Genomic DNA, 57,671 nt, shown 5'->3' with positions numbered 1-57,671 from the left:
TTTTTCAATTTGAAAATTTGAAAACTCTTTTAATGATCTCAACTTGTTTCGTATAAGGGATCATCTCATTTCCTAACCGTCCATCTCTCCTGCAATCAAATTCAGGCTACTCATCACAATAATAGCATCACTAAGCATACTGCCTTTTACCAATTCTTCAAAAGCCTGGTAATATATAAAGCAAGGACGCCGGAAATGCAAACGGTATGGGCTTCTGCCTCCATCGCTGATCAGGTAAAAACCCAATTCACCATTACCGCCTTCTACGGAATGATATACTTCACCTGGTGGAATATCAGTTTCACCCATCACTATTTTAAAGTGATAGATCAAGGCTTCCATTTTGGTATAAACGTCTTTTTTCTCCGGCAGGTAATACTCTGGAACATCAGCATGAAACACGGTTGCTTCTTCACCCTTAAAATCCTGGATCTTTTGGTAGGCTTGTTCTATGATGCGTAGCGACTGCCACATTTCCTGGTTGCGCACCAGGTATCTGTCGTAACAATCACCGGTTGCACCTACAGGTATCTCGAAGTCAAAATCCTGGTAACTACTGTAAGGAGTATGAACCCTCACATCATAGTCAACACCGGCAGCACGAAGATTAGGACCAGTAAAGCCATAGTTCAATGCCCGCTCAGCACTGATCGGACCAGCACCAATTGTACGCTCCATGAATATCCGGTTGCGGGTAAAGAGATTTTCAAATTCTCTTAATACCCCAGGGTACTCCTTTAAAAACTTTTCAAGTTTGGTAAAGGCGATATCGTTAAAGTCCCTTTCAAAACCACCAATTCTTCCAATATTGGTAGTCAGGCGGGAACCGCACACTTCTTCCCAAATTTCATAGATCAACTCCCGGTACTGCATTACATATAAGAAACCAGTATATGCCCCGGTATCCACACCCACAATAGAATTACAAATCAGGTGATCGGCTATACGGGCCAATTCCATAATAATTACCCGCAAATAGTCAACCCGTTTGGGAGTATGAATGCCTAAAAGCTTTTCACAGGTCATATGCCAACCCATATTGTTAATGGGCGCAGAGCAGTAATTCAGGCGGTCTGTAAGAGGAGTGATTTGGTAGAGAGCTTTGCGTTCCGCAATTTTTTCAAAAGCACGGTGAATATAACCTACTGTTTGTTCCGCACTTACGATCCGCTCACCATCAAGCTCTAAAATATTTTGAAACACACCGTGGGTAGCTGGGTGGGTAGGCCCTAGATTGAGCCTTGTAGTGGTGGTTTCAATGCTTCCTTCCGGAAGACTAATATGTTTATCTGTTATCATGAACCTAGTTCTCCAAAGATATTTTTATACAACCTGTCCCCCTTCCGGAAGATTAGGATATTCTGTATGATGCTTATCGTCAGCTTGCTTGTTGCCAAATCCCATACTTCCGCCCCTGCCAAACATTTCATCATCCTTATCTATACGGGTTTGATCTTCAAGCGGGAATTCTTTCCGCTGGGGGAAATAGTCCATTTCATCTACATTCTGGATGCGTTTCAGGTTGGGATGCCCAACAAAATTAACCCCGTAAAAATCATACGCCTCACGCTCCTGCCAGTTTGCGGTGGAAAATACCCCCGTTGCTGTATAAACATCGGGTTGATTGATATCAGTAAACACTTTAAAACGAATTCTTAAGTTATCTTCCAGGTTGTGCAGGTGATAAACTACAGCCAGTTCCCGGCCCTTGTAAGCAGGGTAATGTACAGCTGCCAGGTCAGTTAAGAACCTGAATTTCAACGTTTCATCATCATATAAGAAATTCAGTAATTTCAGGTTCATTTCCTTAGGCACCTCAAATGTGAGCATACCATAAGGTTCTTCAAAATTGGTAACCTGGTCTCCGAACTTTTCTACCAGCTTCTGTTTTACTATTTCGTTTGTCAGTGACATGGATTGATTTTTCCCTTAGCTGATTTGCTAGTTATTGTATTCCGTAACTTTCTAATAAATGCTTGTACTGCTCGCCATTCCTGCGACGGATACTTTCTTTTCCAATGAGGTCTTGAATACGCATCACCCCATCAATAATGGCTTCTGGTCTTGGTGGACAGCCGGGCACATACACATCTACAGGTATAACCTGGTCAATACCCTGCAACACACTATAACTATCGAATATGCCACCGCTGCACGCACAGGCACCAACAGCCATAACCCAACGGGGTTCTGCCATTTGCAGGTAAACCTGGCGAACCACTGGTGCCATCTTCTTTGCAATAGTCCCCATTACCATCAGCAGATCGCACTGGCGCGGCGAAAAGCCCACACGCTCAGAACCAAACCTGGCTAAATCATAGTGAGAGGCCATGGTAGCCATGAATTCAATACCGCAGCAGGAAGTAGCAAATGGTAAAGGCCAAATGGAGTTTTTCCTTGCCAACCCTACCACATCGCTTAGCTTAGCCGCAAAAAACCCTTCTCCTTGGTATCCTTCTGGCATATTTGCGACACTGATGTCCTCTACCAGGGGCTTTTGATTTATATTAAACGCTACAGGACGAGCCATAAATACCTCCAAACCTTAAAGGAGCATTGCGTTAACTCCTGATCAGGTAATTTCTTTTGTTGTTAATAAATAAATTAAGAACCTTCTTTCTATAACCATCCAATTCCTCCGCCTCAGGCGGACTCGGGCACTAATCTTCCCAGTCCAGGGCGCCTTTCTTTATGATGTAGATAAAACCACAAAGAAAAAAGCCTACAAACATAACTACAGCCCAAAAACCGCTCCAACCCAAACCTCTGAAATTCACCGCATAAGGATAGAAAAAGATCACTTCAACATCAAATAACACAAAAAGAATGGCTACTAGGAAATATTTAATTGCCATTGGCTGTCGCGCTTCACCATGACTTTCTATACCACTGGTGAAAGTTTGCAGTTTGTCCGAAGTGTGACGTTTAGGACCTAGTAAGTGGGTAACGACCATCAATAGGCCAATGAGCCCGACTGCAAAAAGAAGCTGTAATCCAACCGGTAAATAACTTTCAACACTATTCACGTCGGTAACGGCCTTCGTGAGATTCGCTTGTAAAAAATGGAGCATATTGTTCAAATCGCATGCAAAAATAAGTGAGTATTCGTAATCTTTCATTTAATATTTTGACGGTTTTATGACACCAAAAAACCCTCCGTTAACGGAGGGTTTTTCTATATTTTCTCAAAATTGGTCAAAATGGCATATGAACAACCTTGAACTTCGACTTTTAAGGCTAAACCTACTTACCGGTGGTCTTCACCTTCCCTTTCTCTGATTTGTTCTTTGTATCAGGTTTCTTAGCGGGCGCAGCAGGTTTACTCAAAAGACTAATATACTTCTGAAGATTTGCATTTTCCGGATCGAACTCCAATCCTTTTTTAAAGTAAGTTATCGCAGCATCCTTATCTTTCTTGACATTGTTATGATAACCGCCAAGATAACCTGCAGCTTCTACACCATAAGTCTTAAACTTTACTTTATCCTTTGCGGCAACGTTCAACAGTTGCTCATAAGCAGGAATAGCCAAACCTTGCTCCATCGTTGTATCCATCTGCGCTAGAGAACGAGCACTCCACAAGTGTCCGTAAATGCTGTCCGGAGCAATGCCAATATACATTTTTGAAATACTGTCGGCTTTCGCGTAATCACCACCTTGGTAATAAGGCACCGCAATATAAGAGATCAATTCTGTTGGGTTAGGCTGGGCCTTTGCAGAATCTCTCAACTGGTAAGACAATAATCTCAGATCAGCTTCATACGCTTTCTTACCAGCAGCCTTGAAACGCTCGATGCCTGCATTTAAAATTTTTAACTGGTTAGCCAGTACACTATCCATAGTAACAGCCTTGTAATAGCTTTCTCTTACGATAGCTGGATTATCCTTTCCGCAGGCATCTGCCTGTAAAATATAATCATTACCAGCTATATCTTCCTCTTTCGCCTTAGCAAAGAACTGACCTATATATTGACATGCAGTTGCAGAATCACCTTTTTCTACATAGCTGTAGCTAAGCAAACGGAAAACACGGGGGTTTACTTTTTCACCAGCAGTAGATACAATTTGTTTACCTACACTGATAGCTTCATCATATTTCTTTTGAACAAAAGCTGTTTGCGCTTTGATATAATCATTTCCAACACTTGGATCTGAGCTGGAAAAAAATTTGTTTGCATACTCTTCTGCCTTGGCAAAATCTTTTTGATATAACAGGTAATAATAATACAGTTCCTGGTATGCAGGCGCAAACTTGGGATCGGCAGCAAGAGCCTTATTCAGATTCTCCGTCACGATATCCCAGTTTTGCTGTGTTTTGTATAATGTAGCCATGCGGTAATATGGCTCAGCAAACTTTGGATCCAACTGCGTTGCCTTCATATAATTGGTAATCGCCTGACCACCATTATGTTTTTTACGGTAAGCATCGCCAAGCGCCAAATAGATAGTAGCATTAGTCGGAGCTATTTTTGCCGCATCATTCAGTTTTGAAATGGCATAATCCAGGTCACCATGCTTGTCTTTTTCTGTATATGCATCAACATTTGCACGGGCAATTGCAATTAATACATTAGGATCCTGACCTTTCTTGCCCTTGCTCTGGGTAATAGCAGTTTCAAAGCGCTGCCTGGCTTCTGCAGCTTTGCCTTCTGACAGTTCCACTTGACCCATACCTGCTAAAACCAATGGAGCATTGCCATTAGCAGCTAAAGCCTTTTCATAAACACCGCGGGCATCAGAAACGTAATCTTGATCAAGATAAGTTCGTCCCAGCCAATAAACAGCCTCTAGGTTATTGGGATTGGAAGCAACCATTTTTTCGAAAACAGATTTAGCACTCTGGTATCTTTCAGCATAAATGTGATTGATACCATCCTGTACACTTTGAGCAAATGCCTGAATGGACAAAAGGGCAGCAAAAAATAAAACTATTGCTGATTTCTTCATTGTGATTTTTCTTTTAAAGATGATAAAAAATTTGAACAGGTAAACTTTGTAATTGTTAAGATTATTCTCTCAAAGTAGCAGGCCTTACATTAAATGATAGTTTAGCAGGTACCAGGAAAGCTCTTCTAAAAATAAGTTGTCCTCGTTGCCCACTTAAAAAATTGGCAAATCCTTTACCCAGGCCTACATTCCTTTCTTTTAATGTATAAACCAAATCTCGTACCATTGGGTAACGCCGGGCATAGATATTTGCCTGATAGGGCTGAACATATCCACCGGGATTGTCTGTACTTTCTATATGCGCAACCTTAACTTTTTCCAAAAAAGACCTTTGTAAAGAGTCCTGGGGATTCCCAATCCAACTAACCCCGATAAAACCCACAGCATCCTTGTTTTTGGACACATAATCAATTACGCCTTCACTACTGCGGGCAGCTACTACATTACTACCCAACTGATCACCCCGCAGTACGGAATCGATTACAAACCGCACAGTGCTGGTAGCCTTCACTCCATCAAAAACCGGTACCAAACTCTTCTTCAGATTACCTTTTAGCAAATCTTTAATTTCTGCCATAGTAAACATTGAATCAGAAGAAGCAGGGTTTACAATGACAGAAATGGCATCATAGGCTATGGTCATCTTCCTTGGCATCAGCTTTAAGGAGTCTGAAAAAAAGTTCTCCTCAGCCTCTGTGTACCCTCTTGTTGCAATGACCATACGAATGCTATCTACAGCAAAATCCTTCAGGCATTCTGCCTCTGGCTTATAATGAACAATGATTTTAGCATTAGGGTAAGATGATTCAAATACTTTTATTTGCGAGTCAATTACCGGCTGAAATGATTCATCGGCGCTGACATGGATGGTGCCTTCTTCTAAGGTTTCACCTGGTTCATTTGATGTGTCTGACCCACCACAGCTAGAATTGAAAAATACTACAGCCGCCAATAAGCAGACCAATTTTATCTTTTGCAAAAAATTCATGGCTCTTTATCTAAAATAATTCTTCTTATACCCCCTGTAAATTCTCCAACCTCCGTACGCTATAAATATAAGCCCGATCAGCTTGTCCATGGCTGAAGGCTTTCTTGGAAATATATTGATATCTAAAATATCATATAACATAAAATACAATCCTATCAAAAAGAATACTGTTCCCATCCCATAATCTAAAATAGAACGCATCAACGAAACCTGCTTTCTTTTTTCATTTTCATAATCATTCATAATAATATTTGCTATTGCCTGTTTAAATATCGCTCTTCCGGCAAAAAAAGCAAAATAACAATTTTTCGCCTAAAGATTTTATTGCAGCTATATAAGCGCATCCTTTCTAAACATGATGGATAGTGTACTAATGAGCTGCAAATTACCAAACACCTCATCAATAAATAAACTGAACGGTACATAAATTAATATTTAATATTTATCGGTAAGCTTATTGTTGAGATGCATTGAAAAGCAGTTTCCATAAAAAAATCTTCATCTCGTAAGTTTGCAGCATGAAAATTTTGATGGTTTGTTTGGGTAATATTTGCAGGAGCCCTATGGCTGAAGGTATCCTGGAGCACAAAGCCAAAAAAGCCGGACTGAACTGGGTAATAGAAAGCGCAGGCACAAATGGCTACCACATAGGTGAGCCACCACACCGACTATCCCAAAAAGTAGCCAGGCTGAATGGCATAGATATATGCCACCAGCGGGCAAGGCAGTTCGTTCCGGAAGATTTTGACCGCTTCGACAAAATATATGCTTTGGCAGATGACGTGCTGGATGAAATTCGCTGGATCGCAGGCAAAAAATTCAACTCCTCAAAAGTTGATCTGCTGATGAATGAACTCCAACCAGGTAAAAACCTTTCTGTTCCCGACCCTTGGTATGGCACTGAACCAGGTTACCATGAAGTATTTAAAATAATTGATGAGGCATGTGAACAGATCATCAGCAAATATGCTGACGTGAAAATGAACAAATGACCTCACCTGAATTTGATTTTTCTACTATTGATTAATGAATCTTAAATAATGGCTAAACCAAATATTCCGCAGGGAACAAGAGACTTTGGACCCGAAGTAGTTCGTAAAAGGCAATATATTTTCAATACAATTAAAAGCGTCTTCGAGTTGTATGGTTTTCAACCTTTGGAAACACCCGCCATGGAAAACCTGGATACCTTAATGGGAAAATACGGTGAGGAAGGCGATAAGCTGATCTTTAAAATCTTAAACAATGGCCTGGATAACCCTGCTAAACACCAGCAAGCTAAAGAAGATTTTGAAAAAGTGCTCCAGGGCAAAAACACCAAAGGCATCACGGAAAGAGCATTAAAGTATGACCTGACGATACCTTTTGCGCGTTATGTAGCAATGAATCATGGACAGCTCACCTTTCCGTTTAAACGCTATCAGGTACAGCCCGTATGGCGCGCCGACCGGCCACAAAAAGGTCGTTATCGCGAATTCTACCAGTGCGATGCGGATGTGGTGGGCAGCAACTCCCTGATCAACGAGGTAGAGTTCGTCAATATTTACCACCAGGCGTTTATAAAGCTAGGCCTCACCAATTACGACCTGCGCATCAACTCACGTAAAATATTAAGCGCACTTTCTGAATTATGTGGCGGTGCCGATAAAATGACTGACATTACCATTGCTATTGATAAATTGGATAAAATCGGCCTGGATAAAGTAAAAGAAGAATTGAGCCAGAGGGGATTAAATGGTGATCAAATAAGCATAATTGAAAACTATCTCAACATCAATGGCAGCAATGAAGAGAAACTAACACAAATCAAAACGCTCCTCGCCAATTCAGGTACAGGCAAAAAAGGCATTGAGGAAATTGAATACGTCCTCACCAGCTCAACTCAAAACTCCAACCCTCAAACTGTTAACCTTTCTATCGACTTTACCCTCGCCCGCGGCCTCAACTATTACACAGGCATCATCTTCGAAGCCAAGGCCCCGGCAGAAGTAAAGATCGGCTCAATTGGCGGTGGCGGTCGTTATGATGACCTGACTGGACTGTTCGGTGTTCCTAATGTTCCCGGCGCTGGTATTTCCTTTGGAGTAGACAGGATATATGACGTATTGGAAGAATTAAAACTCTTTCCGGAAACCGTTGCCCAGGGCACAAAAGCCCTGTTCTTCAACTTAGGATTAGAAGAAAGTAAAACCGCTTTTCGGTTACTGCAGCAGGTAAGACAAGAAGGCATTGCCGCCGAGATATTCCATGAACAAGCAAAAATGGACAAGCAGTTTAAATATGCCGAAAAGAAGAACATTCCATACGTAGTGATCATTGGCAGTAAAGAAATAGAAGAAAAAATCTGCGCTGTAAAAGACCTGCAAAAAGGGGAACAGCAAAAAATACCTTTTGAAGAATTAGCTACTTTCTTGTCTAAATAAAAACTTTGGTTTAACGGCTTCAATCTCCATATTGAAGCCGTTAAACTGCTTCATAAATCACACTCGCCCCCTGCCCTACCCCCACACACATGGTAGCCAACCCATATTTACTGCCCCTGCGCCTCAATTCATGCAATAAAGTAGTTGTCAATCGCACGCCACTACACCCCAACGGATGTCCTAAAGCAATAGCACCCCCATTCACGTTTACGTTTTGCAGATCGATACCCAACTCATAAATACACGCAATCGATTGGGAGGCGAAAGCCTCATTCAGCTCAATAAGGCCAATGTTTGCTATCGATAAACTTGCCCTTTTCAATGCCTTTTGTGTCGCGGGGACAGGACCGATACCCATAATAGCAGGATCGACACCGGCAACAGCCATTGAAATCACTTTTGCCAAAGGTTGTAAACCATATTTTCGAACAGCACCCTCACTTGCGAGCAATACGGCCGCAGCCCCATCATTGATGCCGGATGAATTCCCGGCTGTTACTGTTCCATCTTCTACAAAAGCAGGTTTCAAGGAAGCCAGCTTTTCCATTGAAGTTTTCCGGGGGTGCTCATCAGAATCCACCCATTTTCCCGTAGCATCAATTTCTACTCCTATCATTTCTTTTTTCCATTTTCCCTTTGCTAAAGCAGTAAAATATTTCTCCTGGGATTGCAAGGCAAATTCATCCTGTGCTTTTCTGGATATCTTCCATTTTTTGGCTACATTTTCAGCAGTTTCACCCATACTATAAGGATAATGCAAACTGGTCAGCTTATCATTCTTAAATCTCCAGCCTAGAGTAGTATCTGCCACCTCTACAGTACGCTGGAATGGAGCTTCAGCCTTTTCCATTACAAACGGTGCCCTGCTCATACTTTCCACACCACAGGCTATAATCAGTTCGGCATCTCCACACATGATCTGCCTGGAAGCATCCATGATAGCCTGCAAACCAGAAGCACATAAACGGTTAACAGTATTGCCGGCCACAGTTACCGGCAAACCGGCCAGTAAAGCAGCCATTCTTCCAACATTACGATTGTCTTCCCCTGCCTGGTTAGCATCGCCGGCAATAACATCCTCAATTTCACTAGGATCAACTCCTTTATTCCGCTCCATCAAAGCTTTAATTACATGAGCAAGTAAATCATCCGGTCTAACAGTACTTAAAACGCCTCCATATTTTCCTATGGGCGTCCGGACTGCATCAATTACATATACATTTCGCATGGGGGAACGTTTAATGGGTTTAATCAGCTTAAATATAACTTAGGTTTTCCTAAAGTTACTGTTAACTACGCGTTCCCTTCCCCGCCTCTTGGTATCTTTGCAGAATGGTAAAAACTGCAAGCAAAAACATCAGGCACTTATCGATAACCGAACTGGAACAATACTTCGAAGCCATAGGCGAAAAGAAATTCCGGGCTAAACAGGTGTGGGAATGGCTTTGGCAAAAAGGGGCACAAAGCTTTGCCGACATGAGCAACCTGAGTAAAGACCTGCGCCAAAAGCTGGGCGACAACTTTTTTTTGCCTGCTATTACCATGGATGCCACTCAATACAGCGAGGACGGCACCATTAAAACCCGTTTTAAAACCCATGAAGGGCATTTATGCGAAGGCGTATTGATCCCAACGGATAGCCGCAATACGGCTTGCGTTTCTTCCCAAATTGGTTGCTCCTTAAGTTGCCGCTTTTGTGCTACTGGCTATATCGAAAGAAAACGTAACCTTGACTTTGACGAGATCTACGACGAAGTTGTTCTATTGAACAAGGAAAGTGAAAAAATATATGGAAAGAAACTTTCTAACATTGTGTTTATGGGAATGGGTGAACCGCTGCTGAACTATAAGAATGTGTTAAAAGCTATTGAGCGGATAACTGCAGAAGATGGATTAGCCATGAGTCCTCGCCGCATAACTGTATCCACTGCTGGTGTAGCAAAAATGATCAAACAGCTTGGAGATGATCAGGTTCGCTTTAAACTGGCTCTTTCACTTCATGCCGCTAACGATACGAAGCGTAATGAGATCATGCCCATCAATGAAACCAACAACCTGAAAGCAATAGTGGATGCGCTGAATCATTTTTATAAGCAAACAAAAAATGAGATCACTTTAGAATATATTCTCTTTAACAATTTCAACGACAGCAAAAAGGACGCTGACGAACTGATCAAGATCTATCGCCAGGTGCCTGCCGACCTGGTAAATATTATCGAATACAACCCGATCGACTTTGCTAAGTTCGAAAAACCTTCCGAAGAGCGCATGTCAGAATTCATGAGTTATCTGGAGAAAAATAAAGTCAACGCCCGCCTGCGCCACAGCCGCGGTAAAGACATCGACGCCGCCTGCGGTCAATTAGCGAATAAGGGCTAATACCCCCGGTCCGCCTTAGGCGGAGAGGACAGCGCTGCGTAGCCTTGGCTGTATTATAATATTTATAAATAAAGCCCTCAATTAAAGTGAGGGCTTTATTTATAAAATAGGTTTTGTGCGCTGATGCTCCCCGCTTAAGGCGGACTGGGGATGAGGCCAGGGTATTAACCTTATTTAACTATTTAGTTTAAACCTCAGCAGTTTAATCCCGTCTATTATTCTTTCACTATTAAAAACAAAATAAAAAGATATGAAAAGAATAATCTCCGGCGCGCTCATCTTGGCAATTACAATAGGCTCGGCCCAGGCACAAACTACTCGGGAAAAACATGAAGGCCATAAAAAAGAGTACGGGATGGCTTACGACCAGTTGAATCTATCAGCTGACCAAAAAACAAGTGTGAAAAAGGTCAATGAGGACTTTAAAATGAAAATGGATGATTTGAAAAAACAGGACAAGCTGACTGTCGCTGAAATGAAACAACGCAGGCAAGACTTACAGGAACAACACAAGACCCAAATTCAAGCAATCCTGACTCCTGCTCAAAAAGACCAACTGGCTAAAATGAAAACAGATAGGAATTCAATCAATGAGGAAGACACAGGAAGATTGAATAATAATGGCAAAGCCTTCGGGAAAAAAGGTAAAGATTTGCAAAAGGAATTGAATCTTTCAGATGACCAACAGGAAAAAGTTGCTCAGATCCGCTCCAGTTATAGGACTAAAATGCAGACCCTCCGCAACGACAGTTCAATATCCCAGGATCAAAAAAGAGAGAAGATGCAGGAACTGATGAAGCAACAACAAGAAGAACTGAGATCCGTTTTAACAAAAGAACAGTTCGAAAAAATGAAGTCCGCGCGCCAGGAACAAAGAGCACGGAATACGAAATAACTTTCTTTAAACTATTGATTCCAAACAAAAGGCCGCGCTGTGCACGGCCTTTTCTATTTTTGTGCATATATTTTAAAGAATGAAAAAACAATCAGGGTTTGAGAAATTCATCAAGGGAAAGAAAAAAGCTGGGACTGTAAAGGAAGAAATCAGGCAGGAAAAAAGAAAGTTGCGCAAAGAAATTGAAGAAAAAAAGAAAGATAGATTCAAATTCCAGAATCCGGAATACAAACCTCAACAAGAAGGAAAAGGAAGTTCACGCTTTACCATAAAAAAAACAAAAACATCAAGAGACCAAAGCGAAAGACCCGAAAGAAGAACGTCTTCAAACTTCAGAACACAGAGCTCAAAATCAATGCATAATGCATCTGAGCCTGTGAAAAAAACATTTGGAGCAAAAAAGCCGGATCTTAAAATCACAAAAACACAAAATCAGCAATCCGACCAGATGCCTCTGAACAAATACATCGCCCATTGTGGTGTATGTTCACGCAGGGATGCCGCAGAAGTGGTGAAAAGCGGTAAAGTAAAGGTAAATGGAGAACTGATCACCGAACCAGGCCACAAGGTATCACTCGATGACGCAGTAATAGTAGCAGGTAAAAAAGTTCACCCGGTAAAAAACCTGGTGTACATCCTCCTGAATAAACCCAAAGACTATATCACAACCACTGATGACCCCCAGAAACGTAAAACCGTTTTAGACCTGATCAACCAAGCTACCCAGGAAAGAGTATATCCTGTAGGAAGGTTGGATAGAAACACATCTGGAGTACTGTTACTTACCAACGATGGAGACCTCTCTCAAAAATTGACCCATCCCAGTAATGAAATCAGGAAAATATATGCCGTCACATTGGATAAACCATTAGAGAAAAAGCATTTTGAAGAAATCCTGAAGGGTGTCACTTTAGAAGATGGCGTTGCCAATATAGATGTTCTTGCTTATTCTGACTCGAAAGACAAAACGCAAATCGGAGTAGAACTGCACTCCGGGCGCAACCGCATTGTTCGCCGCATATTTGAACACTTCGGCTATGATGTCAAAAACCTGGACAGGGTAATGTTTGCCGGCCTGACCAAAAAAAACGTACAAAGAGGAAAATGGCGATTCTTGAGTGAAAAAGAAGTAAGAGAACTGAAATACTTTAGAAAGGGAAAATAATAACAGCACTAGTGAACATCAAAAATTCGATTATACAGGAAACGGATGATTTCATTGCAGTCAACAAACCTTCTGGTATGTTGACCATTCCGGACAGAGAAGGAAAACCTGCCTTAAAGAATTTCCTCCAACAGGCATACGGGGAAATTTATACCGTACACCGCCTGGACAGGGATACTAGTGGCATTGTGGTATTTGCACGAAATGAAGATACGCATAAGCAACTCTCCCAATTATTTGAAGGCCGCGAAGTGGAGAAATATTACCAGGGACTGGTACAAGGAAAACTATTAAGTCTTTCGGGTACTATAGATGCAGGGATCATGGAGCATCCTGTAAAAAAAGGAACCATGGTGATTAATAAAAAGGGGAAAGCTTCGGTAACAGACTATGAGGTGTTGGAAAGCTTTCGTTTTTTCAGTTGGATGAAATTCAGGATTCATACTGGCCGCACCCACCAGATCCGTGTACATATACAGAGCCTTGGTCATCCTATCGTCTGTGATGAAGTGTACGGTGACGGCAAACCAGTCTTTATTTCTTCCATTAAAAAGGACTATCACCTCTCAAAGAACGAAGAAGCCGAAAGACCTATTCTGTCTCGTCTTGCCTTGCATTCCTGGAAACTGAAGTTTACACTTAATGGCAAAGAATACGAACTGGAAGCAGAATTGCCAAAAGATCTGAGAGCATTGTTGCAACAACTGCGAAAGAATGCATAATAAAACTCCGGTAAAGGCAGGTTTAGCCAATCAGTAAATCATTCTTTAACAATTAACCCTCAATGTGCAAAAAGAATAAAACTCTTTGCACATTGAGGGTTTACCTTTTAGAGAACTGTTACCTCCTATTTACTGCAGTATAAATTTTGAATGCTGCGTTTTACTACCACCCTCTATTGCGATTACATACATACCAGGCTTGAATGCACTGCAATCAATAGGCAGATACATGATCGGTGCTGCCTTTGTTGTAAAAATCACCTTACCTGAAATATCGTATATCCTAACAGTTATTGCTTGCGCTGCCAAAATCTCCTCATCAGGAATAAAACAGTTAAAACGACTGCCCCTTACAGGATTAGGCTGAACTGCGAACTGCTTATTGTCAACTTTGTTTTGTATAGCAATCACCTTTGAATAGGTATACTTTCCATCAAGGTCAACTTGTTTGATTCGATAATAATTAACCGAAAGCGGGGTCAAATCAGTAATGACATAACTATTTGCTCCCATTCCCTTAGTATTCAATCGGCCAATAATATTCCAATTCGTACCATTACTACTCCTCTCGATTTGGAAATATGAGGTATTGACCTCATTAGCTGTTTTCCATGTCAACTCAATACTATTCTGTTTTTTAGCTCCATCAAAGGAAACCCACGTTAGCGGTAGCACAGTATTAGTTGTTGATGCAGCTTTGGCAAAAACAAAGTCACTAAAAGAATAAAAAGAGTTAGAAGTAATGGTACCTGCGCCCGACATGCTGCTTGCCGACCCTTCAATGTTGATCCATTCAGCACCCTGGCTCTTGGCTATTCTTAATAAAGAGTAATCAGAAATCTGGTCACTCAGGTCATAAGTTAAGCTGACTACTGCGCTACTTAAATTAGAATTATCGCTCGAACTGATATTGTAATAACGCACATCAGATATACTTGTTAAAGAAGAAGGTAATGTTCTTGCAGATGGAGTCCCGTTAAAAACTTCGGCAGTGTATGTTGTAAGTGTACTTGTTTTTTGGTTGAGGGTTAAGATCGCTGGCTTATAGGAACCAGACTTACCAATAGGAAACGTTTTTGTACCACTTGTAGCTCCTAAAGTTTGCCTCAAAGGACCAGAGATATAACTATTATTACTGCCTCCGGTAACAGATGCAGAACTACCCAGCGAAAGCAAATTTGTAGAAGAACTGGTCACAATACCATTTGCCAATGACAGTGCATTGCTGACACTTACTGGCGTATTCAGTAGAACACTACCACCAGTAGCGTTGCTCACGGTAAGATTGTAAAGGTTTTGTGCGGATGTACCATTGATGGTCTGAGCACCACTCCCATTAAGAGTCAGCGTACTGTTCCTAACCATCAGACTTCCATTATTGGTAAAATTACCGCCAACTGATACAGTATAATTATTGTTCGTCACATCCAGTGTTCCGCTACTGATCAACAGATCCCTGCCAACATTTAAATTCGCGCCAAGGCTCAAAACTGCTCCAGTTGGAATCTGCACAGTAATGTCTCGAACTTGACCAGAAAGTTCAGTACCTGTTGTTTTTGATAAACTTGTTATGACATATACAACATCATAAATACTGCTCTGTGTAATGTAATTGCTTAAGCTGCCCTCCACTATTTTGATGATACTGCCTGAAGCCATAGTTAAATTACTTCCGTTTGACAGTACCCCGTCCAACAGGGTAAGTGTCCCGGTCACCAGGGTTGGATTACTCAAAGCTATGATGCTTGTACCATTATTTGATGTTATTGCTGAGATTTCAAGATTACTGAATGTACCATTTCCTTGGATATTGGTATTGCCATCCAGTATTTCATAGGTATACTTTCCAGTACCAGTAGCCGTACCATTGTTGATAATACCATTTGAAGTTCCTAAAACCATTACATTATTTCCCTGGTTATGTAGCGTTGCCCCTGAATGAATAGTCAAAACATTATTGACGACTGACAAACCAGAAGAATTTGAGGCAAGGGATTTAATGCCGCTGCCACCTATGATCAGGTTATAGTAAGGAATGTTAGATATGGTTTGATCACCCGTGGCATTATAGGTAACTGTAGTATTATCTGCTACATTGGTAATTACAGGAACTGATGTATTACTTACGGTCAGGGATGAATTAGACATCAATTCTACGGAAGCTTCTAAAGAATAATTTGATGGGATCGTCAATTGAGTAGCATTGCTACCATCTCCAATAACCATTTTAGAATTGTTTCCGGTAATCTTAATGTTTCCCGTAAAAGAAGAAGTAGAACGGTTTCTTAAGAAAAACACTTGCCCTTCACTGGTAAAGTTAACAGGCGTTGTTCCTGAGCCATCAGTACTAGATCCCCAGGTAGTAAGGTTTTCTAAATTTCCGGATGACTTTGAATAGAAAAACGTTTGGTTAAAGTAAACAGTAATCTTAATGTAATCCACCTCCACCTGAACGTCCTTTTTTCCTTTTTGCCGGGCAGCAAAACGAACACCAAAACCTTGACCTGTAAAGTCACTTGGATTCCAGGAATTGCCCCATGTATCTACAGAACTTCCATAAACGAAATTGGTTGCAGAAGAGGGCAACGAAGTAGTTGTTGCCTTATTGACACTGATTTCCCTTCCTCCTTTAAGTAAGGTCACCTTACTGACTCTGATGTTCCCACTTAAAGATTTTTTCAACCTTATCGTTACTTCAATACCATTTATAGTTGCATTGGATGGAATGTATTTCGCTTGGCTGGTATTGCTAGTCTGAAAACCCCAGTCTACAGCATCTATTTCATTGGTGTATTTATTTGTACCTGAAATAAGTGAGTAAGCAAATTGATTGTCATTGTTCTGCATTGCAGACAGAACATTCCAGGTGCTTGCACTATTCACAGTACCGGAAATGTAGCTGGCAGCCAATGAACTGGTCGCACTATACTGACCTGAAGCAAAAAAATAAAGGCTTACAAAGATTAAGGAGAAAAAGAGTCGGGGTGTTTTCATGATTACAGGTACCAATTAACAGTACGCAGTAAAAGTATTTCTCAAACACACACTAAGTAAAAACACTTGGATTACCGGGTTATAACACACGTTGAGTTGTATGAAAAAGGCGACAAAAGACTGGCATGTTTTTAATTATTTCTTAACTAAAATACCCTGCCGAAGCAGGGTATGTAAATCTTGCAAGAATCTATAATTTAGAGGCGCATCAAATACTTTCAATAAATCCTACCGCCACAGTATTGTTACTGTACTCGTCAATCAAAATAAAGGCACCATTATGCGGATTATCATGATATAAGTCCGCGAAAATAGGTTTAGCAGTTTTGATACCCACTTCACCAATATCATTCAACTTAAACTCCCTTACTTCGCTTTTTTCTTCTATGGTATTCATATCGATCACGTGACCAAACGACAACACCTTTGCTTTGATTCTGTTCACACCATGCTGCAACAAGAAAGTCCTTCCTGCAGTCAAAGGCTGCTCACTCATCCAGGTCAGCTTTGCTGTAAAGGTGCTCACCTGTTGATAAGGCGCTCCTTCTATCACTAAAGTATTACCACGGCTGATATCAATGTCATCAACCAGTTCAATATTTAAGCTTTCCCCGGCATGAGCCTTTGTCACCTTTTCATAACCGGAATAAATAGCTTTAACAGTTGACTCACGAAGTGAAGGAAGAGCGATCACTTTTTGGCCAACTTCAATGGTTCCGCTTACCAGCTTACCGGCATAACCACGGAAATCATGATATTCTTCACTGTGAGGACGGATGACAGATTGCACGTGGAAACGGGCTGGCAAATTTTCATCCTTTGCGTGCACAGGCAGATTTTCCAGGTACTCCAGCAAAGGCTTGTCTGTATACCATGGCATCTTTTCAGAAAGCGTTACTACATTATCGCCATACTTTGCAGCCAGGGGTATAAAGTGAAGACTGCCTTTAAAACCGATCTTCTGGGCAATCCCTTCAACATTTTCTTTAATAGTATTGAATACAGATTCATCGAAGTTCACAAGGTCCATCTTGTTCACCGCAACGATCACTGTTTCAAGTTCCAGCAAAGAAGAAATGAATAAATGGCGGCGGGTTTGCTCCGATACTCCATTCCGGGCATCAACCAATACGATAGAGGCTTCTGCGTTGGAAGCACCTGTGATCATATTACGAGTATACTCTACGTGACCTGGTGTATCCGCAATAATATATTTACGGGTTTCCGTAGCAAAGTAAATATGGGCTACATCAATAGTAATCCCTTGCTCCCTTTCAGCAATCAGTCCATCTGTAAGCAATGAAAGATCTACAAAATCAAGACCCTTGCGCTTGCTCGATGCCTCCACAGCTTCCAGTTTATCTTTTGTAATGGATTTTGTATCGTACAGCAATCTTCCAATTAATGTACTCTTTCCGTCATCCACGCTACCAGCAGTAGCGATTCTTAAAACATCCATTTATGTTTATTATTAGTAGTTTAAAATTAGAAATACCCCACCTGTTTCCTCTTCTCCATTGCCGCTTCGGACCTCTTATCATCAATCCGTGCTCCTCTTTCAGAAATGGTAGCTTCCTTAATTTCTTCAATGATCCTGTCAATAGTAACAGCTTCTGAAAGCACAGCAGCCGTACAGGTCATATCACCAACCGTTCTGAAGCGGACAGTTGCCTTAAAAGGAACCTCATCCTCAGTAGTATTCAGGAAAGGAGATGCAGGCCAGTACATGCCATCACGCTCAATAATTTCTCTTTCGTGCGAATAGTAAATGGAAGGAATAGGAATACCGTCTTCTTTGATATAGCTCCAAACATCCAACTCCGTCCAGTTAGAGATCGGGAATACACGTACATTTTCACCAATATTGATCTTGCCATTCAGCATATCGAACAATTCAGGACGCTGCTTTTTGGCATCCCACTGTCCGAAATCATCACGTACAGAAAATATCCTTTCTTTAGCCCTTGCCTTTTCTTCATCACGACGAGCACCACCAATACAGGCATCAAACTTCAATTCCTCAATAGCATCCAGCAGGGTCACAGTCTGCAGCATATTACGGCTGGCATATTTACCAGTTTCTTCCTGCACTTTGCCCAGGTCTATGCTATCCTGCACATAACGTACGATCAATTGCATACCAGACTCTTTAGCTAGCCAGTCGCGGAATTCAATAGTCTCCGGAAAGTTGTGGCCAGTATCAATGTGCAACATTGGAAATGGCACCTTCGCAGGATAAAATGCCTTGCGTGCCAGTTGCACCAGGGTTATGGAGTCTTTTCCGCCTGAAAATAATAAGGCCGGACGTTCAAACTGGGCAGCCACTTCCCTGATAATGTAAATCGCTTCATGCTCCAGTTCTCTGGGGAAAATATTTTTTTGTTCGCTCATACTATTTATTTTACCAAATGCAAACCACATTCTTTATGCGAGGCTTCCCACCACCAACGGCCGGCACGAGGATCTTCACCCGGCTCAATAGCGCGGGTACAAGGCGCACAGCCTATAGAAATGAAACCTTTGTCGTGCAAAGGATTATAGGGAACATTGTTCTTTTTGATGTAGTCTAAAATTTCTTCATAAGACCAATGCAGCAAAGGATTGATCTTATACATTTTTTTGTCAGGCAACCACTCTACCATAGGTATGGATTTACGGTGGTCATTCTGTGAGGCCCTTAAGCCTGTAATCCATACAGTAGTACCCTGCAAAGCCCTATTCAGAGGCTCCACTTTGCGTATCCCGCAGCAGGTTTGACGATTCTCTACCGACTCATAAAAAAGGTTGATTCCTTTCTCACTGACCATATTTTGCACAGCTTCAGCCTGTGGAAAATAGGGCTGTATCCTGATCTTATACCTGGCTTCTGTTTTTTCCCAGGTTTCATAGGTTTCATTAAACAACCTGCCCGTATCAATGGTAAATATGTTCACACCGATCTTATTGCGGGCAATAATATCGGTAAGCACCTGGTCTTCCTGGCCAAGCGAAGTGGAGAACTTTACCGTACCGGCAGGAAACAACGCAACGGTTTTTTTCAGCGCTTCCTCTATGGGCAGGTTTTCAAATGCTTGTTGTAGTTGTGATAAATATTCCATTTTAGTGCAGGTCGCTTTTATTAAATCGGAGTGCAAAGATGCACTCCGATAAATGTTCATTCAAAAAGTTATGGCAAATTAAAACCTAAACCTTTTAATTGTCCAGGTTCGGCTGAGGCGTATAGCGCAGGTATGGCTTTATCACCTTCACTCCCTTAGGAAATTTCTGGATGGCATCTTCTGTGCTTACGGCTGGCACAACAATCACATCTTCACCATGTTTCCAGTCTGCTGGAGTAGCCACGCTATGATTAGCGGTCAGCTGCAAAGACTCTACTACACGCAATACTTCATTGAAATTGCGACCAGTAGAAGCAGGATACGTGATCATCAGCTTTATTTTTTTATCAGGCCCAATCACGAACAGGGAACGGACAGTAAAGTTTTCAGAGGCATTCGGGTGGATCATGTCGTACAAAGTAGCTACTTTCCTATCCTCATCAGCAATAATGGGGAAATTAACTTCACAGTTTTGAGTTTCGTTAATGTCCTTAATCCAACCTAAGTGCTTATCCAATGGGTCAACACTTACTGCCAATACTTTTACATTACGTTTTTCAAATTCATTTTTCAAAAGTGCTGTTTTACCCAGCTCTGTTGTACAAACAGGCGTGTAATCTGCAGGGTGAGAGAACAAAATACCCCAGTTGTTACCAAGATATTCGTAAAAGTCAATTTCGCCCGCAGTGGTCTGTGCTTTAAAATTGGGAGCTGTATCCCCTAAACGTAATGACATGTTGGTTATGTTTATGGTGAATAATTGTGCGAAAGTAATCGAAAAACAATAGCCTACCAAATGAGTAGACTTGCTTTATATTAACTATAAGGTTTTAAATGCAGCACCGGGTTCTTATCCTTAAGTGCCAAATCCGCCAAAGTCCTGTTTTCCAGGATGTTCAAAGTCGCATCTCGCACTTCCACTAAAATATCGTGCAGTCCACAGAACTTTTCATTGCAGTTTTCACACCGCTGGTAAAAGTATAGACTGACGCAGGGCAGCATCGCTATAGGACCATCAATCATCCTGAAAACAGTGGCAATTCGGGTATCTGAAGGCTTATTTTTTAAAAAATAGCCCCCTCCTTTCCCCTTTTTGCTGTCCAAAACACCCGTATTTTTAAGCTGCAACAAAATATTCTCTAAAAATTTCAATGGTATTTTTTTCTGTTCTGCTATCTCAGAAATCAGTACTGGCCCATCATTATATTTCTCAACAAGATGCGTTAATGCTTGAAAAGCATAATAAGCCTTTTTTGTAAGCATATTTTCATTAAAATTTAACGAAACCTAAAGTCTAGGCAAGGTACTAGCTTTTCTAAAATTCAGGCTCTAATTCAAGTATATAGGAAATAGATGAATTTTTCCGAAGCATAGCTGCAACACCACAATACTTTTCCAGCGACAAGTCGATGGCCTTTTTTACCTTTTCGCGGTTCTCTTCACCAGTCTTGAGCCGGAACACGATATGCAAATCCTTGAAAACCTTAGGATCCGATTCTGTTTGTTCGGTCTGAACTTCTATTTTCAAATCAGCAAAAGGAACGCGCATTTTTTCAAGTATACTGACAACATCAACGCCCGTACATCCAGCCAAACCAGTTAATAAAAGGGCCTTAGGACTAAATCCGTTATTACTGTCAATATGGATGGAAGAGTTTTTATATGTGCTCTCAAAAGCAAGTCCTCCCTTCCAGGTTGTTTTTGTATTCACTGATGATAATATAATTAATGATAATAACTATTCTTTCTTCCCGCAGACCTCATATAGCTTACTATAAATTTAAACTACAGCATTATAACGATCTTCAATAAACTTCCAGTCTACTACCCGCCACCAATTATTAATATAATCGGCCCTTTTGTTTTGATAGCGAAGGTAATAAGCATGCTCCCATACATCCAATCCCATAATGGGAACCCCTTTAAATTCAGAAACATCCATTAAAGGATTGTCCTGGCCGGACGTTGACCCAATGCGCAATTGATGATCACCATCCACTACAAGCCATGCCCAACCACTACCAAAGCAGTTCTTGGCTGCCTCACTGAATTGGGTTTTAAAACTGTCAAACGAATGAAAGCTGTTATTGATCGCTTTAGCAAGCTTTCCGCCAGGCTCCCCACCTCCGTTGGGTGACAACAGCTTCCAAAAAAGTTCGTGATTATAATGTCCGCCTGCATTATTACGCAACTTGGCGGAATATTTGGATACACGCCGCAGGGTCTCTTCAAGTGGCTGAGTCATATTTACCCCTTCACTCTTTGCAGCATCTTGCAGATTGGCAGAATAACCTGCTGCGTGTTTGGTATAATGGATCTCCATCGTAGCTCCATCTATAGCATCGCTCAACGAATTATAGGAGTAAGGTAATGGCTGTTGCTGAAAACCTGTAATCAATTTATCCGCACCGTAGCTGGTTTTCTTTACGAGTGAACAACTGGAAAGTAAAGACGTTCCTACTGAAAGTCCAATGCCGGCTTTTGCTGAATTCATCAAAAACTTCCTCCGGGTAGTTAAAGGCGCCATATGTCGTTTTTGTAAAGATAGGAGTTTGAAACTCACCAACTTATCGCCCATCTATAATCCGTCATCCTCCGCCACCTGTCTTCTTTTCAAATTCAAAAACGAACGGCCCTTACGCCACAAACGGAAATAAACTTCCTTATTGAATAACTGGGAATCCTTCCTCGCCTTTTCAATCAGGAAAATGCCAATAGGTACAAGTACCACTGTAGATAGCCACATACCTGCAATCGGCTGCCATTTACCTTCTTTAGCAAACTTTTCTCCCGTAGTGCCTAAAAAATAAAACACCATAAAGAAAATGATAGAAAATATCAGGGGACTCCCTAAACCTCCCTTTCGAATAATTGAACCCAAAGGAGCACCAATAAGAAACAAAACAAGGCAGGCCAGTGAAAGTGATATCTTCCGGTGCCACTCAATCTTGTGCAGTCTCAGGTACCTTTGTTGCTCTTTATACTCTGAACTAACCATTTCATTTACTGAGCGCATCGATTCAATAGTTCCTGATATTTTCTGCCTTACTGATAACTTGATTGAATCGGGTATCAACTGTTGAATGTTCTTAACTGCCAGCTTTTTAGGAGCTTTCCAATTGCTGTCCAGGTAAGGCAGAAACTCACATGAATACAAAACCTCCCTTTTCACTCTTTGGGTAAACTTTGCATTGTCTTTTTTAATAGAATCAATGGCCCTGGACAATTGACGCATGCTCAGCATTCTATGATTGTTCTTGTACACGCTGTCATCCGTTCGCTGAAATTGAAGGGCACTCAAATCAAATTGCTTAGTGTATTCCTTAAATCCTAGCCTGATGAATTCAGTTTGAGCCGTGGAAGAATTGCCTCGCTCCTGGTAGCGCCATCCATTTCTTAAATTGAACTCCAGGAAACGCTTATCAGCCGAAACACGCATGATGCCGTGATCTGCAATGATAAAATTGTCCTGCAACGTACTCGTCTTTTCGTATATGATAATATCACTGATCGTACTGTCATTCTCTCCCTTCTTTCCTACCTTGATGGCAAATCCGGGAAGTTTATCATAAAAAATACCTTCTTTCAAGTCAAAGGCAGGCTTGGCATAAACAATATCATTAAGCAGCGTTTTCGATTTCAAATTGGCAACAGGGATCAGGTAATTGGCAAAAGAAAACGCAATTCCACAAATAAATAAAGTAACAATAAATAAGGGCTGCATGAAGCGCAATAGGGATATTCCAGCCGACTTGATTGCGACAAGTTCATAACTTTCACCCAGGTTCCCAAAGGTCATAATAGACGAAAGCAGAACTGCCAATGGTAATGCCAGCGGCACCAATGAGGCACTTTGATATCCAATAAACTCCAGTATGATACCTGCGCTTAGTCCTTTACCTACAAAGTCATCTATATACAACCAAAAGAACTGCATTACCAATACCATCAGCACAATAAAAAACGTAGCGACAAATGGCCCGATAAATGCTTTTATGATCAGCTTATCTAATTTCTTAAACACCAGCGCCTTGCTTTAATAATTAATTTTAAATAATGAAGAAAACAAAAATACATCTTTCACCCACTGAGATGGATTTGATGTGTAATGCTTCTATTATTTTAACGAAGAATAAAATCCTGCATCAGGTAAAATTGCTTTTAGAAGAATTACAGGCAGAAATGCTGGAAACAAATTTTGAATATGATACAAACAACATCTTTGCCATCCCCCCAAAAATTTCAAAAGGAGAGAACTACCTCGGGTTACCTTACCTGGTGTTAGACTATCCAAGAATTTTTACCCAATCAAACACATTCGCCATAAGAACCATGTTCTGGTGGGGACATTTTTTCAGCAGCACCTTACACTTGGCAGGCCAGTATGCAACAACCTTTAGAAACAAAATAGAAAATCAATACCAGCTTTTATCCAGTCGCGATTACTTCATTGGCATTCAGGCTGATCCCTGGCAACATCATTTTGAAGAAACAAATTATAAAAAGATCAGCACCATGCCTGAAATTCAATTCCAGGAACATTGTAGCCAGGATCATATAAAAATTGCTGCAAAGTGGCCTTTAATGGATTGGCCCGTTGCAGCAAACCATTTATTCATTAGCTGGAAAATGTTCCTTCAACTCTGTTTCGAAACAAACTCAAAAAAGTATTGACTTAATTCCCAAGGCGATGGAAAAGATCCTTCACCTGGTAATCCCACAACATACTCTGGTCTTTAATTTCTCTTTTCTCAGCAAAATCCTTGATAACAAGAATCGTTTGATTGGTTACTTCAGATTTTTCAATTCTAAATTCAAAGTATTCCTCTGCCGGAGCATGAGACCAATGAAAGCGAATATATTTCTCTTCTTCACGCTCGATTACTTTTGCAGTGTCATTAGATCCGTTCCAGGAAAAATTAAACACCCCATCTCTTTCATCAACCTTATCAGCAAACCACTCTTGCAAGCCGCTGGGTGTTGACAAAAACTCATACAAAATAGTTGGCGAACATCTCACAGGATATTCTAAGGTATATAGCTGTTTTTTGCTCATTTTATCTTTTTAGGACAGTTCGGGGGCTGCAATAATAGAAAAATTATTAATCCGCCAAAATTTTTTTCAATAAATTATCGCCTTTTGTCCTAAAAAACAATTTTTTCACTTTTCATTAAAATAAATTTTGGAGGAATCAGACCTTTCCATATTTTTAATCAAGTTTCGCGATCCTTATAGCCGGAACAGCTATAACACCGTGTGATGGATATTTTAGGAAAAACCAAGACTAATAACCTACAAAACACCACAAACCTTAACTAGAACCTTAAATAACCATCTTAAATACACCCCTATGAGTATGCGTCAACTAAAGATTACGAAATCAATCACCAATCGTGAATCTCCAAGCTTAGAAAAGTATCTTCAGGAAATCGGTAAAGTAGACCTTATTTCAGCGGAAGAAGAAGTCCGCCTCGCTTCCCTCATTAGAAAAGGCGATCAAAGAGCCTTGGACCGACTCACAAAAGCAAATCTCCGCTTTGTTGTTTCTGTAGCTAAACAGTACCAAAATCAAGGACTTACACTTCCCGACCTGATTAATGAAGGCAACCTGGGCCTTATTAAAGCAGCTCACCGTTTTGATGAAACCAAGGGCTTTAAATTTATTTCCTATGCTGTATGGTGGATACGCCAAAGCATTTTACAGGCCATCGCCGAACAGGCCCGTATTGTACGTCTGCCCTTAAATAAAGTAGGTCTGACCAATCGCGTACAAAAAGCATTTTCACAACTGGAACAGGAATTTGAACGCGAACCTTCAGTGGAAGAAGTGGCCGAAATGCTGGACTTGGAAACAGATGAAGTTTCCGCTTCCTTGGGCACAAATGCCCGCCACGTTAGCGTGGATTCCCCCTTCGCAGATGGTGATGAAAGCACTTTATTGGATATATTGGAAAACCCCAATGCAGAAAAAACGGACGAATACCTCGACCACCACGTATCAATGAAAATGGAAATAAACCGGCATCTGGAAACCCTTACCGAAAGACAAAAGGAAGTGATCTGCTACTTCTTCGGCATTGGTGTAGACCACCCTCTTAGCCTGGAAGACATTGGCCAAAGGTATAATCTCACGCGAGAAAGGGTACGCCAAATCAAGGATAAAGCAATTGTAAAACTGAAATCCAACCATTGCGCAAAAGAACTACGCGTTTTCTTGGGTTCCTGACAATAAATTAAATCCCCTTATCATCCTATTTTTGCAACCGTGGACGGACGGAGCACTCAATTGAGGCCCGGCAATCCACGGTTATTTATTTTAATGTATAAAACCTCAATAAATGTTTGAATCATTACAGGAACGATTAGATGGCGCCTTTAAACAGTTAAAGGGAGAACATAAAATCACTGAACTTAATATTGCATCCACACTTAAAGAAATACGCCGTGCATTGGTGGATGCTGACGTAAACTATAAAATTGCAAAGGAGTTCACAGACACCGTAAAGACTAAAGCTGAAGGCGAAAAAGTGATCAATGCCATCAGTCCAAGCCAGTTAATGGTAAAGATCGTAAAAGATGAACTGGTAGAACTGATGGGAGGAGACGCAGCAGAATTTAATGCAAAAGGCGCCCCCGCTGTCATTCTGATCGCTGGCTTGCAAGGTAGTGGTAAAACCACTTTCAGTGGCAAACTGGCCAACTATCTTAAAAAGCGCAAAGGATTGTCTCCTATTTTGGTGGCAGCCGACGTTTACCGCCCTGCCGCGATGGAACAGTTACGCGTTTTAGGCGAGCAGATAGGCATTGATGTTCACATCGAACCGGAAAATAAAAACCCGGTAGAAATAGCCCAGAATGCAATACGCGATAGTCGCAGCAAAAACAAAAATGTAGTGATCATTGATACTGCAGGCCGCTTGGCAATCGACGAGGCAATGATGACCGAAGTGGCCAATATTAAAGCCGCCGTAAATCCTCAGGAAATCCTGTTCGTCGTTGATAGCATGACCGGTCAGGATGCTGTAAACACGGCAAAGGCATTCAACGACAGACTCGACTTCACCGGCGTTGTGCTGACAAAGCTGGATGGTGATACCCGCGGTGGTGCAGCACTGTCTATTAAGTATACTGTCGATAAACCTATCAAGTTTATCAGTAGCGGTGAAAAATTGGATACCCTCGATGTGTTTTATCCCGAACGGATGGCACAACGTATACTCGGCATGGGTGATATTACCACACTGGTAGAAAAAGCCCAAATGGAGTTTGACGAGGAACAGGCCCGCAAACTGGAAAAAAAGATCCGCAAAAACCAGTTCGACTTTGCCGACTTCAAACAACAACTGGAGCAAATCAAACGTATGGGTAACCTGAAAGACCTGATGGCCATGATCCCTGGCGTTGGCAAGGCAATTAAGGATATCGATATTAGCGACGATGCCTTTAAAGGCGTTGAAGCCATGATCAATTCAATGACTCCTTACGAACGTGCCAATCCTGATGTCATCGACGGCAGCCGCCGTAAACGCATTGCCAACGGCAGCGGAAAAGATATTGCCGAAGTAAACGCCTTCATGAAGCAGTTTGAGCAAATGCGCGAAATGATGAAGATGATGAATAAAATGCCAATGGGAAGAATGATGCCGGGAATGAGGGGATAATAAATTTTGATACTGTTTCTATTGAATTAAAAAGACCGGCCCATAAGCCGGTCTTCTCTTTGGATAAAGGATATTTACTTATTCCTAACTTAATACTTTTAACGCAAGTTGGAAGTTCACAGTGAGATCATTATTGACATTGATAAAGCCCATTATATTTTCAGGAGCAGCCAAATCAAAATCAGTGAAAAACAACTTTTCTGCTCCTTTCAGGTAAATAAATTCACCCGAACGTGTTGCCATAAGCATGATACGGATTGTCTTGGTTTTACCTGCAAGAGTAATATCAACATCAGCGGTAATTCGCTCACTCTTTGCACCTGCATCAGGTAAAGAGTTAAGACGACGGAAATTCATCAGGATATCAGGATGTATTTTGGACTTGATGATTTTCCTGAAATCTTTTGTAAGAAAAGGATTTGAATTTTTAAAATCATTCACTGGCAAATGCACGGTTCCTTTTTTAAAAACAGCCTGTGCCTGCTGTGCCAACAAAACCAATGTGTCTTTACCAGAATATTCTTTGATATCAAAAGTAAAAGTGTTGACATTAGAAGAACCCAGGATAGATATCTTACTTTCTTTACCAACAGTCCAGATTTTTACATTTTCATTGTCTCCGGCTTTATTGAAACCGGCAAACATTGTCAGTAAAATAATCAGCCATTTCATAAAGAGTTCATTTATCGATCCTGGGTCTTATTTATTGATTCAACCCTTTCATGGACAACTTAGAAACCTACTACAGCTTCAATTACTACACCATTGAACTTACCATTGTTAAAAACGCTGGCAGTTGGGTAGTCTTTGTATTTTTGAGTTACATATTCACCTTTCAGCAGAACACTCTTAGTTAAGAACCAACCAGCAGCAAAAGCTGTACGGTCTATAGTAACATCACCATTGTAAGTAATCACAGGAGCAGTAGTAACATTAGCCAATCCAATTTTAGCTGTATTGTAGCGGGCGCCGACAAACAGGTTTTCTGCTTTACCAAAACGGTAAACTAAATCAAGTGCAGTTTGTTTCATGTGTCTTTTGACACTTTCTGTTTTAGCATAACCACTTGCATTTTCGTAAGAACCGAAGAACTCAAGACCACCAGCTTTTACAAAAGCATTGAACATAGCAGCATCCAATTTCTTAGAGAAGCCAGGTCCTGTACGGCCAGACCAAGCGTTAGCAGTACCAGCAGATGCAGTTTCCATTACTTCCTGGTAGTTAGAACCTGTACGGTCACCTGTTGATTGAGAACCATAAAGAGTCAGACCACTACCTGCAGAGCTTGAGTTATGGTAGTAGCTACCGGTAACACGCAATCTTACGTTTTCAGCAACTTTGTTGTCATAACCAAGTTTACCATAGATAGATGGGTTTCTGTTACCATTCTTATCAGCAATAACGGGTTTACCATTAGCCATTGCGTTACCATCAACTGAATCAACGTTACCTTTGATCATACCGCCAGTAACACCGAGCATACCGATGAAGCCATTCTTTTGGTAGTAAGCTTCACCGCCGATTTCTGTAGTGAAGGCATCAACGATGTAGTTGTCAGCAAATGGGTTGTAAAGTGTCTGACCACCATCAGAACGACGGAAGTGAGCATCACCGTAGTTGATTTCCATGTGACCAACTTTTACAGTCACATTTTCCATCAATTTGTTGAAGAATGCACTTTTGAAAGGCAGTTTGTCAAATTGAATGTAGCCACCTTTCACCCAAGTTTCGTTGTGGTGACGAGCAGACAAGTAAGAAGTTACGTTCAGACGGATACCATCAGCTAATTGAACATCAGTGTACAGGTTGGCTTGAGAAGTCATGAAACCAGATGCAAGTGGATACAATTTAACTGCAGATCCTGGATTTTCATGTTTCAAATTTTGCCACTGTTGAGTGAAGCCGGCACCAATACGAAATCTTGGTCCTTCGAAAGGAATATCAGCAGTTTTTTTAGTTTCAAACTGATTGATACCTGTTTGATCATAAGCTCTCCAATTAGTTGGTCTTCCATAAAATTCTTTGAGCTCCTGTGCATGTGAAGAAACTGTACTTCCCATAGCAAGTGCAACTCCCAACGCATAGAGTAAATTAATTTTTTTCATTGCTTTAATTTTTAAGATGATATTTTGGTTATTTATTGCCTTTAATTATTGACCTGTCTATTGAATTAGCCGTTGAATTTCAAGTTGTACTCTACAGTCACTACATCACCAACTTTTAAAGCACCCAGCATAAAGGTTGGAGGTTTCACACCAAACTCACTCATTTTAATTTTTTGTGCACCGGTAATAGTGATGGATTTGTCAGGATTTACAACACCATTGGCTACGAGTGTTACAGGTTTAGTTACACCAGAAATAGTAAGGTTTCCAGTTGCTTTTACCACGTATTGATTGTTTGCTCCAGGTGTAACAACTGCAGAAGACATGTTGAAAGCGATTTTTTCGTACTTGTCAGCTTTTAATGTGCTGTAAGCCCTTGAATCCATAAGGCTTTCATCACTCTTCAAACCTTTCACAGGCATTGTAAAGCTTAATGCGCTGAGTTCAGTAAGCTGGTTAGTCCCTGGTTTTAAGTCAAACTTTGCACTTAAACTTGTGCTTTGAGCCTTCATTTTCCAGTCATGCAGGTTGGAAGTCCCCAGCACTTTTATATCAGAACTACGTACACCGTTTTGGGCATTTACATATAATGAACTGATAAGTGCAACAATACCTAACACGGCGGTTAGGATCATTTGTCGGATAATTGGAAGTCGTGCTGATAACGCGGTTTTCATTTTATTCATGTTTTATGTTAATTTTTATTGACAAGTCAAAAGTAGAGTCAACCTCAAGCGTAAAACATGACAAAGGGGGTTTGAGAGATATGATTGTCGTTAAAGAGGGACATGACAAAAAACAGATGGCCCCCTCTCTTATTACAATTAATAATTATACATTATAAGACATAAGCCTCCTGTTTTTTTACCAAAAACAAGATATAAATGTCTGATAACCAAAAAGTAACCCTTTAAAGAAATCTGTCAAAGGAAAATCTTCAACTTATTAATAGAATTATAATACAGACAACAAAAACAGACTTTTATATCCTTGATAAACAGTGATCAGGGTCAACATATAATCTTTTTTATGTCCTTTCCTAAAACTCCTCATCTTAAACATTTATCTGATCCATCAATCCCTTTTTTACCCTACCTCCTACCCCCATTTAAACAGTAGCTGGTCTGTTAACCAAAACTTTACAATTATATATTGACTTTTAATGAACTCTGACTTACATTTGCTACGTAATTTTTATTTATTCAAGCATTTAAATGTCTATTTAAGATGCCAGTTAAAATCCGACTGCAAAGACACGGGTCTAAGAAGAGACCATTCTATTTCATCGTTGTTGCCGATGCTCGCAGCCCTCGCGATGGCAAATTCATCCAGAAATTAGGTACGTACAATCCATTAACCAACCCTGCCACCATTCTATTGGATCGTCAGAGAGCTTTGGATTGGCTGCAAAAGGGTGCTCAGCCTACCGACACTGTGCGCAAACTTTTATCATTCAAAGGAGTTTTATTCCTGAAGCATTTGCTTCGTGGTGTATCTCTTGGCTTGTTTGATGATGCAACAGCTATGCAAAAATTCCAGGTGTGGCATGATGAGCATGAAGCTCAAATCAGAAAACGCCAGGAAGCTGCTCAAAGGGAAAGAAGAACCCGTAGAAATCCGCCGTATCGCAGGCCAGAACGTAGGCCTGAGAGCCAATCCGGTGCTCAGGGATAATCATCCATGCCTTAAAGTAGTTGAGGTGGCAAGCAATTGCCACCTTTTTTATTCAATATCTACTCCCCCCTACCTATCATCTTTCTTCTACCATCCATTATCCATCACCATCCATCTGTCATTGATGGGCTTTGTATTTCTAACTTTTTATTTCGTACTTCGCACCTTCAACCTCGAACTTTTTATATGACTGAATATTTCAAGATAGGTAAGCTGGTCACTTCTTTTGGACTGAAAGGTGAGCTGATATTAAAGCATAACTTGGGGAAAAAAACCGCCTTGAAAGGCCTTCCGGCCATCTTTATTGAAGAAAGAAAGGATTCTTTTATTCCATATTTTATTGAAACAGCCCGTATCAAAAACGAAGAGGAAATCTATTTAAAATTACAAGATGTAAATACGCGGGAAGCCGCTATCAAACTGGCACAAAAAGAAGTGTGGCTTCCTGAAGAAGAATTCAAAAAATTCTCTTCCAAATCTTCTCCCATCACTCTCTTGGGGTTTGACATTGTAGAAGATAAAAAAGTTCTGGGCAAGATCCTGGAAGTAATTGAACAGCCGCACCAACTGCTCTGCCGGATCGAAATCAATCAAAAAGAGGTCCTCATTCCTCTCCATGAAGACACGATCCTGAAAATTGACAAAAAGGCCAAACAGGTAATCGTAGAATTACCTGAAGGCCTTCTTGAAGTCTATTTATAATTAAAACATGCGCACATACCCAATTAAACATGGGCCATTTGAGGTCTTCTGGGCGAATCCATGATCACAGGAAACTGCCCGGTCGAAATACCAACTTTTCTCATGGTATTCCTGGCCTGAACCATATGCCGTTGTTCATGTGCAACAATAAAACGTAAAGCATCACCCAACTTTAACCTGATGAATTTGCTTAAGCTAATAGGAACCTTAATGGCATTCAGGTCCCTGTCTTTGGAAGCGTCCAGCAACTGAAGCAGCCTCTGTTGATGCTGGAAAAACTCATCAAGTACATTATTCACATTAAGGCTATTAGGGAAAGTATAATCTTTCATAGCCTTCATTTTGTTCTTGACTTCGAATACATTGGTGGGCTTCATCAATTTAGTGAAATACTCCCCCCAAAAACCAGAATTGAACCAGGCATTCCTTGTATCATTCCTTACAGACAGGGCTTTTTCTATTTGTGGTAAATGAAAACGATTATACGCGTTTAAATGTTCCATGACCTGCACTACGCTCCATGTTTTTTTATCTAGCTGGTAAATAAGCTTTGCTTTATCTGCTGTCTTCATTTGCTCTGCACTGGCTATAATTTTATGAACATCGCCCTTTAACTCATTGATCAGGTCTTCAGTTTTAAACTTCGCCATAATGATAGTTTTTTGAATACTATTCAAAATATAGACCATTATAGAATTGCCTCCCATATGGACTTCCGAAATGCACACTTTCAAACTCTTTTCCCGACTTTTGGCAAATGTCACATCCTGTTAAACACATCGCACATTTTGACCTGGATGCTTTTTTTGTATCAGTGGAGATCTTAAAAAATCCTGAACTCAAAGGCAAACCATTAATTGTAGGCGGCGATGGTCAGCGGGGCATTGTGGCTGCTTGCAGCTATGAGGCACGAAAATTCGGTATCCAAAGCGCTATGCCGGCACTAACGGCCAAACGCCTATGCCCAAACGCTATCTTCCTGAAGGGAAGCTATCACGAGTATAGCAAGTATTCACGCATAGTAACAGAGATAATCGGCAACGAAGTTCCTCAATTTGAAAAAGCCTCCATAGACGAATTCTACTGCGACCTGACAGGCATGGACCGCTTTTTTGGTGTAAGCCAGTACACCCGGGAATTAAGAGAAAAGATTATTAAAGAAACTGGTCTGCCCATATCTTATGGACTGTCTACAAGCAAATTGGTAAGCAAAATGGCTACCAATGAAGCCAAACCCAATGGATACCTGGAAATACCCGCTGGTAAAGAAACAGCCTTCCTCTGGCCTATGAATGTAGATAAAATTCCAATGGTGGGTAAACAAACCACCATTCAATTGCATAGCATGGGCATCAGCACCATTGAACAACTCGCCCATACTTCATTGGACCTGCTGGAGTATCAATTTGGTAAATCGGGGAAAAGACTATGGGAAAAAGCCCGCGCCATTGACGACAATCCTGTGGAACCTTACAGCGAACAAAAATCACTTTCCCATGAAAATACGTTTCACCAGGATAGCAATGATCTAAACTTTCTGCATACCGAATTGGTAAAACTAACCGAAGAAACAGCTTACGACCTGCGACAGGAAGAAAAGCTAACGGGCTGTGTAACCGTAAAAATTAGGTATGCAAACTTTGAAACAGTTTCAAGGCAGGAGGTCATCGATTATACCGCTCTGGATAATGTATTATTAGCCAAGGTTAAGAACCTGTTCGGCAAATTATACAGGAAAGGAGAAAAGGTGCGTCTTTTAGGTGTACGCTTTAGTCAACTCGTCCCCATGACGCTCCAAATGAACTTGTTTGATAACGCGGAAGAAAAACTGGAATTATTCAAAGCAGTAGATGATATCAAAAAACAGTTTGGAAACAATCTCTTAAAAAAAGCAGCAACAATATCCCGCTCTTCAAAAGAAGACCAACCTCCTACCCCCTGATCTATCCAAATCAGCATAGTTCTTTTCTTTCCTACTTAATTTCGCATCTTTCCTTTCCCAACCCCAGTTTTATATTGTACTTTTTAATGCCAAATTTTACATTTTCTCCCAGGCTTATAGGGACCTTATAGAGATGTTATAGAGACCTTATAGTGACTTTATAGAGACATTACTGCGGTCTAACTCCATAGGAACTCCCTGTCTACTCCGTACCAACTGCGCTCCAACACCCCATCAACGCCTGCCCGCCATCTACCATCTATCATCTAACATCTATCATCTTCTCTCCCCCTTTAGTAATCTCCAAATAATTGAGTAAATTTCTATTCAAAACCCCTGCGATATGAAAATCTTAAAAAGCATCCTCCTTATTCTACTTTCTATGGTTTTGATCGGCAGTATTTATGCAGTTGCATCAGGAAGAACATACCTGTTCAAAGCAATATGGTATAATTTCGCAGGCATTGATGATTACCAGGTATTCACCAACAATACAGTAGCTGCAGCAGCTCCTCAACCATGGTCATCTGCTACCTCTTATAATAAAAAGAATTTACCCGCTCCCCTGTTATCAATGCTCGAAGGACTCAATACTATTGGATTACTGGCAGTAAAAAACGATTCAATTGTATTTGAAAGATATTGGGATGGATACGACCAGGCATCTTATTCCGGTTCCTTTTCAGTCACCAAAAGCATCACAAGCCTGCTCATAGGCATTGCCTTAAAAGAAGGAAAGATTAAATCACTGGACGAGCCTATAGGAAATTACCTGCCCGAATTTAGAACCGGGGAGAAAAACAAAGTTCGTATAGTAGACCTCCTCACCATGAGCAGTGGCAGCGACTTTGACGAATCCTACGCCAATCCTCTTTCTGTTACCACAGAAATGTATTATGGAAGCGATGTTTACAAAGTAGCAACAGACGTTAATATCATTCACAAACCAGGAACCTTCCATTCATATAAAAGTGGAGATTCACAATTATTAGGACTGCTTTTGGAAAAAGCTACTGGCATGTCACTAAGCCAATACGCTTCCAAAAAATTATGGCAGCCCCTGGGAGCAGAACATCCGGCATTGTGGAGCACAGACAAAGAAGGTGGGCACGAAAAAGCATACTGCTGCTTTAACTCCAATACACGCGACTTTGCCCGCATTGGCCAACTCATGCTCGATAGCGGCCGCTGGAAGGGGCAGGAGATCATCACTAAAGATTATTTTATCAAATCAGTCACTCCCTGTATGATCCCTGATGAAATAGGAGAACCTTGCAATTATTACGGTTACCAGTGGTGGATATTCCCTGCAGATGAACCCATCTTTTACGCCCGCGGTATCTTAGGCCAATACATTATTGTAATTCCCTCAAAAAAGGTTGTACTTGTACGCTTAGGCAAACAGCGCTCCGAGTTAAGGATCAATGGAGCCCCTGCCGAAGTAGATGCCCTGGTCAAATGGGGCAAGAGTTTATAAAAATGAATTGATCACCAAAATAAAAGCCATCCGCAACCCGGATGGCTTTTATTTTATATTCAAAATGAAACCAATAACCAATAATCAATGATGAATGATGAATGATGCCATTTTGTAAAACACTAACTTACGACTGTGGCTTTTCCAACAACTTGAAGAATTGATCAAGCTGAGGTAAAATCACAATGCGTGTACGACGGTTAACTGCTCTTCCTGAAGCATCGCTGTTATCAGCTATTGGCAGGTATTCGCTACGGCCACCGGCAGTCATGCGCTTAGGATCGATCTTGAACTGGTTTTGCAAAATACGTACTACAGAAGTAGCTCTCTTTACACTCAAATCCCAGTTATCAGCAATGGGGCCACCTTTGATGGGCACATTATCTGTATGTCCTTCAACCAAAAACTCAATTTCAGGACGGCTGTTCAACACTTGTGCTACTTTACCCAACACAGTCATAGCCTTGTCAGATACGTCATAGCTTCCGGTTTTAAACAACATCTTGTCAGAAATAGAAATATATACTGCGCTCTTTTCAACTTTAATTTCTACATCGCTGTCATTAATGTCATTCAACGCGCTCTTCAGGTTCATCACCAATGCCATATTCAATGAATCCTTACGAGCCATGCTCTTTTGCAGATCCTGGATATATAAGTCTTTTGCTCCTATATTGTCCATAGACTTTTTGATACTTTCAGCTTGGGCGCTGGAAATTACTGAAAGGTCTTTCAACTGGGTTACTACCACATTGTTATTGTCTTTCAGGAAGGCAACCTGCTTGTTCAGGTTCGCAATTTCAGATTCATACTGGGCTTTCAAACGGGCCATAGCCTCAGCATCTTCACGGCAGGTTTTCAGATCTTGCTGCACTTTCGTATAAAACGAATTCAGTTCTGAATAGCGAGCCTGTTCTTTCTTTAATTTTTTACCACTGACACAGGATACGAACAAAAAAGATCCTGCAGCAATCGCCATTAAATAGGACTTGTTCATGCAATTAGGTTTTAGTAATGGAGACTTGTTTATTGTTTTTTTTACTGAGTGCAAAGAAAGTCATTGAAATAATTACCTGATGAATACCTGGGATTTGCAGTGTTAAAAATTGGCAAAATCACTGCTGATATTAGAAAAATGTACAAAACAGGCAACTTACATAGACATTCCTAATCATAATATCAGCTAACACTTTACGTTCGCTCCTCATATATAGAGTAACCACCATGAATTAAAGTAGGATAATAGGATGGTAAAATTTAGAATAAACAAAAGCCCCGGCAGAAATTCCGGGGCTTTAATCTTTAGTTACAGTTCTTTAGGCAGTTGGAATCATTACTTTTTCTACATTATAAACCTTCAATACAGGCTTTTCTGCAAAATAATTTTCCAGCATTGAAACCAGTTTTCTATATGTACCACTGGAATCGTATAGATCCGCATCGGCTTTAGAACTCCATTGTGTCATAGAAATATAATCTTCTGTTTGATCTACTGGCTCCATCATTTGGACATCAATAAGTCCTTGTTGTTTTAAAAGAATTGGAATAATTTCTTCCTTGTAAACTCTTAAAGCTTCTTGAAGGTTTGCAGGAGAAAACTTGCAATAAGTTAAACGTACATACATAATTACCTCCTTTTTAAGTGAAGTGAAGACTATTCTAGGTCAGATCAATTTGTTGTCAAGGCGGGGATTGGAATAGCAAAGGTAGATGCGCAGCAACAATATTTCAATGACCATGATCAAAAATTAAAACAATTGCTTCTGCTGAAGGCTAAAATAAAAGCCCCGCATTTCTGACGGGACTTTTATTTTGATTACCTGATTCCTTCTGGCCACTTATCAATATACCATCATATTTTCCAATGATCAGAAGGTTAGATAATTACAATTATTTGAATAATATCATAGCGTAGGAACTAACAACTTTTCCGCATAATACGCTTTCACGAACGGCGGCTTTGCAAGAAAACTTTCAATCTTTGTGACCATTCTATGGAATGTTCCGCTGAATACATAAGCATCCGAATCAGCTTTCGTCTTCCATAAAGTTACTGCAATATATTCATTCGAAGGCTCGGTTGGTTCTAATAACATGAGATCGATCAAACCTTTCTGCGATGAAACAACTGGAACAATTTCTTCCATATAAACTCCTTTTGCGTCCTTAATTCTGGAAGGAACAAACTCGCAGTAGGTTAAGCGTACATACATGATTGCCTCCTCTTTTGAATTGTTGCAAAAATCGTTTCAGAGGCTGCGGATATAAATGATAATCAAAAAGTAGGATTTACCGCCACAAAAGTACACTAATCATTCAAACGACAAATTTTAAATTGCCAACCCAACCTTATGAATGTTCTCCCTCACATCACATTAAAAACCCTTTTATTAAACACTCCTCACCCTCAATATTCAAATATCACAATATCCCCTTTAACTGCCTTCTCTTACCCTGTCAGCTCCACTCTAACATCTGTCATCTATTATCTCCCTTTCTCTATTCGTCATTCCCTCCATTCCCATCATTCCCCACCTCTACAATAACTTAATCTTATGACTAATTAAACGATAAAACAAAGAAATTTGCGCCGCAATTGGCGGGATCTGTGTATGTACAAATATTTATTATTCTTTATTATTTTACTTTCTGCAGTTAATGTTGAGGCGCAAATATTTAAAGTGCATGGAAAAATTGTTAACAGCAAACAGGAACCTTTACCTTACGTTACCATCAGGGTAAAAGAGACCCAGGCCGGGTTGATGACCAGGCAAGACGGAAGCTACGAGCTCAACCTGGCTGCAGGCAATTACCATCTGGCTCTTTCAATGATTGGCTACAAAAACATGGAAGTTCCTCTTATTGTAAATGATAACCTCCAAAAAGACATTACACTAGAAGAAGAATCACAAAATCTTTCAGAAGTTGTAGTCAAAGCCAAGGTAAGAGACAGGGCTGAAGAGATAATGCGGCAGATCATCCGGAAAAAAGACAGCATACAGGCAGCAGCCGGAGCTTACTCCTGTAAAGTATATATCAAAGCAGTTCAGGAAACTTCCGGATCAAAAGATCAGGAACAAGTAACGAGCAGCCTCAAAAATGACAACGACTGGCAGGGCATGTCAATGGCCGAAATATTATTGCAATTAGATAAAGAGGGAGAAAACAAGATCAGGGAAGAAAGACTGGCTGTGAAGAAAGGTGGCAACACCAAAAGACTCTTTTACCAATCCGTTACAGAAGGCGACTTTAACTTTTATGACAATCTGGTAAAAGTACCAACAATATCCCCTACTCCCTTCGTGTCTCCCATTAGCTACAACGGGCTGGTAGCTTATAAATTCAAAACCATTAAAGTTCAGCGGTTTGGAAAGCACCGTATCTATACATTTTCTGTAAAACCCTTACAAGTCACCAATGCAACCATTGAAGGTGAACTTACTGTTTCAGACAGTGCATGGGTAGTGCTGCACGCCCGCTTCCGTTTTCCCAAATATCACTTACAGGAATTCGACTTTTTTGAAGTTGAACAGGACTTCAGCTTCGTCAATAATACTGCTTGGATGCTTACCCGTCAACAGTTTACCTATAAAACCGGCAGTAGCAGGAAAACATATGCAGGACAAACGGAAGTCACTTATTATGATCACCAACTCAACAAACGTTTTGACAAGCGCCACTTTACCAATGAACTAAGCGCCACCGCAGCTGAAGCTTATGAAAGAGATACTACATACTGGCAAACGGTACGCAGTCGGCCTCTAACAGATAAAGAAGCCATTTTTTCACATTACCAGGACAGCATGCAACAGGTAGCCCTTTCTAACGTCTATCTCGACTCTGTCGATAAATTGATCAACAAGATCACATGGAAAAAACTAGGCTTTTTTGGTCAATCCTTCCACGATCATCGAAAAGAGCGCACCTGGCACCTGTCACCACTCATTACTTTATACAAACCTTTTGCTTTTGGTGGAGGTCGTCTCAGTGCTTTTGCATATTACTCTAAAACATTTTCTTCTCGTAAAAACCTGAATGTAAACACCGACCTAAGCTATGGTATTCGTAATGGAGATGTGAATGGAAACATCGAGCTGTCAAGGATGTACAATCCATACAACCGTGGTGTTTTCAGAATGTCAGCTGGAAGAGACTTTGCTTTTATCTATGAGGGAGATGCCTGGATCAACATGATCAAACGCAACAACATCTATTTGAATAACTATATAGGTGCAGGCCACGGCATTGAAATCATAAACGGACTTGTGCTCAATACTGATGCCCAGATCGCTTTTCGCCGTTCCGTTAACGAATATAAAACCGGCAAACTGGTAGACAGTCTTTTGGGCGATAGATTGGATTTGGATAATAACAGTGCAATCACTTTTCAGCCTTACAATGCCGTTTATAGTAAAGTGAAACTGCAATACACGCCTGCACAACGTTACAGGCGCGAGCCAAAAGAGAAGGTCATTCTAGGATCAAAGCTCCCGACCTTTTATGTACAGTGGGAAAAAGGTATTTCCGGTATTGCAAGTAGCAAAATAGACTTTGACTACCTGGAGTTTGGAGTAGAACAAATGATGAACCTCGGGTTACTAGGCGTTTCAAAATATACCATCAAATCAGGTGAATACTTAAACACAACTGACTTGAGACTGATTGACTATAAGTTCCAGCGCCGCGGCGACCCGCTTATGTTCATGAACCCCCATAAGGCATTCCAGTCTCTCGACTCTACCTTCCCTGTCTTCAAACGCTTTTATGAAGGTCATATCTTCCATGAATTCAATGGCCTGTTCCTGAACAAGATCCCGCTGTTCAAAAAGCTGCAGTTACGCGAAGTTGGTGGTGGTGGTTTTCTATATGCACAGGAACGCAACCTGACGTATGCCGAATTGTTCGTAGGCATTGAAAGAGCTTTTGAATCCCCCTTCAACCCATTGGATAAATTCAAGATAGGTGTTTATGTGGTAGGCGCTGCTGCCAACCAATTCAGAAATCCTGTCCAGTTCAAAGTAGGCTTCACCACTTGGGATAAAAGAAGGAATAGATGGTTCTAAAAAACCACTATTCTTCTTCCATAAACTCATCCAGTTCCCTTCTTTGCTTCTTAGTAGGCCTCCCAATCTTACTGGGACGTTTACCGGTATGGAAGGAAGCTGCCTGGAACTGGAGTCTGTCCAGTTCCTCCTGGGGCGTCACATCTATATAATACTTGATAGCTTCAGAATAAGCCATACGGTTATGCAATAACCCCGTCACCTTGACCACCCACTTTTTAGCTTCAGTCTTCACCTCATATTCATCACCTACAGATACATTCTTTGCGGCTTTTACCGAAGTACCATTTTGCTTCACTTTTCCGGTATCGCACGCAGCAGCAGCCATCGTTCGTGTTTTAAACAACCTGATAGCCCATAAATATTTATCAAGACGCAGTTTTTCTTTTTCTGCCATAAATAAAAATTATCTACAATTATTAAGTCTCAAAGATTAAACCTGAATCTCTTTCTAAATGGTCTTTCTGCTTCTTTAACAATAATAATCTTGTTCTGCCCTACCCCTCAGCCGTCTCGCTTCCTTCATTCCTCCGCCCGCCCTAAGCCGTACCGACTCAATACCTTCAGTATAGATCAAGCATACCTGAAGCATACTTACAGCATACTAACAGCATACCTGAAGCACGAAACAGATTTTGACCACTAATCCCCTCAACCTCGAATTCCAAATCTCAAAATTCCGAAATCTCTAAATCCCCATCTCCTCCACTATTCTTTCTCATCAAAAAAGCAAAGCCGCTCATGAATGCGAACATTATGGAGCGGCTTCTCTTATTACTTCAGATCACTCCTAGCTCTCCGCAAAGAACTTATGGAAGTAAGGAATGGTCTCAATCCCCTTGTAATAATTCTCAAGATTAAACTTCTCGTTAGGCGAGTGCAGGTTGTCACTATCCAAGCCAAAACCCATGAAGACGATCTTCACGCCTAGTTCTTTTTCCAGTATGGCACAAATAGGAATAGAGCCACCTCCACGCACTGGAACAGGCTCCTTGCCAAAGGTCTCCTTTATAGCCTTGGCAGCAGACTGGTAGGCTTTGCTTTCAATTGGAGTCATATAAGCCTCACCACCGTGATGCTCAAACGCATTTACTGAAACAGAAGGCGGAGCAATCTTCCTGAAATGATCCAGTAATATTTGCGTGATCTTTGCTGAAGATTGATTAGGCACTAGCCTTGCCGAGATCTTTGCAGTAGCCTTTGAAGGCAACACTGTTTTAGCCCCCTCTCCCATGTAGCCACCCCAAATGCCGTTTACTTCCAGAGTAGGACGGATACCAGTTCTTTCATTAGTAGTATATCCTTTTTCACCCCATAGTTCTTTTACGCCGAGGTCTTTTTTATACTCCTCTTCATCATAAGGAGCCTTGGCCATCAGCTCTCTTTCTTCTGGTGTTGCTTCTACCACATCATCATAAAAGCCAGGAATGGTTATATGGTTGTTCTCATCATGACAGGAAGCGATCATTTTTGCTAGTATAGTAATAGGATTGGCAACAGCGCCGCCATAAACACCGCTGTGCAAGTCGCGGTTAGCACCTGTTACTTCTACTTCAATATAAGATAAACCTCTTACGCCAATATCCAGCGATGGGTTCTCCATGCTGATCATAGCACTATCACTGATCAGGATCACATCAGCCTTCAACAACTCTTTCTGTGCAGCAATAAAGGCGGCCAGGTTAGGAGAACCTACCTCTTCCTCTCCCTCGATCAGAAATTTTATATTCGTAGGCAGGGATGCCGTTTTGATCATGGTTTCCATGGCCTTCACGTGCATATAAAACTGCCCCTTGTCATCTGCACTTCCCCGGGCATATACTTTACCATCCTTTATTACTGGCTCAAATGGCCCGCTGTGCCAAAGTTCCAAAGGATCTGCTGGTTGTACATCATAATGGCCATAGACCAATACCGTAGGCTTAGAGGGATCTATGATCTTTTCACCATACACTACTGGATGACCTGCTGTTTCCATTACCACTGCTTTATCAGCACCTGCATCCAAAAGGTTTTGCCGCACCTGCTCGGCGCAACGACGCATATCATTCTTGTGTTCGCTTTTAGCGCTTATCGACGGAATGCGCAGCAGGTCAAGCATTTCCTCCAGAAAGCGTTCTTTATTCTTTTCCTGATATTCCTTCCAGGCTTGCATAATTTATAATTTTAAGTGAACTTAATGATGAAGTGATAAAGGTAAATGTCTGGGCGGGTATTTGATAGTATTTAATTAAAACCGTTCCTTATTATAACTTTGCGGCCCTAAACAAAAAGCTTCATGGTTAAATGTGTTTGTATCGATGATGAGAACCGCCCTGCAGAAATACCTGTGGATAAATGGGTGAAAAAGGATGAAGAATACCGTATTACACATGTTTATTTTCATCCAAACCAGGGCATACAGGGGTGCACGCTCTATGAAAAGCCCCTGGACGAAAGTTGTAAACCTTATGAAACTTTTAAACTTTCCCGTTTTGCTATTCACCTCGAAGATCTTCCCGCCTTTATTGAACTCTGTAAACTATGTACAGAATTAAATGAGGTGGAAATTAAAGAACTAATAGAAGAATCCGAACTGCAAACAATATAAAACATTTCAGGAAAGAAGAGCATATCTTCTGATGAACGTATACGTTCATCAAACAGTAATGATTATTCCGTTCTATCAAAACAAAGATCAGGAGGAGGAGTTCCATCCCTGCCTCATGATTGATGGAACGGAATGCTCATGATTGATGGAACGGAATAATGATATTCCCTTAAATGTGTCTGATACACAAAGCTTTCAGAATGAAAGAGTAAGTATTTGCCTGATATTCCTTCATCCTTGCATACAAGCATTTCAACCGCACTTTACAGGTATTGACCTAATCATGAAAACAGGAACAACTCTACAGGAGTAGTTTTGCCATCGTTAACAACTTGGTAGTAGAATACTTTGAAAAACCTGATAATCTGTACCCCACGGGTTTACAACTTTCTTTAGATACTATGGATGCAAATAAAGAACATATAATTCTTTGCGTGGATGATGACCCGGATGATTTACACCTGCTTCAAATTGCATTAAAGGAAGTTGGCTCAAATCATAAAATTGTAGAGGCTTACAATGGCGAAGAAGCTTTGATAATGCTGAAAGAAATGAAGCATAATGGCAATTTGCCTTGCCTTGTCGTCCTGGATATTAATATGCCGAAGATTGATGGCAAACAAACACTGGTATCCATTCAAAAGGATGAAGAAATGAAGTCCATGCCTGTTGTGGTTTTTACCACATCATCCAACCCGCTGGATCAATTGTTTTTTGCAAAAAAGAATGTGGAGTTCATTACCAAGCCTATTCAATACAATACGATGTTTGAAGTCGCAAACAGGCTTTTAAGCTTTTGCAAGGTGTAAAGCTCCCTGCAATGGTTTAATAGGAACAACATCTCATGATATCATTACCAGTTTAATGGTAAATACAGAAAAGCCCTGGACAGCCAGGGCTTTTCTGTTATAAATCAATGAATTGTTAATAAATTCTTATAGATAACTTATTCTTTTAGTTTAAGTAATAGCAAATGCACCTATGGGATTCTGATGCAATTTTCAAAAGCATTTTTTAAAATATTCTTCACTACATTGCAAAAAAAAGCCCCTTGTAGAAACAAAGGGCGTCTAACGATTGCTTGCCATATGAAAAGAGATAATTATATTCTTTGTGCTGGTTTTTACAGCTTTAAGCAATTTTTCATGTAAGGATTGCTTTATCTTAACGATTGTTGCCTGCCGTATCACTCAATTGCTGAAACAAAAATAAGCACTAATGATGCGGTATCTAAACAAATATTCAGAAACAACATCATGTCAAAAGAGTTAATTTTTTGTTGAAACCCTTTACAGCATTGAGTTTCGAAAGATCGTTTATATTATGTCCAACCGATATTCAGATACGTTATTTCAGTTGATTCACTCTTTAGAGAAGTCCGAAAAAAGGCACTTCAAGCTCTACATTAAGAGAAGTTCTGCCAAGGAAGACTTGAAAGTAGTGCAGCTTTTCGATGCCATGGATAAAATGCAGGACTATGATGAAAAACTGCTGCTAAAGAAAATGGCCGGAACTGAAAAGCCTCAGCTTTCTAATTTGAAAACCCACCTTTACAAACAAGTATTGGCGAGCCTGAGGCTTTTGAAAAAAGCAGAAAACATCGTACTCGAACTGAACGAGCAGTTAGACCATGCCCGTATCTTGTATTTCAAAGGGCTTTATCAGCAAAGCCTGAAAATTTTGGATAAAGTCAAAGAGCAAGCCAACGCATACAACCAGGATACAGTATTAATACAAGTAATATCTCTGGAAAAGAAGATTGAGATACTTCACTCCACGCGCGGAATGCAAAACCGTGCAGACCGCCTGACCGCTGAAGCCAATGATGTACACGAAAGGAGACGGAATATTACTCAACTCTCCAATCTTTCCCTTCAATTATACAGTTGGTTTGTAAAGAATGGTCCCGCCCGGAACGAAAAAGAAGAAATAGGCGTTAAGCAGTTTCTCCGTGAAAACCTGCCAGCTAACGCCCACAAACATACAGGCTTCTATGAAAGGCTTTACCTCTACCAAAGCTACTTTTGGTATGCCTACATACGCCAGGATTATTTAATGAGTTACCGCTATACACAAAAGTGGGTAAACCTCTTTAAAGAACAGCCCTTTATGATCAATGCCGAAACAGGACATTACATAAAAGGAATGCACAACCTGCTAAACTCCCTTTTTAACCTTCGTAACTACCAAAAGTTTGAAAAGGTGCTCCGGGAGTTTGAAGATTTTACAGAAACAGGAATTGCCAAACACCACGATAACTTCAGGGTACAAACCTTTGTCTATATAAGCAGCGCGAAAGTAAAACAGCATTTCATGGCCGGCACCTTCAAAGAAGGCCTCTCGCTGGTTCCTTATATGGAAGAAAAGCTGGAGGAATATGCATTGTTCCTGGATAAGCACCGGCTACTTACGTTCAACTATAAAATAGCCACCTTATACTTTGGTGCGGGAGATTATGAAACTTCCATAGACTACCTGCAGCGCATCATCAACGAAAACATTGATGTAAGAAATGACCTTCAATGTTATGCACGCCTGCTTCACCTGATGGCGCATTATGAATTGGGCAATTATGATATCCTTGAATCGCTCATGAAATCGGTCTACCGGTTTATGGCTAAAATGGAAAAGCTGACCGTTATGGAAGATGAAATGCTGAAGTTTGTCCGCTCTTCTTTCCTGATTTCACGCCATAAATTGAAACAAGAGTTTGAGAACTTTTTACAGAGGATAAAGCAATATGAAAAGAGTCGCTTTGAGGCCCGTTCATTTGCCTATCTGGATATTATTTCATGGGTTGAAAGTAAGGTATACCAAAAACCTATGAGCACAATCATCCAGGAAAAATACCAGAAAAGCAAAAAAAGAGTGTATCAGGAATATTAATGCCAAATGGATATTCCTATCCCCAGAGAGACGTTACCAACGCAATCACAGTTATTTTCTTCCCGGAGAAAATAACAGCCTGCAACCCTCGTACAGGATTGGCACTGCTCAAAGAGAACCCGGATATACTTTCCCTAAATAGCATACCCCTGCAAAGCATAGATTGGGCTAGGAGAGAGAAAGTAACGTTTCTGGACTTCATTTAAAGTATGGTTTTGCTATAAACGAAAAGTCTAATAGCCCATATTACCATTAGATCTATATTTAAGCTGGTTGTGTAACTATGACACAAAAATGAAAGTTTAAAGTAAAAAATCTAAAAAGGGACGACAGAACCAATCATTGCTCTAAAAAAAATCAACTTTTTTTTAGAAGTCTGATAACAATCATAACATTTATTAAATAAGATCAACGATATTTGGTAAAACGACTTGCCATGCGAACAGTAAAAAACGTCCTAGAGACAAAATCTAAGAGATTTAATACCGTTTCCCCAGAAACACTCGTTATTGACGCTTTAAGCCAGTTGAGCAGCCTGAACATCAGCTACCTGATAGTCATGCAGGGCGACCAGTTTAAAGGGATATTCACCGAACGAGACTACAGCAGAAATGTCATTCTAAGAGGCCGAACCAGCAGCACCACCCCAGTCCAAGAAGTAATGTCTACAGATTATCCTATTGTTGATATTACAGACACTATTGCTTACTGTATGAGGTTGGTCAACATGCACAAAACCCGCTACCTTTTAACATTTGATGACAACCATAAATTCGCAGGCATTATTACCATTCACGATCTTCTAAGACAAGCTATTTTAGATACAGAGGACAAACTAGATAACAACCTGGCAGTACAGCTGATTAATCAGGAAGAAGCAAGACATTTTGTTTTTTGATCACTCACGAACGAAAGTTTTAAATTTTAATTCGTACTAACGCTAATTGCTTAACAGAACGTCAAACAAAGAAGAGGCAGCTAAGCTATTCTCCCTATTTGTTTGACGTTTACCATTTTAATGTTCCTGTTAAGTTAGATGACCTCTCCAGGTAAGATCAGTGCTTATTCATCACCTTCTCCCATAACTTAGGAATACGCTTGATCCAAACAATCTCCTTTTTCTTTTGCATGGCATCTTCCGCAGGAGAGCCAAAGTATTTCTTACCACCCTCAAGGCTTGCTGGCACACCACTTTGAGCATACAATTCCGCTCCTTTTCCAATTGTAAGCGTTTTGCTTACACCAACCTGCCCCCATAAAATAACATTATCCTCAATAATCGTGGCGCCAGCTATACCTACCTGTGCAGCAAACAAACAATTCCGCCCCACAACTGTATCATGCCCAATGTGCACAAGATTATCCATCTTAGTACCGGCACCAATAACTGTATCCCCACTTACACCACGATCAATCGTACAATTAGCTCCAATCTCCACGTCATTTTCAATGACTACCCGACCACAGCTCAACATTTTCTTGTAGTGAACATCGCGGTTTGTTTTCTTATTATAATAGAAAGCGTCCGAACCAATGATAGTACCTGGCTGAATGATTACATTATCGCCAATAATGCAATGATCCATGATTACTACATTAGCATGGATAATACAATTGGAGCCTATTCGTACATGATTGCCGAGAACAACACCTGGCATAACAATAGTATTTTCGCCAATGCTCGCCGAATCACTAACAGGCTTTTTTAAAGGTTGAAAAGGACGAAATTGCTGAACGATAGTAAGATAAGCCTCAAATGGATGTTCTACTAAAAGCAATGCCTTGTGTGAAGGAAAATCAGTCTTTTGATTGATGATGATATAAGTTGCCGCAGAGTTAATACACTTATCATAATATTTTGGATGATCTACAAACACCAGGTCTCCTTCTTCTACCTTGTGAATTTCATTGATGCCTGTAGCAACACCTTGTTGATTGCCGATAATTTCTGCTCCAATCAATGATGCTATTTCGGTTATTGGAACCGGTCGTTCAAAACGCATTTTTTAGATAAAGATAAAGGGAGTTTGGAGTTTATGTTTTGGGTTTATTGTTAAAGGGATAATTACTCAATGAACAAAGCAATGAACAATAAAATCAAGTTTACTCATGATCATAATACACAATGACCAGTACAACTGAGACCAAATTTTTAAGTTCAAAATCATTAATCCACAACACAGATTTAAAAATGTGAATAAAAATGTTCCTAATTTTTTTTAGTATGGAAAAAATATTTTTTAATATTGTGATAGGAAATTTATTTCCTGTACTTACTAACCCATCTACATATTAGCCTCGCGATCGCGAGGCTTTTTTTATTTTGATCATAATCATCCCTTGCCGCACATGATTTACAAGAGAATTCAAATATCTTTATCCTTTATCAAAATGTACTTACATGCTAAAATCTATGACTGGTTTCGGAAGGGCTGAACGCACTGTTGGCGGGAAAACTTTTTTAGTCGACATCAAATCATTAAATGGAAAGCAGTTTGAATTGCAGCTTAAGATGCCAGCTTTTTTGAAGCCATTTGAATTTGATATCCGAAGAGTGCTATCTGAAAACCTATTGCGGGGATCGGTTGACTGTATGATCAGTTTAAAAGATACAGGCAACGCCAAGCCTGTTACCATAAACACCCAGCTTGCCAAGGCATATTACCATTCACTCGCATCCCTGTCTGCTGAACTGAATCTTGATCCTTCCTCTATTTTAAGCACGCTGGTGAAACTTCCTGAAGTAATTACGCCAACCAGTGAAACGCTTACCGACGAAGAATGGAATGAGTTTGAAAAAATTCTCCTTGCTGCTATTGAAGACCTTAATCAGCATCGTGTAGAAGAAGGCAAGGCATTGCAGGCAGATTTACAACAGCGCATTGACAATATTATGATCCAGCAGAAGAAAGTAATAGAACTGGAACCTCTGCGCCAAAAAAAGATCCGGGATGGAATTGTAGGACTCCTGGAAGAAAGAGTAGGTAAAGATGCTTATGATGGTAACCGGCTGGAACAGGAACTGATTTATTATATTGAGAAGATCGACATCAGCGAAGAGCAGGTGCGACTGACCAACCATTGCGAATACTTTCTCTCAGTGATGATCGATGAAGAAAACTCAAAAGGCAAGAAGTTATCTTTTATACTTCAGGAAATAGGCAGAGAAATCAATACAACTGGCTCCAAAGCTTATGACTCAACGATCCAAAAGTGCGTGGTACTGATGAAAGACGAGTTGGAAAAAGCAAAAGAACAGGTGTTGAATATATTGTAAATCTAAAAGCCCATAAAGTCCGGAAGACGAATATTGAAGGATACATTCTTTCGGACTTACCTCCTTTCCACTTTCTGGACTCGTTTCCATTGCTTTACTTTTGCAAAAAACATTTGATTTTGAAAAAGGAACGTAAACTATACTTTACTCTTTATACACTGCTACTCTCCTGCCTATTGCTCTCTTCGTGTAGTAAAATTGATCTTTATGAAAAAGTTTCCAACATGCCACGCCATGAATGGAAGAGTAGTTATAAACCCAAATTCGAGTTTGCCATAAGCGATACATTGTCGCCTTACCAATTATATCTGATCTTCCGGCACAACGAAAAATATAATTACAACAACCTTTGGCTTAATCTGTACGTCCAGGCTCCTGGTAAGAAATCAGAAAAGTTTACACTTGAATTACCTCTGGCTACAAACGAAAAGGGATGGATGGCAAGTGGCATGGACGACCTGTATGAACACAGGATTCCCATTACACTCGATCCGGAAAAGGTAAACTTCTATAAAGCCGGTAATTATACTTTCATCCTCGAAAATATCATGCGCGAAGAACCTTTGCAAAATGTAATGGGGGTAGGGATCAGAATGGAAAAGAAAGCACAATAAGCAACGGGCAACAGGCAAACGACTAAATTAGCCATTACCGATTTGCCTATTGCCGATTGTCTAATGCTTATTAATATTAACTATTATGGCTGATGAAAGCAGAAGGAAGCTACGTCGGGCAACGATCATTTATTGGGTATTGTTGCTTTACATCGTTGTAGCCTTAGCCTGGTGGTTCCTGGTTTTAGAAACGCAGAACCATCAAATCTATCAACTGAAGATGGATAAGATTGAACATATGCGTTCCGATCCTGTTAGCTTTAACAAGGAACGCTTATCCATTGAGGATCATAGAAAGAGAAATACCATCAGGCATATTGGAGAAGGCACAACCTTCTTATTGTTCATTATCCTGGGTGCAGTCTTTATCTTCCGCTCTGTAAGACGGCACTTTCGTCTACAGCAGCAGCAACAAAACTTTGTAATGGCGATTACGCATGAATTGAAAACGCCTATAGCTGTGGCTCGCCTTAATCTGGAAACAATGCAGAAACATCAGCTAGATGAAGCCAGGCGCAGTAAACTAATGAAAACAACGCTGCAGGAAACGCTGAGGCTTGATATGCTCATCAATAATATTCTACTTTCATCACAACTGGAAGGCCACTCATATCATATCTCAAAAGAAGAACTGGACTTTTCCAGGCTGGCAGCAGATGTGGTACATCAATTTTCTTCCCGCTACCCCGATCGTCATATTAAGGAGGAAGTTGAGTCTGATGTAACACTTTATGGAGACCCCCTTCTATTAAAGCTGCTGATCAGTAATCTTCTGGAAAATGCCAACAAATACTCTCCTCGCGAAAAACCGGTCTCCTTTCAATTGACCCGTAAAGACAAGGAGATATTACTGCAGGTGGCAGATGAAGGACCAGGGATTGAAGATGTCGAAAAGAAAAATATCTTTAAAAAGTTTTACCGGATAGGAAACGAACAAACACGCAATGCGAAAGGAACTGGCCTTGGACTTTACCTTTGTAAAATCATAGCACATGACCACAAGGCCTTTTTTACAGTGACGAATAATAAACCTCTAGGAAGTATTTTTACCGTACACTTTGACGCTAAATAATCTGGAATGGAACAAACAAAAAAGCCATCGATCCTTTTAGTGGAAGATGAAGAAAACCTGCACGAAACATTAAAAATGAACCTTGAGCTTGAGGGATACGAAGTAACCTCAGCTTATGATGGTGCCGCAGCTATGAAGGCATCCCAGAACGAGTATTTTGATTTGATCATCCTGGATGTAATGATTCCTGAAATTGATGGTATCAATGTAACCCAAAACATCAGGCTGACCAATGATGAAGTTCCTATCTTGATCTTAAGCGCAAAAAACACCAGTAGTGACAAAATACTTGGCCTGAAGAAAGGAGCCGATGATTACATGACCAAACCTTTTGATCTGGAAGAATTATTACTCCGTATTCAGAAACTGATCAATAAGAGTAAAAAACTACAGGAAAAGACCACGATTGGCGAAACCTATGACTTTGGCGGCAATAGTATAGATTTTAAAGCTCAGGAAGCAAAGACATTAAGGGGAGAAAAGCTCCAGTTGAGCAAGAAAGAAGTAATGCTCCTGAAATTATTGATTGAAAACAAGAATGAAGTAGTGCCCCGTGAGAAAATATTGCAATCTGTTTGGGGTTATAACGTATACCCCACTACGAGAACAATAGACAACTTTATTTTGAACTTCCGCAAATATTTTGAGGAAGACAGCCGCACTCCTAAATTTTTCCATTCGGTAAGGGGAGTTGGTTATAAGTATACGGAGGTTTAGGGGCCGGGGGTACGCTGGGGGTTATAAGTCCCCCAACTGCGGTCTTATAATAATTTCTTCAACAGTTGCCTGCAGAGATAACTGGCTGGCAGTATATACTAATTGGGCAATATCATCGGCTTGCATGATTCTTTCCTCTGCGACAAATCCCTTCCAGGAATCAGTGAATACAGCGCCGGGTATGAGCGTTGTTACCTTTATTCCGTGAGGCATTAATTCATGCCTTAAATTCTTTGAAAAACCATGCAATGCAAACTTACTGATGCTATATGAACCACCGCCCGGATAAGCCTTTAAACCAGCAATAGAGCCCATATTAAATATATGACCGGACCGCTGCTCCATAAACCTGGGTAATAAAGCCCTGGTAAGGTGGTAAGCACTGCATAAATTAACATCCAGCATTTCTTCAAGCGCTCCGTCTGGCTCATCGGATACATTGCCAGGAACAAAGGTTCCTGCATTATTGACCAAAATATCAACTGAAGACGCCTGTTCCAGCACCCACCTGGCTAAAAACTGAGCCTGTTGCTTTTTCCCCAAGTCAAATGCTTTGGCATGCACAGCAACAGAAGGAAACTCTGCCTTCAATTCTTCAGCAGCCGGTAATAAACTCTCTTCGTGACGGGAACTCAAAAACAAATCATATCCATTTGCAGCAAATTTCCTTGCAATAGCTTTGCCTAATCCTCTGGACGCACCAGTAATAACAACATTCATAGACTTCATTTTGGAGGTGGACGAATGTAGAGAGAAATGCCGAATAATTTGTCAATTGGAAAGTTTGGCATTTAGAGCTTTGTATTTTTGAGCCCTATCATGAAGTATAAACATATATTTTTCGACCTGGATCATACCCTCTGGGATTTTGATGCCAATGCGAGGCAGACACTTGAACAAATGCACTTCGATCTGAAACTGGCAGAGAGAGGGGTTCATGACTTTGAGCTCTTTTATAATAATTATCTGAAGCATAATGAAAAACTGTGGGAACGCTACCGCAAGGGATATATCAAACAGGATGAACTGCGCCTGAAGCGAATGTGGCTGGCTTTATTGGACTTTAAGATTGCAGATGAAACATTGGCAAGGGAAATGAGTGACCTGTTTTTACAGTTGCTACCAAGCCGCACCATCATCTTTCCTCACACCAAGGAAATTCTTCAATACCTTACCAATAAGGGTTATCAACTTCATTTAATTACCAATGGCTTCGAAAAAGTACAGCTATGCAAGTTGCAAAGCTGTGGATTGGACCACTTTTTCAAGGCAGTAATCACTTCCGAATCATCCAACAGCCTAAAGCCTGAAAAGGAGATATTTGAGTTTGCCATGAGTCAAACAGGAGCTACTGTGAAGGAAAGCATTATGATTGGAGATACGATTGAAGTGGATATCGCAGGTGCCATAAATGTTGGCATGGACCAGGTACATGTGAATTACAGCGGTGCTGAGCAAAACCTGAAGCCTACCTATACGGTTAGGACACTGAAAGAGCTGGAAGATATATTCTGAGCTGGACTGGAGGTATGGAATTAATAAAAAAGCCCCGGATGGGGCTTCTGTTTTTAGGTTGTTTTTGTGAAGTGCCAACTACAATTTCTCTTGTTGGCATTATGGTGGTTTGTCTTCTTCTGAGTCTCTTTTTTCACGGCTTCTTTCTTCGCATCTTCTTTTACAGCTGGTTTCTTCTCAACGGTTGCATACACTATGGTGGCCGTGGTTAGCAGGCCTGCGGCTGCAAACAGTAAGGGCTTTTTCATAGCTGGTGTTTGCGTTAAGATACAACAATTTTCCAGCAATACTAGCAACCACTTACCATTTTCCCAGGACTGTTACGCCACCCTTTACTTTTTGGTTGATCTGGACATCAATCTTTGTGTCTAAGGGTAATAACAGATCCACCCTGGAACCAAATTTAATAAAGCCCATTTCACTCCCCTGCTCTACTTTGTCACCAGGCTTTAAATAGTTGACAATACGCTTGGCAAGTGCACCAGCGATTTGCTTCACCAGGACTTCTTTGCCTCCGGCCCGATAAACAACAGAATGTCTTTCATTGTCGGTAGAAGACTTGGGATGCCAGGCTACAAGGTATTTCCCTGGGTGATATTGGCTATATACCACTTCACCAGTGACAGGATTACGATTCACATGCACATTCAAGGGGCTCATGAATATTGAAAGCTGGATTCTCTTGTCCTTGAAATACTCATCGGGCTGCACCTCTTCAATTACAACAACTGTACCGTCGCAGGGAGCTACCAAAGAATCCTCTCCTATTGTATGTGCGCGCCGCGGAATGCGGAAAAAAGAAAAGATAAATAGCAGCAAGCAAAAGGTAACAACAAAAATAAGCCAGCTAATCAAGGGTGAATAAGCACTGATAAAAAACAGGGTAACCAGATTGATAATGGCAAAAATGATGATTGCGATAGCAATACTCCTATGCCCTTCTTTGTGAATTTTCATGTATTAAACTAAAACGCCAAAGTTAGGTGTTTGCTATTAACCTCTGAAAGGGATATTGACATATTGGAATATCTGCATGATGAATAGAGGTTTGAGATAGTGAAAAAAACTTTTCAGGGCTCAAGTACGGCTCAAGTAGGAATGAGGGGGATGGGAGGGTCAAAATTGATTTCGTGCTTCAGGTGTGCTTCAGGTATACTTCAGGTATGCTTCAGGTATGCTTCAGGTATACTTGAGGTACGAAGGATACATTTGGGTTTGGGGGACAAAACCGGTCAAAAGCGGTCAAAGCGGTCAAAATGGCCGGGGTGGAAACAGGTGAACTGTACTACATCAAATTCGTATGCTTTACATTTGTTAAAAAAAGAAATGCCGACCAACGAATGGTACAAGAACTGGTTCAACTCACCCTATTACCATAAATTATATTTTGACCGCGATGAAGCTGAAGCCAGGAAGTTCATAGAGAACCTGTTAAACCATTTTAAACCAGAAGGCGACAGTCGCATCTTAGATGTTGCTTGCGGGAAAGGAAGGCACAGCAAACTGTTAGCGACCAATGCTTATGACGTAACAGGTATTGACATTGCAAGTGACAGTATCCAGTATGCCAAACAGTTTGAAAACGGCAAACTTCATTTCTACGTTCATGACATGCGCCTCCCCTTTTGGGTCAACTATTTTGATTATGCTTTCAACTTTTTTACCTCCTTTGGTTACTTCAATACAAGGCGCGAACATGATGATGCGATACGGACGATCGCCGGATGCTTAAAGCCAACAGGCACTATTTTGTTCGACTATTTAAATGTTCACTATGTCGAAGACAGGCTACTGCACAACGAGGTGAAAACTATAGATGAAACACAGTACGAAATTCACCGCTGGCACGATGATTCGCATTTTTTCAAAAGAATTATTGTTACAGATCCCAATTTAAAAGAGCCTTTAGAGTACACGGAAAAGGTAGCCAAGTTTAGCCTCGGAGACTTTACCGATATGTTATCTTTTCAAAAAATGCAGGTAACAGAGGTTTTCGGTGACCACGACTTAAATTCCTATGATGTACGAAAAACACCCAGGATGATTGTTGTGGCAAAGAAAATCTAATGCTCTCCGCCTACGGCGGACTGAGGGTGTGCAGGTCCTTATTATTCATCAGCATCCACTTTGCTGTTTCGTAATATGCGGTCGTAACCTGCGACAGCTTTTTCTTAATTGAATCTTCCTGGGCAGAGGAAAAGTATTTTCCAGGCATCAGGTGCAGTTCTTCTCTTTTGAAATTGAGATTTTTGGTGAAATAATAGTCATCTGTAAGCATGCCGATCTGGCCTTCGTCATGATAGATAATGAAGGCATAGTCGTTATTCTTCCGTTTATGCAAAACGTCACGCCCAAGGGTGGTATTGATGTAAGACTGCCCGGTTAAGCCGGCGATAGTTGGTAAAACATCAATTTGAGATACTACTTCACCTCGTTTTTGCGGAGTCAGCAATTTAGGCGCATAAAAAAGCAACGGCACATGTTCGTCAGTCAGGCGCTTATCAGTCCAAACTTTGGGATACACTTCCCTTGCATTGCCTGAAACGCCATGGTCGCCGATGAATACAAAAATGGTATTTGAAAAATACCGCTCTTTGCGCGCAGCTTCAATGAATTTCTGAATGCAGAAGTCTGCGTACCGGAAAGAATTAAACTCATCTACAGATTCAAAACCATATTTATGCAAAGAATCAGGGTGCAGATCCTTTCTTTCAAATTCAGATTCACTTTCAGGGATCATGAATGGGCGGTGGTTGTCAGCAGTCTGCACAATGGCAAAAAAGGGTCTTGTTTGCTTTGCGAGCACCTCATTGGCTTCCAGGAATAAGTCTTTATCCGAAATCCCCCATACATTGACAGGCTTCGCTTTAAACCTGCCTTCCGTAAACATTTGCAGGCCTTTGATATTCTGCAGTATGCCCTCAAAGTTGTTGAATGAGGCACTTCCACCCAGGAAGTACATTTTCTCATATCCCTCAAAATGGTTGATAATGGTATGTTGCTTTATTGCCTCGGGATTGCGGGTTGAAAATTTAGACAGTTGTACATCAGGGATGCCGGTCAATGTAGCAAACAACCCCCTGGCTGTTGAGAAATGGGGCGTAAAGCAACGTTCAAAGAAAATTCCGCTATCGGCTATCGACTGGAAAAACGGCGTTGTATTCAGCAGATTCCCACTCATGCTGCTTTTATACATGCTGAACGATTCACACAGCACCAATACGACATTTGGCTTTGACTCCAGGGAATGGACGCCCGGCGCCATTTCACGGCGGTAGGAAAACTCTTTGGCAGTTAATCCCATCCATTCGGCAACGACAGGAAAACTCTCCCTCGCCTGCTTTTCATTGAATTGCGGCCTCCGGAATTTCAGGGTAGTGAAAAAATTTTGCAAAGGATTCAGGGCCAGATAAGATTTAAAGCTATCCTGCAAAACAAATGCACGGTTCCATTTCAACGGCTGCAGGCCGGCATTGCCATACACTAGCAAACCAAAAAAGACAGAAGCGATCACAAACCACTTCCTCCGGTAGGGAATTCCCAGCCCTTCTGTTTTGGAAATAACATAAATATGCATTTCCCGGAACATGCGCCGCAGAAGCAATACAGCAATGATCAAAGCCAGGATCAGCCAGAACATCGGGTATGATTGCCATAACATGGATAATGAGATACCCGGATCTTCCATGAAATTCAGGGCGCTTGCATTGAGGCGGGTTTTATTGTAAGAAAAGCATCCAAAGTCCGCTGCAAAGAAAAAAACGACAAAAAAAGTGGCAAAAGCCAGGTACCAGGTCCATATTTTTTTATTCCGCTCAGAATAAAAAGGCGATAAAGCCGGCCACATGCTGATCAAAATAATAGGCAATAACAATAAACTGATCCAGCGAAGATCGTAACGCAGACCCAGTAAAAAAGAAGGCAAAAGATCAGTAATTGATTGATCTTCAGGATGAAATGCAAAATATGTAACCAGCCGGAAACTGGTGAACATCAGCAGGTAAATCCCTAAAAGATTGATGATCCAAAGCAATGTTTTGGGTAAACGGGTTTTCGCGAGCATAATTTATTACTGTTTGGCAGTTTAGGCTTGAACATTCAAACACCACCTTTGCACTCCGCAAAGCAACAAAATTTTAAGTGTCACGAAAACACAAAATCGGCGAAAAGGTCTCATTCTCTTACATTTGCGACATGCAGGCCGTTATAATAGCTTCATCAGTTTGGGAACAATTGGATTTATGGGATAAACGGCTGTTTATAAAACTGAACAGCGGGTGGACCAATCCTTTTTTTGATACCGTACTTCCTTATTTCCGCGATTCTGTTTTCTGGGCGCCCCTTTATTTATTTGTTTTGGCTTTTATCACACTCAACTATGGCAAAAAAGGCTGGTGGTGGAGTATAGCCTTTCTCTGTACCATTGCGATTGCCGACATGGTGAGCAGCCGGGTTTTCAAAGAAGGTTTTGAACGCTTGCGCCCTTGCAATGATCCCTTCTTTTTCGATCATGTGCGCCTGCTGCTCAAACACTGCGCGGGAGGATATAGCTTCACATCTTCGCATGCAGCTAACCACTTCGGCATGGCAACTTTTGTAAGCATCACCTTATACTCCACTTTTAAAAGGTGGATCTACTTAACTTACCTATGGGCATTTTTTATTGCCTATGCTCAAATCTATGTAGGTGTGCATTATCCGCTGGACGTTTTGGGTGGAGGAATATTGGGAGTCTTGGCAGGGCTTTTGACAGCTACAGTATAT

57 protein-coding genes (1 of these 57 running past the window's edge) are annotated in these 57,671 nt (G+C 40.8%); 25 read left to right on the top strand and 32 right to left on the bottom strand.

From position 1 onward, the window contains the following. Positions 1-72: 72 nt before the first annotated feature. From OCK74_RS01990 to OCK74_RS01960, 7 genes are all read right to left on the bottom strand, one after another. Positions 73-1,299: an NADH-quinone oxidoreductase subunit D gene (locus OCK74_RS01990; protein ID WP_279295306.1), complete on the bottom strand. Its 1,227-nt coding sequence runs from the start codon at positions 1,297-1,299 to the stop codon at positions 73-75. Positions 1,300-1,323: 24 nt separating this feature from the next. Further along, positions 1,324-1,914, bottom strand: coding sequence for an NADH-quinone oxidoreductase subunit C (locus OCK74_RS01985; protein ID WP_279295305.1), 591 nt, complete (start codon positions 1,912-1,914; stop codon positions 1,324-1,326). A gap of 31 nt (positions 1,915-1,945) precedes the next feature. Next, positions 1,946-2,530 (bottom strand): NADH-quinone oxidoreductase subunit B, encoded by a 585-nt coding sequence (locus OCK74_RS01980; protein WP_279295304.1) that lies wholly within the window; start codon positions 2,528-2,530, stop codon positions 1,946-1,948. Positions 2,531-2,660: 130 nt separating this feature from the next. Continuing rightward, entirely contained in the window at positions 2,661-3,119 is a 459-nt protein-coding gene (locus OCK74_RS01975; RefSeq protein WP_279295303.1) for an NADH-quinone oxidoreductase subunit A, read from the bottom strand. Between the two features lie 124 nt (positions 3,120-3,243). After that, entirely contained in the window at positions 3,244-4,947 is a 1,704-nt protein-coding gene (locus OCK74_RS01970; RefSeq protein WP_279295302.1) for a tetratricopeptide repeat protein, read from the bottom strand. Positions 4,948-5,008: 61 nt separating this feature from the next. Beyond that, positions 5,009-5,935 carry a PstS family phosphate ABC transporter substrate-binding protein gene (locus tag OCK74_RS01965; RefSeq protein WP_279295301.1) on the bottom strand — a complete coding sequence of 309 codons (927 nt, stop codon included), beginning with the start codon at positions 5,933-5,935 and terminating at the stop codon, positions 5,009-5,011. A gap of 6 nt (positions 5,936-5,941) precedes the next feature. Further along, positions 5,942-6,178 carry a hypothetical protein gene (locus OCK74_RS01960; RefSeq protein ID WP_279295300.1) on the bottom strand — a complete coding sequence of 79 codons (237 nt, stop codon included), beginning with the start codon at positions 6,176-6,178 and terminating at the stop codon, positions 5,942-5,944. A gap of 275 nt (positions 6,179-6,453) precedes the next feature. Here OCK74_RS01960 and OCK74_RS01955 point away from each other — a divergent pair, with 275 nt between their 5' ends. Further along, on the top strand, positions 6,454-6,927 hold the full coding sequence (locus OCK74_RS01955; protein ID WP_279295299.1) for a low molecular weight protein-tyrosine-phosphatase: 474 nt from the start codon (positions 6,454-6,456) through the stop codon (positions 6,925-6,927). Positions 6,928-6,975: 48 nt separating this feature from the next. Next, positions 6,976-8,358 carry a histidine--tRNA ligase gene (hisS, locus tag OCK74_RS01950; protein WP_279295298.1) on the top strand — a complete coding sequence of 461 codons (1,383 nt, stop codon included), beginning with the start codon at positions 6,976-6,978 and terminating at the stop codon, positions 8,356-8,358. Between the two features lie 40 nt (positions 8,359-8,398). Here hisS and OCK74_RS01945 read toward each other — a convergent pair whose 3' ends face one another. Then, positions 8,399-9,586, bottom strand: coding sequence for a thiolase family protein (locus OCK74_RS01945; protein WP_279295297.1), 1,188 nt, complete (start codon positions 9,584-9,586; stop codon positions 8,399-8,401). A 104-nt stretch (positions 9,587-9,690) separates the two neighbouring features. Between OCK74_RS01945 and rlmN the strand changes: the two genes are divergently transcribed. From rlmN to OCK74_RS01925, 4 genes are all read left to right on the top strand, one after another. After that, positions 9,691-10,737, top strand: coding sequence for a dual-specificity RNA methyltransferase RlmN (rlmN, locus tag OCK74_RS01940; protein WP_279295296.1), 1,047 nt, complete (start codon positions 9,691-9,693; stop codon positions 10,735-10,737). A gap of 250 nt (positions 10,738-10,987) precedes the next feature. Beyond that, a complete protein-coding gene (locus tag OCK74_RS01935) occupies positions 10,988-11,632 on the top strand; it encodes a hypothetical protein (protein WP_279295295.1) in 645 nt (214 codons plus the stop codon). Positions 11,633-11,711: 79 nt separating this feature from the next. Next, on the top strand, positions 11,712-12,797 hold the full coding sequence (locus OCK74_RS01930; protein ID WP_279295294.1) for a pseudouridine synthase: 1,086 nt from the start codon (positions 11,712-11,714) through the stop codon (positions 12,795-12,797). Between the two features lie 11 nt (positions 12,798-12,808). After that, a complete protein-coding gene (locus OCK74_RS01925; RefSeq protein ID WP_279295293.1) occupies positions 12,809-13,519 on the top strand; it encodes an RluA family pseudouridine synthase in 711 nt (236 codons plus the stop codon). A 129-nt stretch (positions 13,520-13,648) separates the two neighbouring features. Here the strand turns inward: OCK74_RS01925 and OCK74_RS01920 are convergent, their stop codons facing one another. The 9 genes from OCK74_RS01920 to OCK74_RS01880 form a co-directional block, all read right to left on the bottom strand. Next, positions 13,649-16,513, bottom strand: coding sequence for a T9SS type A sorting domain-containing protein (locus tag OCK74_RS01920; RefSeq protein WP_279295292.1), 2,865 nt, complete (start codon positions 16,511-16,513; stop codon positions 13,649-13,651). Positions 16,514-16,721: 208 nt separating this feature from the next. Beyond that, positions 16,722-17,972: a sulfate adenylyltransferase subunit 1 gene (locus OCK74_RS01915; protein ID WP_279295291.1), complete on the bottom strand. Its 1,251-nt coding sequence runs from the start codon at positions 17,970-17,972 to the stop codon at positions 16,722-16,724. Positions 17,973-17,998: 26 nt separating this feature from the next. Then, entirely contained in the window at positions 17,999-18,904 is a 906-nt protein-coding gene (cysD, locus tag OCK74_RS01910) for a sulfate adenylyltransferase subunit CysD (protein WP_279295290.1), read from the bottom strand. 5 nt (positions 18,905-18,909) lie between these two features. Then, positions 18,910-19,611, bottom strand: coding sequence for a phosphoadenylyl-sulfate reductase (locus OCK74_RS01905; protein ID WP_279295289.1), 702 nt, complete (start codon positions 19,609-19,611; stop codon positions 18,910-18,912). Positions 19,612-19,705: 94 nt separating this feature from the next. After that, positions 19,706-20,347, bottom strand: coding sequence for a peroxiredoxin (locus OCK74_RS01900; RefSeq protein ID WP_279295288.1), 642 nt, complete (start codon positions 20,345-20,347; stop codon positions 19,706-19,708). A gap of 80 nt (positions 20,348-20,427) precedes the next feature. Beyond that, positions 20,428-20,874 (bottom strand): RrF2 family transcriptional regulator, encoded by a 447-nt coding sequence (locus OCK74_RS01895; protein WP_279295287.1) that lies wholly within the window; start codon positions 20,872-20,874, stop codon positions 20,428-20,430. 52 nt (positions 20,875-20,926) lie between these two features. Beyond that, positions 20,927-21,322 carry an OsmC family protein gene (locus OCK74_RS01890; protein WP_279295286.1) on the bottom strand — a complete coding sequence of 132 codons (396 nt, stop codon included), beginning with the start codon at positions 21,320-21,322 and terminating at the stop codon, positions 20,927-20,929. A gap of 69 nt (positions 21,323-21,391) precedes the next feature. After that, positions 21,392-22,138 (bottom strand): superoxide dismutase, encoded by a 747-nt coding sequence (locus tag OCK74_RS01885; RefSeq protein ID WP_279295285.1) that lies wholly within the window; start codon positions 22,136-22,138, stop codon positions 21,392-21,394. A gap of 51 nt (positions 22,139-22,189) precedes the next feature. Then, positions 22,190-23,635, bottom strand: coding sequence for an LptF/LptG family permease (locus OCK74_RS01880; RefSeq protein ID WP_279295284.1), 1,446 nt, complete (start codon positions 23,633-23,635; stop codon positions 22,190-22,192). Between the two features lie 32 nt (positions 23,636-23,667). Between OCK74_RS01880 and OCK74_RS01875 the strand changes: the two genes are divergently transcribed. Continuing rightward, on the top strand, positions 23,668-24,285 hold the full coding sequence (locus OCK74_RS01875; protein ID WP_279295283.1) for a hypothetical protein: 618 nt from the start codon (positions 23,668-23,670) through the stop codon (positions 24,283-24,285). Between the two features lies 1 nt (position 24,286). Here OCK74_RS01875 and OCK74_RS01870 read toward each other — a convergent pair whose 3' ends face one another. Further along, positions 24,287-24,667, bottom strand: a complete 381-nt coding sequence (locus OCK74_RS01870; RefSeq protein WP_279295282.1) for an START-like domain-containing protein — start codon at positions 24,665-24,667, stop codon at positions 24,287-24,289. Between the two features lie 301 nt (positions 24,668-24,968). Between OCK74_RS01870 and OCK74_RS01865 the strand changes: the two genes are divergently transcribed. Then, positions 24,969-25,838 (top strand): sigma-70 family RNA polymerase sigma factor, encoded by an 870-nt coding sequence (locus tag OCK74_RS01865; RefSeq protein ID WP_279295281.1) that lies wholly within the window; start codon positions 24,969-24,971, stop codon positions 25,836-25,838. Positions 25,839-25,950: 112 nt separating this feature from the next. Next, positions 25,951-27,273 carry a signal recognition particle protein gene (gene ffh, locus OCK74_RS01860; protein WP_279295280.1) on the top strand — a complete coding sequence of 441 codons (1,323 nt, stop codon included), beginning with the start codon at positions 25,951-25,953 and terminating at the stop codon, positions 27,271-27,273. 84 nt (positions 27,274-27,357) lie between these two features. On the opposite strand, the gene OCK74_RS01855 is transcribed toward ffh, so the two are convergent. The 3 genes from OCK74_RS01855 to OCK74_RS01845 all read right to left on the bottom strand — a co-directional run bounded on the left by OCK74_RS01855 (position 27,358) and on the right by OCK74_RS01845 (position 30,055). Further along, entirely contained in the window at positions 27,358-27,945 is a 588-nt protein-coding gene (locus OCK74_RS01855; protein WP_279295279.1) for a YceI family protein, read from the bottom strand. 59 nt (positions 27,946-28,004) lie between these two features. Continuing rightward, positions 28,005-29,378: a hypothetical protein gene (locus OCK74_RS01850; RefSeq protein WP_279295278.1), complete on the bottom strand. Its 1,374-nt coding sequence runs from the start codon at positions 29,376-29,378 to the stop codon at positions 28,005-28,007. Between the two features lie 65 nt (positions 29,379-29,443). Further along, positions 29,444-30,055, bottom strand: a complete 612-nt coding sequence (locus OCK74_RS01845; RefSeq protein WP_279295277.1) for a YceI family protein — start codon at positions 30,053-30,055, stop codon at positions 29,444-29,446. A 550-nt stretch (positions 30,056-30,605) separates the two neighbouring features. Here OCK74_RS01845 and rpsP point away from each other — a divergent pair. Further along, positions 30,606-31,052, top strand: a complete 447-nt coding sequence (gene rpsP / locus OCK74_RS27895) for a 30S ribosomal protein S16 (protein WP_341483172.1) — start codon at positions 30,606-30,608, stop codon at positions 31,050-31,052. Positions 31,053-31,238: 186 nt separating this feature from the next. After that, positions 31,239-31,754, top strand: a complete 516-nt coding sequence (gene rimM, locus OCK74_RS01835; RefSeq protein WP_279295276.1) for a ribosome maturation factor RimM — start codon at positions 31,239-31,241, stop codon at positions 31,752-31,754. A gap of 23 nt (positions 31,755-31,777) precedes the next feature. On the opposite strand, the gene OCK74_RS01830 is transcribed toward rimM, so the two are convergent. Continuing rightward, a complete protein-coding gene (locus OCK74_RS01830; RefSeq protein ID WP_279295275.1) occupies positions 31,778-32,404 on the bottom strand; it encodes a DinB family protein in 627 nt (208 codons plus the stop codon). Positions 32,405-32,511: 107 nt separating this feature from the next. On the opposite strand from OCK74_RS01830, the gene dinB reads away from it, so the two are divergent. Next, the gene (dinB, locus tag OCK74_RS01825) at positions 32,512-33,696 is read left to right on the top strand and encodes a DNA polymerase IV (protein WP_279295274.1); all 1,185 of its coding nucleotides are present in this window, start codon (positions 32,512-32,514) and stop codon (positions 33,694-33,696) included. A gap of 343 nt (positions 33,697-34,039) precedes the next feature. Next, entirely contained in the window at positions 34,040-35,173 is a 1,134-nt protein-coding gene (locus OCK74_RS01820) for a serine hydrolase domain-containing protein (RefSeq protein ID WP_279295273.1), read from the top strand. 127 nt (positions 35,174-35,300) lie between these two features. On the opposite strand, the gene OCK74_RS01815 is transcribed toward OCK74_RS01820, so the two are convergent. The 3 genes from OCK74_RS01815 to OCK74_RS01805 all read right to left on the bottom strand — a co-directional run bounded on the left by OCK74_RS01815 (position 35,301) and on the right by OCK74_RS01805 (position 37,386). Beyond that, positions 35,301-36,170 (bottom strand): OmpA/MotB family protein, encoded by an 870-nt coding sequence (locus OCK74_RS01815; protein WP_279295272.1) that lies wholly within the window; start codon positions 36,168-36,170, stop codon positions 35,301-35,303. Positions 36,171-36,489: 319 nt separating this feature from the next. Then, positions 36,490-36,798 carry an antibiotic biosynthesis monooxygenase family protein gene (locus OCK74_RS01810; RefSeq protein WP_279295271.1) on the bottom strand — a complete coding sequence of 103 codons (309 nt, stop codon included), beginning with the start codon at positions 36,796-36,798 and terminating at the stop codon, positions 36,490-36,492. 279 nt (positions 36,799-37,077) lie between these two features. After that, positions 37,078-37,386 (bottom strand): antibiotic biosynthesis monooxygenase family protein, encoded by a 309-nt coding sequence (locus tag OCK74_RS01805; protein WP_279295270.1) that lies wholly within the window; start codon positions 37,384-37,386, stop codon positions 37,078-37,080. A 372-nt stretch (positions 37,387-37,758) separates the two neighbouring features. Here OCK74_RS01805 and OCK74_RS01800 point away from each other — a divergent pair, with 372 nt between their 5' ends. Beyond that, positions 37,759-40,236: a DUF5686 and carboxypeptidase regulatory-like domain-containing protein gene (locus tag OCK74_RS01800; RefSeq protein ID WP_279295269.1), complete on the top strand. Its 2,478-nt coding sequence runs from the start codon at positions 37,759-37,761 to the stop codon at positions 40,234-40,236. Positions 40,237-40,243: 7 nt separating this feature from the next. Here OCK74_RS01800 and OCK74_RS01795 read toward each other — a convergent pair whose 3' ends face one another. Together OCK74_RS01795 and OCK74_RS01790 are read right to left on the bottom strand one after the other, a co-directional pair. After that, a complete protein-coding gene (locus OCK74_RS01795) occupies positions 40,244-40,633 on the bottom strand; it encodes an RNA-binding S4 domain-containing protein (protein WP_279295268.1) in 390 nt (129 codons plus the stop codon). A 393-nt stretch (positions 40,634-41,026) separates the two neighbouring features. After that, a complete protein-coding gene (locus OCK74_RS01790) occupies positions 41,027-42,391 on the bottom strand; it encodes a dipeptidase (protein WP_279295267.1) in 1,365 nt (454 codons plus the stop codon). 123 nt (positions 42,392-42,514) lie between these two features. Between OCK74_RS01790 and OCK74_RS01785 the strand changes: the two genes are divergently transcribed. The 4 genes from OCK74_RS01785 (at position 42,515) to OCK74_RS01770 (ending at position 46,610) form a co-directional block, all read left to right on the top strand. Next, entirely contained in the window at positions 42,515-42,826 is a 312-nt protein-coding gene (locus tag OCK74_RS01785; protein WP_279295266.1) for a hypothetical protein, read from the top strand. Between the two features lie 401 nt (positions 42,827-43,227). Further along, a complete protein-coding gene (locus OCK74_RS01780) occupies positions 43,228-43,635 on the top strand; it encodes a response regulator (protein ID WP_279295265.1) in 408 nt (135 codons plus the stop codon). A 514-nt stretch (positions 43,636-44,149) separates the two neighbouring features. Continuing rightward, a complete protein-coding gene (locus OCK74_RS01775; protein ID WP_279295264.1) occupies positions 44,150-45,712 on the top strand; it encodes a hypothetical protein in 1,563 nt (520 codons plus the stop codon). Between the two features lie 436 nt (positions 45,713-46,148). Then, positions 46,149-46,610 (top strand): CBS domain-containing protein, encoded by a 462-nt coding sequence (locus OCK74_RS01770; RefSeq protein ID WP_279295263.1) that lies wholly within the window; start codon positions 46,149-46,151, stop codon positions 46,608-46,610. Positions 46,611-46,767: 157 nt separating this feature from the next. Here OCK74_RS01770 and OCK74_RS01765 read toward each other — a convergent pair whose 3' ends face one another. Next, complete coding sequence (locus OCK74_RS01765; RefSeq protein ID WP_279295262.1) at positions 46,768-47,715, bottom strand: UDP-3-O-(3-hydroxymyristoyl)glucosamine N-acyltransferase; 948 nt, start codon at positions 47,713-47,715, stop codon at positions 46,768-46,770. A gap of 398 nt (positions 47,716-48,113) precedes the next feature. Between OCK74_RS01765 and OCK74_RS01760 the strand changes: the two genes are divergently transcribed. From OCK74_RS01760 to OCK74_RS01745, 4 genes are all read left to right on the top strand, one after another. Then, positions 48,114-48,989: a YicC/YloC family endoribonuclease gene (locus OCK74_RS01760; protein WP_279295261.1), complete on the top strand. Its 876-nt coding sequence runs from the start codon at positions 48,114-48,116 to the stop codon at positions 48,987-48,989. Between the two features lie 119 nt (positions 48,990-49,108). Beyond that, positions 49,109-49,603, top strand: a complete 495-nt coding sequence (locus OCK74_RS01755; RefSeq protein ID WP_279295260.1) for a gliding motility lipoprotein GldH — start codon at positions 49,109-49,111, stop codon at positions 49,601-49,603. 85 nt (positions 49,604-49,688) lie between these two features. Then, entirely contained in the window at positions 49,689-50,675 is a 987-nt protein-coding gene (locus OCK74_RS01750; protein WP_279295259.1) for a sensor histidine kinase, read from the top strand. A 6-nt stretch (positions 50,676-50,681) separates the two neighbouring features. Beyond that, positions 50,682-51,392, top strand: a complete 711-nt coding sequence (locus tag OCK74_RS01745; RefSeq protein ID WP_279295258.1) for a response regulator transcription factor — start codon at positions 50,682-50,684, stop codon at positions 51,390-51,392. Positions 51,393-51,413: 21 nt separating this feature from the next. Here the strand turns inward: OCK74_RS01745 and OCK74_RS01740 are convergent, their stop codons facing one another. After that, a complete protein-coding gene (locus OCK74_RS01740; protein WP_279295257.1) occupies positions 51,414-52,112 on the bottom strand; it encodes an SDR family oxidoreductase in 699 nt (232 codons plus the stop codon). Positions 52,113-52,211: 99 nt separating this feature from the next. On the opposite strand from OCK74_RS01740, the gene OCK74_RS01735 reads away from it, so the two are divergent. Then, a complete protein-coding gene (locus OCK74_RS01735) occupies positions 52,212-52,907 on the top strand; it encodes a YjjG family noncanonical pyrimidine nucleotidase (RefSeq protein WP_279295256.1) in 696 nt (231 codons plus the stop codon). Between the two features lie 53 nt (positions 52,908-52,960). Here OCK74_RS01735 and OCK74_RS01730 read toward each other — a convergent pair whose 3' ends face one another. Together OCK74_RS01730 and OCK74_RS01725 are read right to left on the bottom strand one after the other, a co-directional pair. Beyond that, positions 52,961-53,155 (bottom strand): hypothetical protein, encoded by a 195-nt coding sequence (locus tag OCK74_RS01730; RefSeq protein ID WP_279295255.1) that lies wholly within the window; start codon positions 53,153-53,155, stop codon positions 52,961-52,963. A 52-nt stretch (positions 53,156-53,207) separates the two neighbouring features. Further along, complete coding sequence (locus tag OCK74_RS01725) at positions 53,208-53,864, bottom strand: phosphatidylserine decarboxylase family protein (RefSeq protein ID WP_279295254.1); 657 nt, start codon at positions 53,862-53,864, stop codon at positions 53,208-53,210. Positions 53,865-54,233: 369 nt separating this feature from the next. Between OCK74_RS01725 and OCK74_RS01720 the strand changes: the two genes are divergently transcribed. Then, complete coding sequence (locus tag OCK74_RS01720; RefSeq protein ID WP_279295253.1) at positions 54,234-54,974, top strand: class I SAM-dependent methyltransferase; 741 nt, start codon at positions 54,234-54,236, stop codon at positions 54,972-54,974. A gap of 10 nt (positions 54,975-54,984) precedes the next feature. Here the strand turns inward: OCK74_RS01720 and OCK74_RS01715 are convergent, their stop codons facing one another. Next, positions 54,985-56,970, bottom strand: a complete 1,986-nt coding sequence (locus OCK74_RS01715) for an LTA synthase family protein (RefSeq protein ID WP_279295252.1) — start codon at positions 56,968-56,970, stop codon at positions 54,985-54,987. A 77-nt stretch (positions 56,971-57,047) separates the two neighbouring features. Here OCK74_RS01715 and OCK74_RS01710 point away from each other — a divergent pair, with 77 nt between their 5' ends. Next, positions 57,048-57,671: the 5' portion of a phosphatase PAP2 family protein gene (locus OCK74_RS01710; protein ID WP_279295251.1), read on the top strand. The gene runs 33 nt beyond the window's last position; 624 of the gene's 657 nt are visible here — the first part of the coding sequence; the start codon lies at positions 57,048-57,050; its stop codon lies beyond the right edge, outside the window.

This window comes from Paraflavisolibacter caeni, assembly GCF_025628885.1.
GTDB lineage: Bacteria > Bacteroidota > Bacteroidia > Chitinophagales > Chitinophagaceae > Flavisolibacter > Flavisolibacter caeni.
This window is presented reverse-complemented; position numbering and strand designations above follow the sequence as displayed.

Excerpts from the sequence above, each read along its gene's own strand:
- OCK74_RS01990 (WP_279295306.1), bottom strand. The coding sequence starts at position 1,299 with ATGATAACAGATAAACATATTAGTCTTCCGGAAGGAAGCATTGAAACC.
- OCK74_RS01985 (WP_279295305.1), bottom strand. The coding sequence starts at position 1,914 with ATGTCACTGACAAACGAAATAGTAAAACAGAAGCTGGTAGAAAAGTTC.
- OCK74_RS01980 (WP_279295304.1), bottom strand. The coding sequence starts at position 2,530 with ATGGCTCGTCCTGTAGCGTTTAATATAAATCAAAAGCCCCTGGTAGAG.
- OCK74_RS01975 (WP_279295303.1), bottom strand. The coding sequence starts at position 3,119 with ATGAAAGATTACGAATACTCACTTATTTTTGCATGCGATTTGAACAAT.
- OCK74_RS01970 (WP_279295302.1), bottom strand. The coding sequence starts at position 4,947 with ATGAAGAAATCAGCAATAGTTTTATTTTTTGCTGCCCTTTTGTCCATT.
- OCK74_RS01965 (WP_279295301.1), bottom strand. The coding sequence starts at position 5,935 with ATGAATTTTTTGCAAAAGATAAAATTGGTCTGCTTATTGGCGGCTGTA.
- OCK74_RS01960 (WP_279295300.1), bottom strand. The coding sequence starts at position 6,178 with ATGAATGATTATGAAAATGAAAAAAGAAAGCAGGTTTCGTTGATGCGT.
- OCK74_RS01955 (WP_279295299.1), top strand. The coding sequence starts at position 6,454 with ATGAAAATTTTGATGGTTTGTTTGGGTAATATTTGCAGGAGCCCTATG.
- hisS (WP_279295298.1), top strand. The coding sequence starts at position 6,976 with ATGGCTAAACCAAATATTCCGCAGGGAACAAGAGACTTTGGACCCGAA.
- OCK74_RS01945 (WP_279295297.1), bottom strand. The coding sequence starts at position 9,586 with ATGCGAAATGTATATGTAATTGATGCAGTCCGGACGCCCATAGGAAAA.
- rlmN (WP_279295296.1), top strand. The coding sequence starts at position 9,691 with ATGGTAAAAACTGCAAGCAAAAACATCAGGCACTTATCGATAACCGAA.
- OCK74_RS01935 (WP_279295295.1), top strand. The coding sequence starts at position 10,988 with ATGAAAAGAATAATCTCCGGCGCGCTCATCTTGGCAATTACAATAGGC.
- OCK74_RS01930 (WP_279295294.1), top strand. The coding sequence starts at position 11,712 with ATGAAAAAACAATCAGGGTTTGAGAAATTCATCAAGGGAAAGAAAAAA.
- OCK74_RS01920 (WP_279295292.1), bottom strand. The coding sequence starts at position 16,513 with ATGAAAACACCCCGACTCTTTTTCTCCTTAATCTTTGTAAGCCTTTAT.
- OCK74_RS01915 (WP_279295291.1), bottom strand. The coding sequence starts at position 17,972 with ATGGATGTTTTAAGAATCGCTACTGCTGGTAGCGTGGATGACGGAAAG.
- cysD (WP_279295290.1), bottom strand. The coding sequence starts at position 18,904 with ATGAGCGAACAAAAAAATATTTTCCCCAGAGAACTGGAGCATGAAGCG.
- OCK74_RS01905 (WP_279295289.1), bottom strand. The coding sequence starts at position 19,611 with ATGGAATATTTATCACAACTACAACAAGCATTTGAAAACCTGCCCATA.
- OCK74_RS01900 (WP_279295288.1), bottom strand. The coding sequence starts at position 20,347 with ATGTCATTACGTTTAGGGGATACAGCTCCCAATTTTAAAGCACAGACC.
- OCK74_RS01895 (WP_279295287.1), bottom strand. The coding sequence starts at position 20,874 with ATGCTTACAAAAAAGGCTTATTATGCTTTTCAAGCATTAACGCATCTT.
- OCK74_RS01885 (WP_279295285.1), bottom strand. The coding sequence starts at position 22,138 with ATGGCGCCTTTAACTACCCGGAGGAAGTTTTTGATGAATTCAGCAAAA.
- OCK74_RS01875 (WP_279295283.1), top strand. The coding sequence starts at position 23,668 with ATGAAGAAAACAAAAATACATCTTTCACCCACTGAGATGGATTTGATG.
- OCK74_RS01870 (WP_279295282.1), bottom strand. The coding sequence starts at position 24,667 with ATGAGCAAAAAACAGCTATATACCTTAGAATATCCTGTGAGATGTTCG.
- OCK74_RS01865 (WP_279295281.1), top strand. The coding sequence starts at position 24,969 with ATGCGTCAACTAAAGATTACGAAATCAATCACCAATCGTGAATCTCCA.
- ffh (WP_279295280.1), top strand. The coding sequence starts at position 25,951 with ATGTTTGAATCATTACAGGAACGATTAGATGGCGCCTTTAAACAGTTA.
- OCK74_RS01855 (WP_279295279.1), bottom strand. The coding sequence starts at position 27,945 with ATGAAATGGCTGATTATTTTACTGACAATGTTTGCCGGTTTCAATAAA.
- OCK74_RS01850 (WP_279295278.1), bottom strand. The coding sequence starts at position 29,378 with ATGAAAAAAATTAATTTACTCTATGCGTTGGGAGTTGCACTTGCTATG.
- OCK74_RS01845 (WP_279295277.1), bottom strand. The coding sequence starts at position 30,055 with ATGAAAACCGCGTTATCAGCACGACTTCCAATTATCCGACAAATGATC.
- rpsP (WP_341483172.1), top strand. The coding sequence starts at position 30,606 with ATGCCAGTTAAAATCCGACTGCAAAGACACGGGTCTAAGAAGAGACCA.
- rimM (WP_279295276.1), top strand. The coding sequence starts at position 31,239 with ATGACTGAATATTTCAAGATAGGTAAGCTGGTCACTTCTTTTGGACTG.
- OCK74_RS01830 (WP_279295275.1), bottom strand. The coding sequence starts at position 32,404 with ATGGCGAAGTTTAAAACTGAAGACCTGATCAATGAGTTAAAGGGCGAT.
- dinB (WP_279295274.1), top strand. The coding sequence starts at position 32,512 with ATGTCACATCCTGTTAAACACATCGCACATTTTGACCTGGATGCTTTT.
- OCK74_RS01820 (WP_279295273.1), top strand. The coding sequence starts at position 34,040 with ATGAAAATCTTAAAAAGCATCCTCCTTATTCTACTTTCTATGGTTTTG.
- OCK74_RS01815 (WP_279295272.1), bottom strand. The coding sequence starts at position 36,170 with ATGAACAAGTCCTATTTAATGGCGATTGCTGCAGGATCTTTTTTGTTC.
- OCK74_RS01810 (WP_279295271.1), bottom strand. The coding sequence starts at position 36,798 with ATGTATGTACGTTTAACTTATTGCAAGTTTTCTCCTGCAAACCTTCAA.
- OCK74_RS01805 (WP_279295270.1), bottom strand. The coding sequence starts at position 37,386 with ATGTATGTACGCTTAACCTACTGCGAGTTTGTTCCTTCCAGAATTAAG.
- OCK74_RS01795 (WP_279295268.1), bottom strand. The coding sequence starts at position 40,633 with ATGGCAGAAAAAGAAAAACTGCGTCTTGATAAATATTTATGGGCTATC.
- OCK74_RS01790 (WP_279295267.1), bottom strand. The coding sequence starts at position 42,391 with ATGCAAGCCTGGAAGGAATATCAGGAAAAGAATAAAGAACGCTTTCTG.
- OCK74_RS01785 (WP_279295266.1), top strand. The coding sequence starts at position 42,515 with ATGGTTAAATGTGTTTGTATCGATGATGAGAACCGCCCTGCAGAAATA.
- OCK74_RS01780 (WP_279295265.1), top strand. The coding sequence starts at position 43,228 with ATGGATGCAAATAAAGAACATATAATTCTTTGCGTGGATGATGACCCG.
- OCK74_RS01775 (WP_279295264.1), top strand. The coding sequence starts at position 44,150 with ATGTCCAACCGATATTCAGATACGTTATTTCAGTTGATTCACTCTTTA.
- OCK74_RS01770 (WP_279295263.1), top strand. The coding sequence starts at position 46,149 with ATGCGAACAGTAAAAAACGTCCTAGAGACAAAATCTAAGAGATTTAAT.
- OCK74_RS01765 (WP_279295262.1), bottom strand. The coding sequence starts at position 47,715 with ATGCGTTTTGAACGACCGGTTCCAATAACCGAAATAGCATCATTGATT.
- OCK74_RS01760 (WP_279295261.1), top strand. The coding sequence starts at position 48,114 with ATGCTAAAATCTATGACTGGTTTCGGAAGGGCTGAACGCACTGTTGGC.
- OCK74_RS01750 (WP_279295259.1), top strand. The coding sequence starts at position 49,689 with ATGGCTGATGAAAGCAGAAGGAAGCTACGTCGGGCAACGATCATTTAT.
- OCK74_RS01745 (WP_279295258.1), top strand. The coding sequence starts at position 50,682 with ATGGAACAAACAAAAAAGCCATCGATCCTTTTAGTGGAAGATGAAGAA.
- OCK74_RS01740 (WP_279295257.1), bottom strand. The coding sequence starts at position 52,112 with ATGAATGTTGTTATTACTGGTGCGTCCAGAGGATTAGGCAAAGCTATT.
- OCK74_RS01735 (WP_279295256.1), top strand. The coding sequence starts at position 52,212 with ATGAAGTATAAACATATATTTTTCGACCTGGATCATACCCTCTGGGAT.
- OCK74_RS01730 (WP_279295255.1), bottom strand. The coding sequence starts at position 53,155 with ATGAAAAAGCCCTTACTGTTTGCAGCCGCAGGCCTGCTAACCACGGCC.
- OCK74_RS01725 (WP_279295254.1), bottom strand. The coding sequence starts at position 53,864 with ATGAAAATTCACAAAGAAGGGCATAGGAGTATTGCTATCGCAATCATC.
- OCK74_RS01720 (WP_279295253.1), top strand. The coding sequence starts at position 54,234 with ATGCCGACCAACGAATGGTACAAGAACTGGTTCAACTCACCCTATTAC.
- OCK74_RS01715 (WP_279295252.1), bottom strand. The coding sequence starts at position 56,970 with ATGCTCGCGAAAACCCGTTTACCCAAAACATTGCTTTGGATCATCAAT.